General features: G+C 63.0%; 52 protein-coding genes and 1 pseudogene (1 of these 53 running past the window's edge). 30 read left to right on the top strand and 23 right to left on the bottom strand.

Annotated features, from left to right (window positions below; all coding sequences use genetic code 11):
• From WM94_RS08935 to WM94_RS08880, 12 genes are all read left to right on the top strand, one after another.
• Positions 1–880, top strand: the 3' portion of a protein-coding gene (locus tag WM94_RS08935) for a protein-glutamate O-methyltransferase CheR (RefSeq protein ID WP_061551000.1). 398 nt of this gene lie to the left of the window's left edge; only the last 880 of its 1,278 coding nucleotides appear in the window; its start codon lies beyond the left edge, outside the window; its stop codon occupies positions 878–880.
• A complete protein-coding gene (locus tag WM94_RS08930; RefSeq protein ID WP_061550999.1) occupies positions 877–1,539 on the top strand; it encodes a chemotaxis protein CheW in 663 nt (220 codons plus the stop codon). Before WM94_RS08935 ends, WM94_RS08930 begins: the two co-directional genes overlap by 4 nt.
• Positions 1,536–3,839 carry a hybrid sensor histidine kinase/response regulator gene (locus WM94_RS08925; protein WP_061550998.1) on the top strand — a complete coding sequence of 768 codons (2,304 nt, stop codon included), beginning with the start codon at positions 1,536–1,538 and terminating at the stop codon, positions 3,837–3,839. Before WM94_RS08930 ends, WM94_RS08925 begins: the two co-directional genes overlap by 4 nt.
• Positions 3,836–4,849, top strand: coding sequence for a Wsp signal transduction system protein-glutamate methylesterase WspF (wspF, locus tag WM94_RS08920; protein WP_013971215.1), 1,014 nt, complete (start codon positions 3,836–3,838; stop codon positions 4,847–4,849). The genes WM94_RS08925 and wspF overlap by 4 nt, the downstream gene beginning before the upstream one ends.
• 51 nt (positions 4,850–4,900) lie before the next feature.
• Entirely contained in the window at positions 4,901–5,905 is a 1,005-nt protein-coding gene (gene wspR / locus WM94_RS08915) for a Wsp signal transduction system regulator diguanylate cyclase WspR (RefSeq protein ID WP_003258607.1), read from the top strand.
• Positions 5,906–6,120: 215 nt separating this feature from the next.
• Positions 6,121–7,216 (top strand): peptide chain release factor 2 gene (gene prfB, locus WM94_RS30070; protein WP_108480361.1). Its coding sequence is split into 2 segments (ribosomal slippage): positions 6,121–6,192 and positions 6,194–7,216, totalling 1,095 coding nucleotides; the frame shifts between segments, so codons are not numbered across the junction.
• A 92-nt stretch (positions 7,217–7,308) separates the two neighbouring features.
• Positions 7,309–8,811, top strand: coding sequence for a lysine--tRNA ligase (gene lysS / locus WM94_RS08905; protein WP_013971217.1), 1,503 nt, complete (start codon positions 7,309–7,311; stop codon positions 8,809–8,811).
• 205 nt (positions 8,812–9,016) lie between these two features.
• Positions 9,017–9,721 carry a TetR/AcrR family transcriptional regulator gene (locus WM94_RS08900; RefSeq protein WP_061550997.1) on the top strand — a complete coding sequence of 235 codons (705 nt, stop codon included), beginning with the start codon at positions 9,017–9,019 and terminating at the stop codon, positions 9,719–9,721.
• 29 nt (positions 9,722–9,750) lie between these two features.
• Complete coding sequence (locus WM94_RS08895; RefSeq protein ID WP_003258915.1) at positions 9,751–10,299, top strand: hypothetical protein; 549 nt, start codon at positions 9,751–9,753, stop codon at positions 10,297–10,299.
• A 178-nt stretch (positions 10,300–10,477) separates the two neighbouring features.
• Positions 10,478–11,755 carry a flavohemoglobin expression-modulating QEGLA motif protein gene (locus WM94_RS08890; RefSeq protein ID WP_013971219.1) on the top strand — a complete coding sequence of 426 codons (1,278 nt, stop codon included), beginning with the start codon at positions 10,478–10,480 and terminating at the stop codon, positions 11,753–11,755.
• On the top strand, positions 11,727–12,650 hold the full coding sequence (locus WM94_RS08885) for an alpha/beta hydrolase (RefSeq protein WP_038408942.1): 924 nt from the start codon (positions 11,727–11,729) through the stop codon (positions 12,648–12,650). The genes WM94_RS08890 and WM94_RS08885 overlap by 29 nt, the downstream gene beginning before the upstream one ends.
• Complete coding sequence (locus WM94_RS08880; RefSeq protein ID WP_061550996.1) at positions 12,647–12,973, top strand: hypothetical protein; 327 nt, start codon at positions 12,647–12,649, stop codon at positions 12,971–12,973. The genes WM94_RS08885 and WM94_RS08880 overlap by 4 nt, the downstream gene beginning before the upstream one ends.
• 161 nt (positions 12,974–13,134) lie before the next feature.
• On the opposite strand, the gene WM94_RS08875 is transcribed toward WM94_RS08880, so the two are convergent.
• From WM94_RS08875 to WM94_RS08865, 3 genes are all read right to left on the bottom strand, one after another.
• Positions 13,135–13,926: an OmpA family protein gene (locus WM94_RS08875; protein WP_015269164.1), complete on the bottom strand. Its 792-nt coding sequence runs from the start codon at positions 13,924–13,926 to the stop codon at positions 13,135–13,137.
• Between the two features lie 50 nt (positions 13,927–13,976).
• The gene (locus tag WM94_RS08870) at positions 13,977–14,390 is read right to left on the bottom strand and encodes a DUF4398 domain-containing protein (protein WP_003258911.1); all 414 of its coding nucleotides are present in this window, start codon (positions 14,388–14,390) and stop codon (positions 13,977–13,979) included.
• A gap of 451 nt (positions 14,391–14,841) precedes the next feature.
• Positions 14,842–15,183, bottom strand: a complete 342-nt coding sequence (locus WM94_RS08865; protein ID WP_025337943.1) for a pilin assembly protein — start codon at positions 15,181–15,183, stop codon at positions 14,842–14,844.
• Positions 15,184–15,383: 200 nt separating this feature from the next.
• Between WM94_RS08865 and ppc the strand changes: the two genes are divergently transcribed.
• From ppc to WM94_RS08830, 7 genes are all read left to right on the top strand, one after another.
• Complete coding sequence (ppc, locus tag WM94_RS08860) at positions 15,384–18,011, top strand: phosphoenolpyruvate carboxylase (RefSeq protein ID WP_039612810.1); 2,628 nt, start codon at positions 15,384–15,386, stop codon at positions 18,009–18,011.
• A gap of 257 nt (positions 18,012–18,268) precedes the next feature.
• Positions 18,269–18,919: an adenylate kinase gene (gene adk, locus WM94_RS08855; RefSeq protein ID WP_003259830.1), complete on the top strand. Its 651-nt coding sequence runs from the start codon at positions 18,269–18,271 to the stop codon at positions 18,917–18,919.
• Positions 18,920–19,224: 305 nt separating this feature from the next.
• Complete coding sequence (gene tsaB / locus WM94_RS08850) at positions 19,225–19,899, top strand: tRNA (adenosine(37)-N6)-threonylcarbamoyltransferase complex dimerization subunit type 1 TsaB (RefSeq protein ID WP_061550995.1); 675 nt, start codon at positions 19,225–19,227, stop codon at positions 19,897–19,899.
• Positions 19,900–20,030: 131 nt separating this feature from the next.
• A complete protein-coding gene (locus WM94_RS08845; RefSeq protein ID WP_003259832.1) occupies positions 20,031–20,321 on the top strand; it encodes a hypothetical protein in 291 nt (96 codons plus the stop codon).
• 3 nt (positions 20,322–20,324) lie between these two features.
• Positions 20,325–21,194 (top strand): DUF72 domain-containing protein, encoded by an 870-nt coding sequence (locus WM94_RS08840; RefSeq protein WP_061550994.1) that lies wholly within the window; start codon positions 20,325–20,327, stop codon positions 21,192–21,194.
• A gap of 28 nt (positions 21,195–21,222) precedes the next feature.
• The gene (locus WM94_RS08835) at positions 21,223–22,053 is read left to right on the top strand and encodes an oxaloacetate decarboxylase (RefSeq protein WP_061550993.1); all 831 of its coding nucleotides are present in this window, start codon (positions 21,223–21,225) and stop codon (positions 22,051–22,053) included.
• Positions 22,053–22,742: an extensin family protein gene (locus WM94_RS08830; protein WP_061550992.1), complete on the top strand. Its 690-nt coding sequence runs from the start codon at positions 22,053–22,055 to the stop codon at positions 22,740–22,742. The genes WM94_RS08835 and WM94_RS08830 overlap by 1 nt, the downstream gene beginning before the upstream one ends.
• 12 nt (positions 22,743–22,754) lie before the next feature.
• On the opposite strand, the gene WM94_RS08825 is transcribed toward WM94_RS08830, so the two are convergent.
• Complete coding sequence (locus tag WM94_RS08825) at positions 22,755–23,375, bottom strand: hypothetical protein (RefSeq protein WP_039612814.1); 621 nt, start codon at positions 23,373–23,375, stop codon at positions 22,755–22,757.
• A 103-nt stretch (positions 23,376–23,478) separates the two neighbouring features.
• Between WM94_RS08825 and WM94_RS08820 the strand changes: the two genes are divergently transcribed.
• Positions 23,479–24,255: a class I SAM-dependent methyltransferase gene (locus WM94_RS08820; RefSeq protein WP_024086389.1), complete on the top strand. Its 777-nt coding sequence runs from the start codon at positions 23,479–23,481 to the stop codon at positions 24,253–24,255.
• On the opposite strand, the gene WM94_RS08815 is transcribed toward WM94_RS08820, so the two are convergent.
• Positions 24,252–25,172, bottom strand: coding sequence for an RHS repeat-associated core domain-containing protein (locus tag WM94_RS08815; protein WP_256207009.1), 921 nt, complete (start codon positions 25,170–25,172; stop codon positions 24,252–24,254). The genes WM94_RS08820 and WM94_RS08815 overlap by 4 nt on opposite strands.
• A gap of 287 nt (positions 25,173–25,459) precedes the next feature.
• Positions 25,460–26,101, bottom strand: coding sequence for a TetR/AcrR family transcriptional regulator (locus WM94_RS08810; RefSeq protein WP_061550991.1), 642 nt, complete (start codon positions 26,099–26,101; stop codon positions 25,460–25,462).
• 365 nt (positions 26,102–26,466) lie between these two features.
• Here WM94_RS08810 and WM94_RS08805 point away from each other — a divergent pair, with 365 nt between their 5' ends.
• Positions 26,467–27,183, top strand: a complete 717-nt coding sequence (locus tag WM94_RS08805; protein ID WP_061551033.1) for a LuxR C-terminal-related transcriptional regulator — start codon at positions 26,467–26,469, stop codon at positions 27,181–27,183.
• A gap of 335 nt (positions 27,184–27,518) precedes the next feature.
• Here WM94_RS08805 and WM94_RS08800 read toward each other — a convergent pair whose 3' ends face one another.
• A complete protein-coding gene (locus tag WM94_RS08800) occupies positions 27,519–31,913 on the bottom strand; it encodes a DUF5801 repeats-in-toxin domain-containing protein (RefSeq protein ID WP_256207008.1) in 4,395 nt (1,464 codons plus the stop codon).
• A 462-nt stretch (positions 31,914–32,375) separates the two neighbouring features.
• On the opposite strand from WM94_RS08800, the gene WM94_RS08795 reads away from it, so the two are divergent.
• Positions 32,376–33,476, top strand: a complete 1,101-nt coding sequence (locus WM94_RS08795; RefSeq protein ID WP_061550990.1) for an efflux RND transporter periplasmic adaptor subunit — start codon at positions 32,376–32,378, stop codon at positions 33,474–33,476.
• Positions 33,477–33,482: 6 nt separating this feature from the next.
• Entirely contained in the window at positions 33,483–36,548 is a 3,066-nt protein-coding gene (locus tag WM94_RS08790) for an efflux RND transporter permease subunit (RefSeq protein WP_061550989.1), read from the top strand.
• 131 nt (positions 36,549–36,679) lie between these two features.
• Here the strand turns inward: WM94_RS08790 and WM94_RS08785 are convergent, their stop codons facing one another.
• The 5 genes from WM94_RS08785 to plsB all read right to left on the bottom strand — a co-directional run bounded on the left by WM94_RS08785 (position 36,680) and on the right by plsB (position 41,616).
• Positions 36,680–37,369 carry a DUF4197 domain-containing protein gene (locus WM94_RS08785; RefSeq protein ID WP_061550988.1) on the bottom strand — a complete coding sequence of 230 codons (690 nt, stop codon included), beginning with the start codon at positions 37,367–37,369 and terminating at the stop codon, positions 36,680–36,682.
• 33 nt (positions 37,370–37,402) lie between these two features.
• Positions 37,403–37,801: a YbaY family lipoprotein gene (locus tag WM94_RS08780; RefSeq protein ID WP_015269180.1), complete on the bottom strand. Its 399-nt coding sequence runs from the start codon at positions 37,799–37,801 to the stop codon at positions 37,403–37,405.
• 121 nt (positions 37,802–37,922) lie between these two features.
• On the bottom strand, positions 37,923–38,636 hold the full coding sequence (locus tag WM94_RS08775) for a hypothetical protein (RefSeq protein WP_024086392.1): 714 nt from the start codon (positions 38,634–38,636) through the stop codon (positions 37,923–37,925).
• Positions 38,637–38,675: 39 nt separating this feature from the next.
• Positions 38,676–39,050 carry a YbaY family lipoprotein gene (locus WM94_RS08770; RefSeq protein ID WP_061550987.1) on the bottom strand — a complete coding sequence of 125 codons (375 nt, stop codon included), beginning with the start codon at positions 39,048–39,050 and terminating at the stop codon, positions 38,676–38,678.
• 79 nt (positions 39,051–39,129) lie between these two features.
• Positions 39,130–41,616: a glycerol-3-phosphate 1-O-acyltransferase PlsB gene (gene plsB / locus WM94_RS08765; RefSeq protein ID WP_061550986.1), complete on the bottom strand. Its 2,487-nt coding sequence runs from the start codon at positions 41,614–41,616 to the stop codon at positions 39,130–39,132.
• A 231-nt stretch (positions 41,617–41,847) separates the two neighbouring features.
• Here plsB and WM94_RS08760 point away from each other — a divergent pair, with 231 nt between their 5' ends.
• Positions 41,848–42,057 (top strand): cold-shock protein, encoded by a 210-nt coding sequence (locus tag WM94_RS08760; RefSeq protein ID WP_003252255.1) that lies wholly within the window; start codon positions 41,848–41,850, stop codon positions 42,055–42,057.
• Between the two features lie 153 nt (positions 42,058–42,210).
• On the opposite strand, the gene WM94_RS08755 is transcribed toward WM94_RS08760, so the two are convergent.
• The 4 genes from WM94_RS08755 to WM94_RS08740 form a co-directional block, all read right to left on the bottom strand.
• Positions 42,211–42,591 carry a hypothetical protein gene (locus tag WM94_RS08755; RefSeq protein ID WP_039614802.1) on the bottom strand — a complete coding sequence of 127 codons (381 nt, stop codon included), beginning with the start codon at positions 42,589–42,591 and terminating at the stop codon, positions 42,211–42,213.
• Between the two features lie 17 nt (positions 42,592–42,608).
• Positions 42,609–43,421: a putative RNA methyltransferase gene (locus WM94_RS08750; protein ID WP_025337963.1), complete on the bottom strand. Its 813-nt coding sequence runs from the start codon at positions 43,419–43,421 to the stop codon at positions 42,609–42,611.
• Positions 43,421–44,572, bottom strand: a complete 1,152-nt coding sequence (gene dapE, locus WM94_RS08745; protein WP_013971240.1) for a succinyl-diaminopimelate desuccinylase — start codon at positions 44,570–44,572, stop codon at positions 43,421–43,423. The genes WM94_RS08750 and dapE overlap by 1 nt, the downstream gene beginning before the upstream one ends.
• 194 nt (positions 44,573–44,766) lie before the next feature.
• Entirely contained in the window at positions 44,767–47,358 is a 2,592-nt protein-coding gene (locus WM94_RS08740; protein WP_061550985.1) for a glycosyltransferase, read from the bottom strand.
• A gap of 119 nt (positions 47,359–47,477) precedes the next feature.
• On the opposite strand from WM94_RS08740, the gene tcdA reads away from it, so the two are divergent.
• Positions 47,478–48,287 carry a tRNA cyclic N6-threonylcarbamoyladenosine(37) synthase TcdA gene (tcdA, locus tag WM94_RS08735; RefSeq protein ID WP_162276773.1) on the top strand — a complete coding sequence of 270 codons (810 nt, stop codon included), beginning with the start codon at positions 47,478–47,480 and terminating at the stop codon, positions 48,285–48,287.
• Between the two features lie 23 nt (positions 48,288–48,310).
• Here tcdA and WM94_RS08730 read toward each other — a convergent pair whose 3' ends face one another.
• The 6 genes from WM94_RS08730 to WM94_RS28880 form a co-directional block, all read right to left on the bottom strand.
• The gene (locus tag WM94_RS08730) at positions 48,311–48,721 is read right to left on the bottom strand and encodes a SufE family protein (protein WP_061550983.1); all 411 of its coding nucleotides are present in this window, start codon (positions 48,719–48,721) and stop codon (positions 48,311–48,313) included.
• Positions 48,718–49,923 carry a cysteine desulfurase gene (locus WM94_RS08725; RefSeq protein ID WP_061550982.1) on the bottom strand — a complete coding sequence of 402 codons (1,206 nt, stop codon included), beginning with the start codon at positions 49,921–49,923 and terminating at the stop codon, positions 48,718–48,720. Before WM94_RS08725 ends, WM94_RS08730 begins: the two co-directional genes overlap by 4 nt.
• Positions 49,924–50,043: 120 nt before the next feature.
• On the bottom strand, positions 50,044–51,078 hold the full coding sequence (gene dapD, locus WM94_RS08720) for a 2,3,4,5-tetrahydropyridine-2,6-dicarboxylate N-succinyltransferase (RefSeq protein WP_013971245.1): 1,035 nt from the start codon (positions 51,076–51,078) through the stop codon (positions 50,044–50,046).
• A gap of 31 nt (positions 51,079–51,109) precedes the next feature.
• Positions 51,110–51,457, bottom strand: a complete 348-nt coding sequence (locus WM94_RS08715; protein WP_025337970.1) for an ArsC family reductase — start codon at positions 51,455–51,457, stop codon at positions 51,110–51,112.
• Positions 51,458–51,583: 126 nt separating this feature from the next.
• Positions 51,584–51,883: a type II toxin-antitoxin system antitoxin GraA gene (gene graA, locus WM94_RS08710; protein WP_004375387.1), complete on the bottom strand. Its 300-nt coding sequence runs from the start codon at positions 51,881–51,883 to the stop codon at positions 51,584–51,586.
• Positions 51,884–51,891: 8 nt separating this feature from the next.
• Complete coding sequence (locus WM94_RS28880) at positions 51,892–52,170, bottom strand: type II toxin-antitoxin system RelE/ParE family toxin (protein WP_082810539.1); 279 nt, start codon at positions 52,168–52,170, stop codon at positions 51,892–51,894.
• Between the two features lie 248 nt (positions 52,171–52,418).
• Here WM94_RS28880 and WM94_RS08705 point away from each other — a divergent pair.
• Positions 52,419–52,868: pseudogene (locus tag WM94_RS08705) on the top strand (cation:proton antiporter); the annotation flags it as partial.
• A gap of 274 nt (positions 52,869–53,142) precedes the next feature.
• Here WM94_RS08705 and WM94_RS08700 read toward each other — a convergent pair.
• Positions 53,143–53,604 (bottom strand): helix-turn-helix domain-containing protein, encoded by a 462-nt coding sequence (locus WM94_RS08700; RefSeq protein WP_061551031.1) that lies wholly within the window; start codon positions 53,602–53,604, stop codon positions 53,143–53,145.
• Positions 53,605–53,733: 129 nt separating this feature from the next.
• Here WM94_RS08700 and WM94_RS08695 point away from each other — a divergent pair, with 129 nt between their 5' ends.
• The 4 genes from WM94_RS08695 to WM94_RS08680 all read left to right on the top strand — a co-directional run bounded on the left by WM94_RS08695 (position 53,734) and on the right by WM94_RS08680 (position 55,705).
• On the top strand, positions 53,734–54,129 hold the full coding sequence (locus tag WM94_RS08695; RefSeq protein WP_061551030.1) for a hypothetical protein: 396 nt from the start codon (positions 53,734–53,736) through the stop codon (positions 54,127–54,129).
• Positions 54,130–54,177: 48 nt separating this feature from the next.
• On the top strand, positions 54,178–54,648 hold the full coding sequence (locus WM94_RS08690; protein ID WP_061550980.1) for a hypothetical protein: 471 nt from the start codon (positions 54,178–54,180) through the stop codon (positions 54,646–54,648).
• Between the two features lie 2 nt (positions 54,649–54,650).
• Positions 54,651–55,025, top strand: a complete 375-nt coding sequence (locus WM94_RS08685; RefSeq protein ID WP_061550979.1) for a hypothetical protein — start codon at positions 54,651–54,653, stop codon at positions 55,023–55,025.
• Between the two features lie 98 nt (positions 55,026–55,123).
• A complete protein-coding gene (locus WM94_RS08680) occupies positions 55,124–55,705 on the top strand; it encodes a hypothetical protein (RefSeq protein WP_061550978.1) in 582 nt (193 codons plus the stop codon).
• The last annotated feature ends 568 nt before the right edge of the window (positions 55,706–56,273 follow it).

Below are 56,273 nucleotides of genomic sequence, written 5' to 3'. Positions count from 1 at the left end.
CATCAGCCCCAGTTCCGTGGCCAAGGCCGGGCAGGCCGTGTACGGGCGCAATGCCTTCCGTGGCAGTAACCTGGGCTTTCGCGAGCGTTACTTCGATGCGCTCGACGAAGGCCACCTCCTGCATGAGCGGGTGCGTGACCAAGTCAGCCTACAGGTGGGCAACGTACTCGACCCGGCCCTGGCCAGCCGCGATGGCCTGTACGACTTCGTGTTCTGCCGCAACCTGCTGATCTATTTCGACGTGCCGACCCAGCAACGGGTGTTTGAGGTGCTCAAGCGCTTGCTGCATCCACAGGGCGTGCTGTTCATCGGCCCCGCCGAAGGCAGCTTGCTGGCGCGGTTGGGCATGCGCCCGCTGGGAATTGCCCAGTCGTTCGCCTACGTGCGCCAGGAGGGCGGTAGCGCTGCGCTGGCTACGCCCCCGGTCCAGCCCTTGCGGCGCACATCGCCAGCACCGGCCAAGCCAGGCTATCTGTTACCGAGCGCAGCGTCTTCGCCGCGCCCACTGCGGGTGCTGCCCGTGCCCTCCAAGCCAGCGCCAGCGCGCGAGCACAAGCGCGAGGAGGCAAGCGAGTTGCTGGCCAGCATCGCCCGGCTTGCCGATGCCGGCGCCAGCGAGCAGGCCCGTGCCGAATGCCAGCGCTACCTGGGCCAGTTCGCGCCTTCGGCGCAGGTTTACTACTGGCTGGGGCTGCTCAGCGACACCGAAGGCGATGCGCAGCAGGCTCTGACCCATTATCGCAAAGCCCTGTACCTGGAACCGCAGCACTCCGAGGCGCTGGTACACCTGGCTGCCTTGCTGGCAGCCCAGGGTGACCTGGCCGGTGCCCGGCGCCTGCAGGAGCGCGCCGCACGGGTTGGCAGGGAGTCTGAACGATGAAGGAATCCGCGATGCAATTGCTCGCCGAGGATGACGCGCACATCGACGACTGCTGGAACCGCATTGGCGTGCACGGCGACAAGCAGTGCCCGCTGCTGGAGCGTCACGTTCACTGCCGCAACTGCGAGGTATATGCCGCAGCGGCCACACGCCTGCTCGACCGCTACGCGCTGATGCAGGACCACCAGGCTGCCGCGGCGCCACCGGTCGAGGAGAACACTGGCCGCTCCATGCTGCTGTTCCGCCTTGGCGAAGAATGGCTGGCGCTGCCCACCGCCTGCCTGGCCGAAATTGCCCCGCTGCAGGCGGTGCATTCGCTGCCGCACCAGCGCTCGCGGGTGCTGCAGAGGGTAGCCAACGTACGTGGTGCGCTGGTGCCGTGCCTGTCACTGGCTGACTTGCTGGGTGTGCAGGCCAGCGCTGCCGAGCAACGTGGCGGCCGGGCGATGCCACGCATGCTGATCCTGGCCGCGGAGGGCGGGCCGGTGGTGATGGCGGTCGAGGAAATCGACGGCATTCACCGGCTCGACCCGCTTCTGCTGAACAGCGGGCAGGACGCCTCCCACTTCACCGCAGCGGTCCTGCAATGGCGTGGCCGCAGCGTGCGGGTGCTGGACGATCAACATTTACTGTCTGCCGTGCAGCGGAGCCTGTCATGACCCCAGAGCAAATGCGCGACGCATCGTTGCTCGAACTGTTCAGCCTGGAGGCCGAGGCGCAGACCCAGGTGCTCAGTGCCGGCCTGATGGCGCTGGAGCGTAATCCCACGCAGGCTGACCAGCTTGAGGCTTGCATGCGCGCGGCCCACTCGCTGAAGGGCGCGGCGCGGATCGTCGGAGTGGACGCTGGCGTCAGCGTCGCCCATGTCATGGAGGACTGCCTGGTGGCCGCCCAGGAGGGTCGCCTGCGGCTGAGCGCCGAGCATATCGATGCCCTGTTGCAGGGCACCGACCTGTTGATGCGCATCGCCACGCCTGGCGATGCCGGGGCACAGGCGACCCTGCCGGTGTTCCTTGCGCAAATGGCCAACCTGCTCGACCCGGGGGCGGCAGCCTTGCCCCCCGCGCCGCCAGCCGTGCCAGCGCTGCCGGAAACGCCGGCGCAAACCGTGCAAGCCGAACCTTTGCCGCTGCCCGTCGAACCCTTGGAGCCTGAGCCCGAGCCCGAGCTGGCCCCGCGTCGCAAGGCCGGCAAGCGCACCGGCGAAGGTACGGAGCGGGTGCTGCGGGTCACCGCCGATCGCCTCAACAGCCTGCTCGACCTGTCCAGCAAGTCGCTGGTGGAAACCCAGCGGCTCAAGCCTTACCTGGCCACCCTGCAGCGCCTCAAGCGCATGCACGGCCAGGGCATGCAAGCGCTTGATGGCCTGCGCATGCAACTGGAGGACAGTGGCCAGAGCAGCGAGGTGCTCGAAGCCCTGGCACAGACCCAGCGCCTGCTGGCAGAAACCCAGCAGATCCTGCAGCAGCAGGCTGCCGACCTGGACGAGTTCGGCTGGCAGGCCAGCCAGCGCGCACAACTGCTCTACGACACCGCGCTGGCCTGCCGGATGCGGCCGTTTGCCGATGTGCTGACCGGCCAGAGCCGCATGGTGCGCGACCTTGGCCGTTCGCTGGGCAAACCGGTGCGGCTGCTGGTGGAAGGGGAAAAGACCCAGGTCGACCGTGATGTGCTGGAAAAGCTCGAGGCACCGTTGACCCACCTGTTGCGCAACGCGGTCGACCACGGCATCGAGCTGCCCGAGCGGCGCCTGCTGGCGGGCAAGGCGGAGGAGGGCGTGATCCGCCTGCGGGCCTCGCACCAGGCCGGTATGCTCAGCCTTGAACTGATCGACGACGGTGCCGGCATCGACCTCGAACGCCTGCGCAGCAGCATTGTCGAGCGCGCCCTGTCGCCCGCTGACACGGTGGCGCGCATGAGCGAGGAAGAGTTGCTGACATTCCTGTTCCTGCCCGGTTTCAGCCTGCGCGACAAAGTCACCGAGGTGTCCGGGCGCGGTGTCGGCCTGGATGCGGTGCAGCACATGATCCGGGAGCTGCGCGGTTCGATAGAGCTGACCCAGCTGGCCGGGCAGGGCTGCCGTTTCCATTTGCAGGTGCCACTGACCTTGTCGGTTGTGCGCAGCCTGGTGGTCGAGGTGGGTGGCGAGGCCTATGCCTTCCCGCTCGCTCATATCGAACGCACGCTCGAAGTAAGTGCCGAAGAGATCGTGCAGATCGACGGGCGCCAGCATTTCTGGCACGAAGGCCGACACATAGGCCTGGTCGCGGCCAGCCAACTGCTCAATCGCCCGGCCGGGCAAACGCAGCAGAGCAACCTGCGCGTGGTGGTGATCCGCGAGCGCGAGCAGCTGTACGGGGTGGCCGTGGAGCGACTGGTGGGCGAGCGGGTGCTGGTGGTGATGCCGCTCGACCCACGGCTGGGCAAGGTGCAGGACATCTCTTCCGGCGCCCTGCTCGACGATGGCTCGGTGGTGCTGATCGTCGATGTGGAGGACCTGCTGCGTTCGGTGGAGAAGCTGCTCAGCACCGGCAGCCTGGAACGCATCGACCGCGGCAGCAGCGGCACCCTTGGCGTGGCGCGCCAGCGCATCCTGGTGGTCGATGATTCGCTGACCGTGCGTGAACTGCAGCGCAAGCTGCTCGGCAACCGTGGCTACGACGTGGCCGTTGCGGTGGATGGCATGGACGGCTGGAACGCCTTGCGTGGCGAGGACTTCGACCTGCTGATCACCGACATCGACATGCCACGCATGGACGGCATCGAGCTGGTCACCCTGGTGCGTCGCGACCAGCGCCTGCAATCGCTGCCGGTGATGGTGGTGTCCTACAAGGACCGTGAGGAAGACCGACGGCGGGGCCTGGATGCCGGCGCCGACTACTATTTGGCAAAGGCCAGTTTCCATGACGATGCGTTGCTGGATGCTGTGGTTGAGCTGATCGGAGGTGCTCAGGGATGAAGATCGCCATCGTCAACGACATGCCCATGGCCGTCGAGGCGCTGCGCCGGGCGGTTGCCCTCGAACCGGCGCACCAGGTGGTGTGGGTGGCCAGTAATGGCGCCGAGGCGGTGCAGCGCTGCACCGAGCAGCAGCCAGACCTGATCCTAATGGACCTGATCATGCCGGTCATGGATGGCGTCGAGGCCACCAGGCGGATCATGGCCGAAACCCCTTGCGCCATCGTCATCGTCACGGTCGATCGCAAGCAGAACGTGCACCGGGTATTCGAGGCCATGGGCCACGGCGCCCTCGACGTGGTCGACACGCCGGCGCTGGGGGCGGGCGATCCCCGTGAAGCGGCAGCGCCACTGCTGCGCAAGATCCTCAACATAAGCTGGTTGATTGGTCAGCAGCGCGCACCGGCCGCACGCCCGGTCGCCGCACCCGTGCGGGCGGCGTCACAGCACCGCGGGCTGGTTGCGATCGGTTCGTCCGCTGGCGGCCCGGCGGCCCTCGAAGTACTGCTCAAGGGCCTGCCGGCGGCGTTTCCGGCGGCCATCGTGCTGGTCCAGCATGTGGACCAGGTATTTGCCGCGGGCATGGCAGAATGGCTCAGCAGCGCCGCCGGCTTGCCGGTGCGCCTGGCCCGTGAGGGCGAGCCACCACAGCCGGGGCAGGTATTGCTGGCCGGCACCAATCACCACATCCGCCTGCTACAGAACGGCCAACTGGCCTACACTGCCGAACCTGTCAATGAAATCTACCGGCCCTCGATCGATGTGTTCTTCGAGAGTGTGGCGCGCTATTGGACCGGCGATGCGGTGGGTGTGTTGCTTACCGGCATGGGCCGCGATGGTGCCCAGGGCCTGAAGCTGATGCGCCAGCAGGGTTTCCTGACCATTGCCCAGGACCAGGCCAGCAGCGCGGTATACGGGATGCCCAAGGCCGCTGCGGCCATCGATGCCGCAGTGGAGATCCGCCCGCTGGAACGCATAGCCGGGCGCTTGATGGAATTTTTCGCAAAATGACGAAGTGTATTGAATCACGCCGCCAGGCCGGCAGTGATCGGGTGAACAGGTATGAATGATTTACCGATCGAAGGTTTCACGACCCCCAACGAGAACTCGGCGATGGTGCTGCTGGTCGACGACCAGGCCATGATCGGCGAGGCGGTGCGGCGTGGCCTGGCCAACGAAGAGAACATCGACTTCCACTTCTGCGCCGATCCCCACCAGGCAGTGGCCCAGGCCGTGCGAATCAAGCCTACGGTGATCCTCCAGGACCTGATCATGCCTGGCCTGGACGGGCTGACCCTGGTGCGTGAATACCGCAACAACCCGGCTACCCAGGATATCCCGATCATCGTCCTGTCGACCAAGGAGGACCCGCTGGTCAAGAGCGCAGCCTTTGCTGCCGGGGCCAACGATTACCTGGTCAAGCTGCCGGATACCATCGAGCTGGTGGCGCGCATCCGCTATCACTCGCGTTCCTACCTTACCCTGTTGCAGCGCGACGAGGCCTACCGTGCTTTGCGCGTCAGCCAGCAGCAACTGCTCGATACCAACCTGATGCTGCAGCGGCTGATGAATTCCGATGGCCTGACCGGGTTGTCCAACCGCCGCCACTTCGACGAGTACCTGGAACTGGAATGGCGCCGGGCCATGCGTGAGCAGCAGCAGTTGTCGCTGCTGATGATCGACGTGGATTACTTCAAGGCCTACAACGACAGCTTTGGCCACCTGGCCGGTGACGAGGCCTTGCGCCAGGTGGCGGAGGCGATCCGCGGCTCGTGCTCGCGGCCGACCGACCTGCCGGCGCGCTATGGCGGCGAGGAATTCGTCCTGGTATTGCCCAACACCTCGCCGGGTGGGGCACGCCTGGTGGCCGAGAAGCTGCGTCAGACCGTGCTCGGCCTGGGCATCCCGCACACCGCGCCGGTGCCCGACTCGTATCTGACCGTGAGCATTGGCCTGGCCACCCAGACTCCGTCCATCGGCAGCCATAGCCGGCAACTGATCTCGGCTGCGGACAAAGGCCTGTACCAGGCCAAGAATGGCGGGCGCAACCAGGTTGGCATCGCCTGACAGGGCCTCATCGCCGGCAAGCCAGCTCCCTCAGGTACAGCGCATGCCTGAGCACTGCGCTGTACCTGTGGGAGCTGGCTTGCCGGCGATAGGCCGGGGCAGGCGTTCACCTCTTTCTGCCGACACCACTTCTACCGCCCGGCGGGTCTGCCGCCCTGCGGCGGACTCGGTTATACTCGCAGGCTTTTCACCGAATTCGTGCGAGTAGCCAGCCCATGGAAATCCAACCGATCCTGAACACCATCAAGGACCTCACCGAGCGCTCCCAGTCCATTCGGGGGTATCTTTGACTACGATCACAAGCATGACCGCCTGATCGAAGTCAACCGCGAGCTGGAAGACCCCAACGTCTGGAACAAGCCCGAGTACGCCCAGGCCCTGGGCCGCGAGCGTGCCATGCTGGCACAGGTTGTCGAGACCCTGGACAAGCTGTCCGGCGGCCTGGCGGACTGCCAGGACCTGCTCGACATGGCCGTCGAGGAAAATGACGAAGGCGCCGTCGGCGACGTCGTGACCGAGCTGGAAGGCCTGGAAGAAAAACTGGCCCAACTCGAGTTCCGTCGCATGTTCAGCGGCGAAATGGACATGAACAACGCCTACCTGGATATCCAGGCCGGCTCCGGTGGTACCGAGGCGCAGGACTGGGCCAACATCCTGCTGCGCATGTACCTGCGCTGGGCCGACAAGCGTGGTTTCGATGCCACCATCATCGAGCTTTCCGAAGGTGAAGTCGCCGGCATCAAGGGCGCCACCGTGCATATCAAGGGCGAGTACGCCTTCGGCTGGCTGCGCACCGAGATCGGCGTGCACCGCCTGGTGCGCAAGAGCCCGTTCGACTCCGGTGCCCGTCGCCACACCTCGTTCTCGGCGGTGTTCGTGTCGCCCGAGATCGACGACAAGGTCGAGATCGAGATCAACCCGGCCGACCTGCGTATCGACACCTATCGTTCCTCCGGTGCCGGTGGTCAGCACGTGAACACCACCGACTCGGCGGTGCGTATTACCCACGTACCGACCAACACCGTGGTGGCCTGCCAGAACGAACGCTCCCAGCACGCCAACAAGGACACCGCCATGAAAATGCTGCGGGCCAAGTTGTACGAACTGGAAATGCAGAAGCGCAACGCCGCCTCGCAGGCGCTGGAAGATAGCAAGTCGGACATCGGCTGGGGCCACCAGATCCGCTCCTACGTGCTGGATGACTCGCGTATCAAGGACCTGCGTACTGGTGTAGAGCGCAGCGACTGCCAGAAGGTATTGGACGGCGACCTCGACCAGTACCTGGAAGCGAGCCTCAAGCAAGGGCTGTAAATCGCACACAACCGCCGCGGTACCTGGCATGGGCCGGTACCGCGTGCCCTGCCCGAAAGGGGCACCGAACACCTGATGGAAAGAATGACGAAATGAGCGACCTCAAGACCGAAGCGCAAGACCTGCAACAGGAAGAAAACGCCCTGATCGCCCTGCGCAAGGAAAAGCTTGCCGCCGAGCGCGCCAAGGGCAATGCCTTCCCCAATGACTTCCGTCGCGACAGCTACTGCAACGACCTGCAGAAGCAGTATGCGGACAAGACCAAGGAAGAACTGGAAGCTGCAGCGATTCCGGTCAAGGTTGCCGGCCGCATCATGCTCAACCGCGGCTCGTTCATGGTCATTCAGGACATGACCGGCCGTATCCAGGTCTACGTCAACCGCAAGACCCTGCCGGAAGAAACCCTGGCCGCGGTCAAGACCTGGGACCTGGGCGACATCATCAGCGCCGAAGGTACCCTGGCCCGTTCCGGCAAGGGTGACCTGTACGTCGAAATGACCAACGTGCGCCTGCTGACCAAGTCGCTGCGCCCGCTGCCCGACAAGCACCACGGCCTGACCGACACCGAGCAGCGCTACCGCCAGCGTTACGTCGACCTGATGGTCAATGAAGAAACCCGCCACACCTTCCGTGTGCGTTCGCAGGTGATCTCGCACATCCGCAAGTTCCTCATCGAGCGCGACTTCCTCGAAGTCGAGACGCCGATGCTGCAAACCATCCCGGGCGGTGCCGCAGCCAAGCCGTTCGAAACCCACCACAACGCCCTGGACATGGCCATGTTCCTGCGCATCGCGCCGGAGCTGTACCTCAAGCGCCTGGTGGTTGGTGGCTTCGAGAAGGTGTTCGAGATCAACCGCAACTTCCGTAACGAAGGCGTTTCGACTCGTCACAACCCTGAATTCACCATGCTCGAGTTCTACCAGGCCTACGCCGACTACCGCGACAACATGGACCTCACCGAGGAACTGTTCCGCGAGCTGGCGCAGCTGGTACTGGGCACTACCGACGTGCCGTACGGCGACAAGGTGTTCCACTTCGGCGAGCCGTTCGCCCGCCTGTCGGTATTCGACTCGATCCTCAAGTACAACCCGGAGCTGACCGCTGCCGACCTGCAGGACGTCGACCGCGCCCGCGACATCGCCAAAAAGGCCGGTGCCAAGGTGCTGGGCCACGAGGGCCTGGGCAAGCTGCAGGTGATGATTTTCGAAGAGCTGGTCGAGCACAAACTGGAGCAGCCGCACTTCATCACCGAGTACCCGTTCGAAGTATCGCCGCTGGCCCGTCGCAACGACGACAACCCGGCTGTTACCGACCGTTTCGAACTGTTCATCGGTGGCCGCGAGATCGCCAACGCCTACTCCGAGCTCAACGATGCCGAAGACCAGGCCGAACGCTTCCTGGCCCAGGTGGCCGAGAAGGATGCCGGTGACGACGAAGCCATGCACTACGACGCCGACTTCGTTCGCGCACTGGAGTACGGCATGCCGCCGACTGCAGGTGAAGGTATCGGTATCGACCGCCTGGTGATGCTGCTGACCAACTCGCCGTCGATCCGCGACGTGATCCTGTTCCCGCACATGCGTCCGCAGGCCTGAGTGAATTGAACGAGCCGCCTTTCGAGGCGGCTTTTTCTTGCCTGAAGCTTTATGTTGTCAGTACCGGCCTCTTCGCGGCTAAAGCCGCTCCCACAGGGATCCCACTACCCTCAGGCTGGTGCGGTCCCTGTGGGAGCGGCTTTAGCCGCGAAGAGGCCGGCACTGACGAAACACTGTCCATGAGGTACCCCCTGTGACACCCGCAATGCCTCACCAGGGCGCCGCCGGCATCGCCACCGCCGTCGCCGAAAGCGTGCAATACCAAGGCCGCAAGACTGCCCGCCAGGGCAGCGAGCAGCGTCGCCAACTTATCCTCGACGCCGCCATGCGCATCGTCGTGCGCGATGGCGTACGCGGTGTGCGCCATCGCGCCGTCGCCGCCGAGGCCGGTGTGCCATTGTCGGCCACCACCTACTACTTCAAGGATATCGAGGACCTGCTCACCGATACCTTTGCCCAGTACGTCGAACGCAGCGCCGCCTACATGGCCAAGCTGTGGGCCAATACCGAGGTGGTGTTGCGCCAGTTGCTGGCCCAGGGTGACGGCAGCCCGCAGGCGCGGGCACGTCTGGCTGACGAGGTAGCACGCATGACTGCCGACTACGTGCAGCGACAGTTGCTGACCCGCCGTGATTTTCTGATGGCCGAGCAGGCCTTCCGCCAGGAGGCGCTGCTGTGCCCGCGCCTGGCTCAACTGGTGTGCGCCCATGAACAGATCCTGCTGCATGGCACCCGCCAATTGCTGCAGGTGGTGGGCTCGCAGCAACCGGAACAGGACGCCCAAATGTTGACGGCGATTATCGAGCAGATGGAATATCAGGGCCTGCTCAAGGATGCGAACGCGCAAGCCGATGGGCAGATGCTCGCTATGCTTAGCCGATACCTGCAGCTGGTGCTGGCATCGGCCTGAGCCGAGACCGACTTTTCAAGGAGAACCTGATGAAAGCCTGGCGTGTGGTGTTGTTGACTTTGTCATTCCTGCTGCTGGGCGGTTGTCTGGTGACCTTCCACGAGCCGTTGCCGAGCAACCAGGCGGCGCCCAAGGCCCTGCTCGGCAAGTGGAGCAGCAAGGACGCCTGGGGCGAGCCGCTGAAGCTGGTGATCAGCCGTAGCGGCGGCGATGCCTACAAGGCGGTGGCCACGGCCAAGGGCAAGGCCCCTGAGGAATACGTGTTCACCGTGTCGCGCCACGGTAACCGCTGGTACCTGTCGGCTGGCGTGCCGAAGCGCCTGGGTGGCAACTTCCTGATCGGCGGTTTCGATATCGTCGATGGCAAGGAACTGGTGGTCTACAACCTGGATGTCGAGCAGGTGCAGCAGGCGGTGGACAAGAAGGAGCTGACCGGGCGCAGCACCGAAGTGCCGGAAGACAACGGCGACGGCGTGCTGATCGACAGCCCGTCGGCGCGGGTGCTGGCGTACCTGGACGACCCGGCCAACTCCGACCTGTTCGTTGAAGTGGCGCGGTTCCAGCGCTCCGGCAAGTAATTACCTGTGCCGGCCCAGGTCCCCTGTAGGAGCAGCCTTGTGCTGCGAAGAGGCCAGTAGGGCAAACCATTTCAGTTGCCGCTAATGACCTCTTCGCAGCACAAGGCTGCTCCTACAGGAACCGAGGCCGGTACAGGCAAAGCAAGGCTTGGCACTTTGTTCCAATAAGGAGTCCCCGGTGGACGAATACCAGCAAACCATCCGTGCCCTGTCCGACCGCATCGTTGCGGCACAGACCCCGATCCGGGTTCTGGACGCGGTGAAGTGGGACGACAACATCCGCCAGGGTTTCCTCAAGGCCAAGGGCAAGGAGCCGCCGGCTGTCGACCGTGCCTACTACCAGTCGCGCCCGCTGGCGTTCGATTCCAGCGCGGTAAAGGCCGAGTTTCAGGGCATCGAGCGCGACATCATTCGCCAGCTCGGCCAGTTCAACCCGGTCGGGCAGATCATGAAGCGCATGTGCCGCGAATACCGCATGGTGGTGCGCATGCTCGAAGCGCGTGGCACCGAGGATTTCGGGCTGATCTCCCAGGAACTGTACGGCGCTGCCTCGGATGCCTTCCACGCTGGTGATCCGACCTTGGCCGACCTCGGCCTGATGCTGTCGGATTACCTGAACAACATCGATGGCCGTGGCGACCTCAAGGACGAACCGAAGAACCTCACCGCCAAGGAGGCCGTGGAAATCCTCCAGCACCGGTTGAACAAGGTATTCGGCGAGGCCGAGGAGACCATCCGTGTGTTCGAGTCCGACGGTATCGTCGCCGATGCCGCGGCCGGGGCCGACTACATCAAGGTGCGTGCCGACGCCATGTTCAACTCCCGTGACGTGCGCGCCCTGGAGGTGCACGAAGGGCTGGTGCATGTCGGCACCACGCTCAACGGCCTGAACCAGCCGATCTGTACCTTCCTGGCCAAGGGCCCGCCCTCGTCGACGGTCACCCAGGAAGGCCTGGCCATCCTCATGGAGGTGATTGCCTTCGCCTCCTACCCCAGCCGCCTGCGCAAGCTCACCAACCGCACCCGCGCCATCCACATGGTCGAGGAAGGTGCCGATTTCATGCAGATCTACAACTTCTTCCGCGAGCAGGGGTTCGAGATGGCGCAGAGCTACAGCAACGCCAGCCGGGTGTTCCGCGGGTCGGTGCCCAATGGCCTGCCATTTACCAAGGACTTGTCCTACCTCAAAGGCTTCATCATGGTTTACAACTACATTCAGTTGGCCGTGAAGAAGGGCAAGCTTGAACAGATCCCGTTGCTGTTCTGTGGCAAGACCACCCTGGAAGACATGCGTACCCTGCGACAGCTGGTCGAGGAAGGCCTGGTCGAGCCGCCCAAGTACCTGCCCGAGCAGTTCCGCGACCTCAATGCGCTGTCGGCCTGGATGTGCTTCTCCAACTTCCTCAACCACCTGAGCCTGGACCGTATTGAAGCCGATTACGCGAACATTCTCTGAGTGCTGCCGCCTGCTGGCCCTGGGTTTGATCCTGCTGGGCCTGGGCGGTTGCAGCAGCCTGCTGTTCTATCCCGAGCGCGGCCAGCCGTTCACGCCCGAGCGGGCCAGGCTCGAGTACCGCGATGTCACCTTGATCACTGCTGATGGCATCCGCCTGCACGGCTGGTGGTTGCCGGCCAAGGCCGGGGTCGAGGTCAAGGGCACGGTGCTGCACCTGCATGGCAATGGCGGCAACCTGCCTGGGCACCTGGGCGGCAGCTACTGGCTGCCGGAGCAGGGCTACCAGGTGTTGATGATCGATTACCGCGGCTATGGCCTGTCCCAGGGCGAGCCGAGCCTGCCCGAGGTGTACCAGGACATCGCCGCGGCCATGGCCTGGCTGGAGCAGGCGCCCGAAGTCAAGGGCAAGCCGCTGGTGCTGCTGGGGCAGAGCCTTGGCGGGGCCATGGCCATTCACTACCTGGCGGCCCACCCGGAGCAGCGCCAGCGTTTCAGTGCTTTGGTATTCGACGGTGTGCCGGCCAGTTACCGTGCGGTCGGGCGCTTTGCCCTCAGCACCTCGTGGATGACCTGGCCGCTGCAGGTGCCGCTGTCGTGGCTGGTGCCGGACGGTGACAGCGCGATCCGCTCGATCGAGCAGCTGAGCAGCCCGCCCAAGCTGTTCTTCCACAGCATCGACGATACCCTGGTGCCGATGGACAACGGCATCCGCCTGTACCAGCACGCACCAGCGCCGCGGGTGCTGCAACTGACCCGTGGTGGCCACGTGCAGACCTTCGCCGACCCGACCTGGCGCCAGGTTATGCTGCGTTTTCTTGACGACCCCAGCCATTTCAACGGCCTGCGGCGGCTGGCCGAAGTGCCCAATTACCCTGACGAGAAGAACAAGCAATGAGTGAAGAACGCAACGCCATCCCGCTGATCCTGACCGGTATCGGCAGCATCATCGTGACGGTGGGGGCCTTGTGGTACTACGGTTACCTGCATTTCGCCAAGCCCGAAGATGCCCTGTTGCTGCAGGACTTCACCATGCTCAAGACCATCCCCGGCGAGGACTACAAGGTCTCGCTGGACCCGGCACCACAAATGGCCCAGTGCGTCGACGGCGTGTTGGTGCTGTTCGATACCCAGCAGAAAGGCCTGACAGGGGTGCTGGTGGACAACCGCAAGCGCGCGGTGCGTTGCATGGGCGAGGAAACCCCGCAGCAGGTGCAGTGAGCCATCATCTCTGCTGCCTGTGCTGGCCCTTTCGCGGCTGAAGCCGCTCCTACAGGGACCGCGCCAGTCCCTGTGGGAGCGGCTTCAGCCGCGAAAGGGTCGGAACAGGCAAAAGAAAGCCCCGCTTCGATCGCGGGGCTTGTCAGTTCAGCTAGCCAGCCTTACTGCTGTACCTGGCTCACAGAGCGAGGTGCCACCGGTTGGTTGTCGTTGGAGATGGTCACCTCCACCCGGCGGTTCTGCGCACGCCCCGAATTGCTCGAGTTGTCCGCTACCGGGTACTCCTTGCCATAGCCCTGGGCGACGATGCGCGCTGGGTCGACGCCAGCACGTACCAGTGCCATGCGTACACTGTTGGCGCGGCGCTCCGACAGGCCCTGGTTGTAGTTGGCCGAGCCGACGCTGTCGGTGTAACCCTCGACGATCACCTTGCGTTCCGGGTTTTCCTGGAGGAATTGCGCCAGCTTGGTGACGTTCGGGTAGGCGTTGCTCTTGAGTTCGGCCTTGTTGAAGTCGAACAGCACGTCTCCGAAGGTGACCAGCGTGCCGCGGTCGGTCTGCTTGGCGTTGAGGCTGTCCTGCAGCTTGGCGATCTGTGCGTCGCGTGCGTCAAGCTTGGCCTGGGCGCGCTGGGCCGAAGCGTTCTTCAGTTCGCTTTCGGCAGTGCGCAGGGCGATGGTCTGCTTGGCCACTTCGACGCGCTGGTTGGTCAGGTAGGCCAATTGGTCGACCTTCTTCTCGTCTTCACGGTCCATGTAGGCCTTGTCGGCCTTGTTCAGCCAGTCCTGGGCGTCCTTGGTCTCCAGCGCCGCAACCTTGCTCGATTGCGGGTCGCTCTGCAGCGAGGAGAAGTTGGTGCGGGCCGATTCGAGGTTGGCGTTAGGGTCGTGCGAGCAGGCGGCAAGGCCGACGCTCAGGGCCAGCAGGGCGGGAATCATGACGTAGTTGCGCATAGTGTTCATCCTTTGATCGTGTGCGAAGACCGAGGTGGGCAGGGCAGGGCTCACTGAGCGCTGCGCAGGCCTTCCTCACGTACGTCCTGAACGCCCTGGCGGGCATCCTGCACGGCCTTCTGGGCCTTGGCCGCCTGGGCCTTGCGTTCGGCGAGGCGGGCGTCCCACTCGGCCTGTTCGGCCAGGCGCCTGGCGTCGTCGTACTTCTTGTCATGCATGGCGATCTCGGCCTGCTTGAACTTGTCCTGTGCCGCTTTCATTTCAACGGCGGCGAACTCGGTGCCGCCAGCGCTGACGGCCGAGTTCACGGCGGACTGGGTGACTGCATACTGCTCGGTGGGCGGGTTGCCCGCACAGCCGGCCAGGACCAGGCTGCTGCCCAAGGCCAGCGCTGCCAGCTTGAACCCGCGCACATGAGTGGATGAGGGTTTGTAGATGCGGGTGTTCTTGGTGGTCAGTTCCATTGGATCACTCCTGTTTACGACGTTGTCCGTAGCAGTCCATCGCTCGTTCCCTGACACGTGCGCGCGCTTCAGCTCAACGGTGCACAACGGCAGGTGTGCAGGGTTTTAGCGTGATGGCTATTGGCTGTGACTGACGCGTTTTTCGGATAGTTCAGAAAAATTTGATCATGTTTGGGGTTTGTGGCGCCTGGGAGATCGAGCGCCGCCCGCGCGGCGCTTCGCAGCGCAAGGCTGCTCCTACATCTATTTCGGGCCAATTATTCCTGTGAGGTTTGTGCGCGAACGCTTTGGCGCATGGCTCGATATCGCGTTGTACGAACAAGGTGGTCGCGTGCACTGGCACAGGCGTGACTGGCCCGAAACAGATGCAGGAGCAGCCTTGCGCTGCGAAGCGCCGCGCGGGCGGCGCTCGATCTCCCGGGCGCCGCAAAACTCATGACCTACACCTTAGCTATTCGCTATCGGCCCCTGGGTTGCTCAGGGCGTGCAGATGCTGTCGCGATAGTGACAGAAAGCGCGGAGTAGGGCCGATGTCCTCGTACAGCGGGTCGCCTTCCTCGTCGGTGGCAATGACCTGGCGGCCTTGCACATAGGGGAAGCTGGCTTCCAGTTCCTCGAGGGCTGCCGCGACCAGCTCACCGAGCAGTTCCTCGGCGGTGCGCTTGGGGTACATGTCGATCAGCGCGGCCAGTCGCGCTTCGGACTCAAGGTCCAGATGCAGGACATGGCCCGTGGGGCTGAGGGTGCCGGCGGCATTCTGTTCCCAGTGCTGGGCGAGTTCACGGATTTTCATGCTGACCTCTGTTGACGCCTGAAAGGGCTGCAATGCATGGGATTGTCGTGCTTTCACTTTAGTTTGCTTTGGCCGATCACGGCTTGCCATCGGCGCCTGGCTGTGGGCACTCTTGGAGCGAATACCGCGCTCCCACAGGGGATCGCGTAAAGGCTGAAAAAGGGATGCAATGCGCCAGAGCCGCGCCGGAGAGAGGGCCAATGACCGATATCGATGTGCGTTTGCGTGAAGATGTCCATGTGTTGGGTGAACTGCTTGGCGATACCATTCGCCTGCAGCATGGCGAGGCGTTCCTGCAGAAGATCGAGGACATCCGTCACAGTGCCAAGGCCGACCGCCGTAGCGCCGGCGAGCAACTGAGCTCGACCCTGGCGGACCTGGCCGATGAAGACTTGCTGCCCGTGGCCAGGGCCTTCAACCAGTTCCTCAACCTGGCCAACATGGCCGAGCAGTACCAGTTGATCCGCCGCCGCGACGCCGACCAGCCCGAGCCGTTCGAGGCCCGGGTGCTGCCCGAGCTGCTGGCGCGCCTGAAGCAGGCCGGGCACAGCAATGATGCCCTGGCCCGGCAATTGGCCAAGCTCGACATCCAACTGGTGCTCACTGCGCACCCCACCGAAGTGGCTCGCCGCACCCTGATCCAGAAGTACGACGCCATCGCCGGCCAACTGGCTGCCCAGGACCACCGCGACCTGACCCCGGGGGAACGCCAGCAGGTGCGCGAGCGCCTGCGCCGGCTGATCGCCGAGGCCTGGCACACCGAAGAAATCCGCCGCACCCGACCGACGCCGGTAGATGAAGCCAAGTGGGGCTTCGCGGTGATCGAGCATTCGCTGTGGCACGCCATCCCCAGCCACTTGCGCAAGGTCGACAAGGCCCTGCTGGAGGCTACCGGCCTGCGCCTGCCGCTGGAGGCGGCGCCGATCCGCTTCGCCTCGTGGATGGGCGGTGACCGTGATGGCAACCCCAACGTGACCGCAGCGGTCACCCGCGAAGTCCTCCTGCTGGCGCGCTGGATGGCTGCCGACCTGTTCCTGCGCGACATCGATGCGCTGGCTTCCGAGTTGTCCATGCAGCAGGCCGACGATGCGCTGCGCGAGCAGGTCGGCGACAGTGCCGAACCCTACCGCTCCCTGCTCAAGCAACTGCGCGATCGCCTGCGAGCAACGCGCGCGTGGGCGCATTCGGCATTGACCAGCAGCCAGCCGGCCAGCGCCGAGGTGCTGGTGGACAACCGCGACCTGATCGCGCCGCTGGAGCTGTGCTACCAGTCCCTGCACGCCTGCGGCATGGGTGTGATCGCCGAAGGCCCGTTGCTCGACTGCCTGCGCCGCGCCGTGACCTTTGGCCTGTTCCTGGGCCGCCTGGACGTGCGCCAGGACGCCGCTCGCCACCGTGATGCGTTGAGCGAGATTACCGACTACCTGGGCCTGGGGCGTTATGCCGACTGGGATGAAGAGCAGCGCATCGAGTTCCTCCAGGCCGAGCTGAAAAACCGCCGGCCACTGCTGCCCGCGCACTTCAAGCCGCAGGCCGATACCGCCGAGGTACTGGCCACCTGCCGGGAAATTGCCGCTGCGCCGGCCGCCTCGCTGGGCTCTTACGTCATCTCGATGGCCGGTGCTGCCTCGGATGTGCTGGCGGTGCAGTTGCTGCTCAAGGAGGCCGGCCTGACTCGGCCCATGCGCGTGGTGCCGCTGTTCGAGACCCTGGCCGACCTCGACAATGCCGGCCCGGTGATGCAGCGCCTGCTCGGCCTGCCAGGCTACCGCGCCAACCTGCGCGGCCCGCAGGAAGTGATGATCGGCTATTCCGACTCGGCCAAGGACGCTGGTACCACGGCTGCGGCCTGGGCGCAGTACCGGGCCCAGGAAAACCTGGTGCGTATCTGCGCCGAGCACCAGGTCGAGTTGCTGCTGTTCCACGGCCGTGGCGGCACGGTAGGCCGCGGCGGTGGCCCGGCCCACGCGGCGATCCTGTCGCAGCCACCCGGTTCGGTGGCGGGGCGCTTCCGCACCACCGAGCAGGGCGAGATGATTCGCTTCAAGTTCGGCTTGCCGGGCATCGCCGAGCAGAACCTGAACCTGTACCTGGCCGCCGTGCTCGAAGCCACCTTGTTGCCACCGCCACCACCACAGCCGGCCTGGCGCGAGGTGATGGACCAACTGGCCGCCGATGGCGTCAAGGCCTACCGCGGCGTGGTGCGGGAGAACCCCGATTTTGTCGAGTACTTCCGCCAGTCCACCCCGGAGCAGGAACTGGGGCGCCTGCCGCTGGGCAGCCGCCCGGCCAAGCGCCGCGCCGGTGGCATCGAAAGCCTGCGGGCCATCCCGTGGATCTTCGGCTGGACCCAGACCCGCCTGATGCTGCCAGCCTGGCTTGGTTGGGAAACGGCATTGAACAATGCACTGGCGCGTGGCCAGGGTGAACTGCTGGCACAGATGCGCGAGCAATGGCCGTTCTTCCGCACCCGCATCGACATGCTCGAGATGGTGTTGGCCAAGGCCGATGCGCAGATCGCCGAGGCCTACGACGAACGTCTAGTGCAACCGCACCTGCTGCCTTTGGGTGCGCACCTGCGCGACCTATTGTCGCAGTCCTGCCAGGTGGTACTGGGCCTTACCGGGCAGCCGGTGCTACTGGCGCACAGCCCCGAGACGCTGGAATTCATCAGCCTGCGCAATACCTACCTGGACCCGTTGCACCGCCTGCAGGCCGAGTTGCTGGCCCGCTCGCGCAGCCGCGAAGCCGCTCTGGACAGCCCGTTGGAGCAGGCCTTGCTGGTCACTGTGGCGGGTATTGCGGCCGGCCTGCGCAACACCGGCTGAGGGCAGGCCCGGGGAGCACCGGGCAGGTGCAGTGCGGGGGATGCAAGTGGGCGAAGAGGGTGGTTGCGCCGGGCGCAACCGCCTGCCAGGCCAGCCGTAGGTGGCGCAATCCTGCAACTTTGGGACGCTTGTCTGGCTGCCGGGCGCTGTGTATCTTGAGCAGCCTTCTGACCGATTTATGGTCATACCCGATTTTCCGGACTTGGCCCTGGTCGCCGAATCCATTGAATTTCATAACAAAATTTGAGGAGCACGAGATGCGCGTAATTCTGCTGGGAGCTCCCGGGGCCGGTAAAGGTACTCAGGCAAAGTTCATCACCGAAAAGTTCGGTATCCCCCAGATTTCCACCGGTGACATGCTGCGTGCCGCCGTCAAGGCTGGTACCCCGCTGGGCCTGGAACTGAAGAAAGTCATGGATGCCGGCCAGCTGGTCTCCGACGAGTTGATCATCAGCCTGGTCAAGGAGCGCATCGCCCAGCCTGATTGCGCCAAGGGCTGCCTGTTCGACGGCTTCCCACGCACCATCCCGCAAGCCGAAGCCATGGTCGCTGCCGGTGTCGACATCGACGCCGTGGTCGAAATCGCCGTGGACGACGAGGAAATCGTCGGCCGCATGGCTGGCCGCCGCGTGCACCTGGCTTCGGGCCGCACCTACCACATTCAGTACAACCCGCCGAAAGTGGAAGGCAAGGACGACGAGACTGGTGAAGACCTGATCCAGCGTGATGACGACAAGGAAGAGACCGTTCGCCATCGCCTGTCGGTTTACCACAGCCAGACCAAGCCGCTGGTGGACTTCTACCAGAAGCTGTCGGCCGCCAATGCCGGCAAGCCGAAGTACAGCCACATCGAAGGCGTCGGCTCGGTCGAAGCCATCACCGCCAAGGTCCTGGCAGCCCTGAGCTGATCCAGCACCCGACGCACCTCGACAACGGCCCGCTTGCGGGCCGTTGTCGTTTGTGGCCCTGTTGCCAAATGCGATCCCTGTAGGAGCGGCCTTGTGTCGCGATGGGGCGCGCAGCGGCCCCAAAAACTCAGCTTCGCCGCGAAAATTGCAGGGGCCGCTTTGCGGCCCATCGCGACACAAGGCCGCTCCTACAGGGACCGCGCCAGCCGAGCGGGCAATGGCCGTACAGCTGCCCCTTCGGGACACAACGCCGCCGCTGCTCTATACTGCCGCTCTTTTCCCCCTAGTACCTGGATACCCGTTCGATGACCACCCTCCTGGCCCTGGATACCGCCACCGAAGCCTGTTCCGTCGCACTTTTGCATGACGGCAAGGTAACCAGCCATTACGAGGTGATCCCGCGCATGCATGCCCAGAAGCTGCTGCCGATGATCAAGCAGCTGCTGGCCGAGTCCGGCGTGGCGCTGAATGCGCTGGATGCCATCGCCTTTGGCCGTGGGCCGGGCGCTTTCACCGGCGTGCGCATTGCCATCGGGGTGGTCCAGGGCCTGGCCTTCGCACTGGAACGCCCGGTTTTGCCGGTGTCCAACCTGGCCGCGCTGGCCCAGGGCGCGTTGCGTGAACACGGTGTACAGCAAGTGGCGGCCGCCATTGATGCGCGCATGGATGAAGTGTATTGGGGCTGCTATCAGGCCACCGAAGGTGAAATGCGCCTGGTCGGCCAGGAGGCAGTGCTGCCGCCCGAGCAGGTGGCGCTGCCGGTGGGCAGCGCTGGCGAGTGGTTCGGCGCCGGTACCGGTTGGGGTTATGCCGAGCGCCTGGCGGTGCAGGTGGCCGCCAGCAATGCCAGTGCCTTGCCCAACGCCCTGGACATCCTCAGCCTGGCCAGCTTTGCCTGGGCGCGTGGCGAGGCGATCGTTGCCGAACAGGCGCAACCGGTCTACCTGCGCGATAATGTAGCGACACCCAAGAAGCGCTGAGTGTTGTTCGTCGGTTATCGCCGATGACACTAAAACCTTTTGCGCGATCTGTGGTCCAGTTATCACTCGAGCATTAGCGATGGAACCCTGATGCTGCTAAATTGCCATCATTGGTTCTGAGTGCTCATGCCATGCGTATCGACGGTTTCTCATCGCAGTCCTATCCGATCAAGCGCACGCCGCGCAAGGCAGCTGTGCGTGACGAGGCTATCGATGATGCCGAGGTGATCGAGGAGGTCGAGACCGCCCCTCAGGAAACCACCGCTCGCCGTCGCAGCGGTGGCCTGCCAGCCCGCCAGCAGGACATGATTTTCCCCCGCGCCCGTGACCGCCGCACCGCTACCGCATTGGCCAGCTACCTGAGCACTGCCGGTTTTACCGACTGGGACATGGAAGTACTGGGGCTCGACCTGTACATTTAGTGGATGAGTCCATCACCACTGCCTTATTTTCTCGGTTGCCCGTCATGGAGCGAAAACGCCTGGCGCGACTACCTGTATCCCGCCGACGCCAACAGCGGTGAAATGCTCGGCTACTACAGCCAGGTGTTCAACGCCGTCGAGGGCAATACCACTTTCTACGCACGTCCCGCACCCGGCACCATTGCGCGCTGGGCGCAGATCATGCCCGAACACTTTCGCTTCACTGCCAAGTTCCCCCGGGACATCAGCCATGAAGGCGACCTGCGCGATCAGCTGGAACCGGCCCTTGACTTCACCCGCCTGATGGCCCCGCTGGGACAGCGCGTAGCGCCGTACTGGCTGCAGTTGCCGGCCCAGTTCAGCCCAGCACGGCTGGGCGAGCTTTGCCACTTCCTTGACGAAGTCGGAGTGCCGGTGGCCGTGGAGGTGCGTAACCAGGCTTTCTTCGCCAAGGGTGAAGAAGAGCGGTTGCTCAACCGCCTGCTGCATGAGCGCGGTGTGGAGCGTATCTGCCTGGACCCGCGCGCCTTGTTCAGTTGCACCTCTCGTGACCCTGCCGTGCTGCATGCGCAGGCTAAGAAGCCCAAGGTACCGCCTCGCCCGGCAGCCTTCAGCCAGCACCCGCAGGTGCGCTTCATCGGCCACCCGCAGCTGGAGGCCAACGAGGCCTTCCTTACCCCCTGGGTGGACAAGGTCGCCGCCTGGATCGAGGAAGGCCGCAACCCATACATCTTCCTGCACACCTCGGACAACCGCCTGGCCGCGGCGCTGGCCCAGCGCTTTCATCAACGCCTGATGCAGCGCCTGCCGGGCCTTGCCGCGTTGCCGGAATTGTCGCGCACCCCCGAGGTCGAACAACTGGGGCTACTCTGACCTTTCCCTGACTGCCGGAGGTTGAACCATGGATGTGCAAACCCTGCGAGCCGAAGCCTTCAAGGCCCTGCACGAGCGCGACAGCGCCTTCGTCATCCCCAACCCGTGGGATGCCGGCTCGGCCAAGTTGCTGGCCAGCCTGGGCTTCGAGGCGCTGGCCACCACCAGTGCAGGCTTGGCTTTCAGCCTGGGCCGTCCGGACGCCGAAGGCGCCTTGAGCCTGGACGATACCCTTGATAATGCCGGGGAGATCGTCGATGCCACCCCGCTGCCGGTGGCCGCTGACCTGGAGAACGGCTTTGGTGACCTGCCCGAAGATTGTGCCCAGACCATCCTGCGCGCTGCCGAGGCTGGCCTGGTAGGCGGTTCCATCGAAGATGCCAGTGGCCGCAGTGAAGCGCCCATCTACGACTTCGGGCTGGCCGTGGAGCGCATTCGTGCAGCTGTGCAGGCAGCGCGTAGCCTGTCGTTCCCGTTCACCCTGTGCGCCCGGGCAGAGAACCTGCTGCACGGGCGCATGGACCTGGACGACACCATCCTGCGCCTGCAGGCCTATGCCGAGGCCGGTGCTGATGTGCTGTACGCGCCAGGGCTGCGCACTGTCGAGGAAATCCGCGCGGTGGTGCAGGCCCTCGCGCCGCGGCCGTTGAATGTGCTGATGGGCATGGCGGGCGTGCCGCTGAGCGTCAACCAGTTGCAGGACCTGGGTGTACGCCGCATCAGCGTCGGCTCGTCGCTTGCCCGTGCCGCGTTGGGGGCCTTCCACCGGGCCGCGCTGGAGATTCGCGATGAGGGCACCTTCGGCTACGGTGAGCAGGCGCTGCCATTCGCCCAACTCAACGACCTGTTCCGCCGTTGATGAGGGCCGTGCTGGCGTTGCTGGCCGGCCTGTCGTTGCTTGCGGGGCTGGCTTGGCACCTGGGTTGGCGGCTGCCCGCCGCGTGGAACCCGTGGGCGCCGCTGGACGTACGTCAGCCCCCCAACCTGCTGACCCCCTACAAGCTGTCCCGCTTTCGTGATGACCCGACGCTGTGTCGCTTGGCACTTCAAACCAGCCAGCTGCGCTACCGGGCACAGGCCGACAGTTCGGCTACTGCCAACTGCCCATTGCGGAATGTATGGCGTATCGACGGTGGTCAGGCGCGGCTCGGCGGCAGCTTCCTGGCCAGTTGTCCGTTGGCAGTGGCATATGCACTGTTCGAAAACCATGGGCTGCAGCCTGTGGCGCAACGGGTGTTGGGGCAGCCGGTGGCTCAGGTCGACCACCTGGGCAGTTTTGCCTGCCGCAATGTCTACCACCGCAAGCAGGGCCGGCTGAGCCAGCACGCCACGGCCGATGCCCTGGACATCAGTGGCTTTCGCCTGCGGGACGGCCAGCGCATCGTCCTTGCGCGGGACTGGCAGGCGGGCGGGCAGAAAGCGGAATTCCTTCGTCAGGTGCAGCGGGCGGCCTGTGACAGCTTCAGCACGGTACTTGGGCCGGACTACAACGCTGCACACTACAACCACTTTCATGTGGACATGGGCCGCTGGCAGATCTGTCGCTGAGCGTGGGCGCGTTCAGGCGTGGGCGCGCACGTTGTTAAGCACCACCGGGCGTGCCCAGTGGATGTCGAACTCCAGGTCGTTCTGTTGCTTGGCCAGGGTGGCGTCATCGAACGGTTCGGGCGCCGGGTCCAGCAGGTTGGTCTCGAACTCGGCGATCGGCAGGAACAGCGAGCGCGGAGCAGGGCCGGGGCCGGGCTCGGCAATCGGGTGACCTTGGCTCATCACCACCGGGCGTAGCCAGCTGTTGCTGATATCGAGCTGGCGCTGCTGCTCGATCAGCTCGACTGCGCTGAACGGCTCGGGGGCGGGCGGCAGCAGGTTGGCTTCGAGTTCTGCCTTGGGCAGGAACAGTGGCTCGGGCGGTGCCACGATGGTGTCATGCACCGGGCAGGCACGCTGGGCGTCGATCAGGGCTAGCGCCCGGGCGCCGCCGATCGGCTCGCCACTGCTCTGGTCGTATTGCACGAACGACTGGCTGACGCTGTCTACGGGCTCTTCCTGCTGCTCGGCCATGGCCCGGGCAAAGAAATCCTGCCACAGGTGGCTGACGCCCCCGAGTGCCTGAGTGTTGTGCTGACTGTAGTTGCCGACAGGCGACAGGTAGGTCAAGCCGATGGGAAGAGTATCTGACATGGCAGTCGCGCGCGTTGTGCTCTGGCAGAATAGCGGGATATTGCCTGTATCGGCCGAAGTAGCCGATACATTAAGGGCTGGGTTTAATTTCTAGGTGTGAATGATGGAAGAGCAGGGCACAGGTATCCGGGTCGAGGCGCTGTCGGCTGAATTCGAGGCGCAAGCCGCTGCGTGGGCACAGCGCCTGGAGTTGCCGCTGCAGGACGATGCTGCCGGGTTTGCCGTACAGGTGGGCGTCGATGGCTTGCAGATCCAGCAATTGGGCCCGCAGGCACCGGGGCCGGTGCGGGTGGACTTTGTCGAAGGCCAGGCCGCGCACCGGCGCCTGTTCGGTGGTGGCAACGGGCAGATGATCGCCAAGGCGGTGGGCATTGCCCAGGGCGTGCGTCCGCAGGTGCTGGATGCCACTGCCGGGCTGGGCAAGGACGCGTTCGTGCTGGCCAGCCTGGGCTGCCAGATGACCCTGATCGAACGCCAGCCGCTGATTGCCGCGCTGCTGGAGGACGGCCTGGCGCGGGCCCGTGCGGATGAAGAGGTGGGGCCGATCGTGGGGCGCATGCGCCTGCTGACCGGCAACGCCATCGAGCGCATGCGCGCCTGGGAAGGCGAGGCGCCCCAAGTGATCTACCTCGACCCGATGTTCCCGCACCGGGACAAGAGTGCGCTGGTGAAGAAGGAAATGCGTGTGTTCCGCCCGTTGGTCGGTGATGACCTGGATGCCCCGGCCCTGCTCGAAGCCGCCTTGGCGCTGGCCAGCCACCGGGTGGTGGTGAAGCGGCCGCGCAAGGCGCCGATCATCGACGGGCCGAAGCCGAGCCATAGCCTGGAGGGCAAGTCGAGCCGGTATGATATTTATCCGAAGAAAGCGTTAAAGGCTTAGCCATTACGCAGGCGGCGCAAGCGTACCTGCATATCCTCCATTAGCAGACCCTCCGGTATCATATTGATAAGCGATTGTGGTGTCGGAGGGGCTAGTAGCTCTTCAGCAAGTTTGCCGGTTGTATTTTTCGGGGCGTTGTCAATAAGTTCTTTGATAATGTCTGGATTATATCGGTTGTGCTCGTCGAGCACTAGATTGTCCAGTTTTCTGCGTTGTCCTTGGAGAATATCATTTTTGGCGATGGTATTGTTTACTGTGCTCTGCTCGCCGTTTGAAATAGCCCAGTTCAGCTCATCTATCACTTGCTTTTCGCGTTTTGCGATTGATTTTTTTAAAGCCTTGTATTCGTTTTTAGAAAGTGTAGGGTTTCTTTCCTCCAATCGTGGCGCAAGCTTTTCGTATGAATATCCACCACGTTTCCATTTGAAAATGGATCTGAAAGATTTACCACTAGGGTCTACTCTGTTTATGGGGTCGTTGGCGCAGTAGGCATAGGCATTGATACCACCTCTATCAAACGGCGACAAACTGTCCGGGCTGTGGAAACGCATTATTCCAGGGTTGAAAAGGCGGTGGCCATTACCTAGTAAGTAACCTATTCCAGAAGCCAACAAACTCTGGCCCGTGAAGCGGGATAACAATGAGCTGCCAAGTGAGTAACTGTCTTTGCCAAAGGGGCTGTAGGCAATGGTGGTCTGGCCTTGCGAATTGATTGCGACTGTTGAATCTTGTGCATCGGTGGCCAGTAGTCGTTTTTGCGCAGTTTTACTATTCGTTTCGCACAGGTTCTGGTGGTTGGCGCTGACCACTGTGTGGTGAGCACCGCTCGTATGCAATACCGAGAGTTTGCTGCCCTTGTAAAAGAGCTTGAGTGCTTGCAATCGCATGGTGGTGACGCTCATGTGCAGGGTGTGCATGCGAGCCTGTCACGAAGATGCCTGATTGGATACTGGCAAAACTGTCAGGTAAGTGTGCTGGTTTCCAGCACGGTGATTGACGGACGCGTTCCTGCAGGCACTATGCCGCCTTTGAAGGCCGCGCTGGGCCTGTGGGAGCGTTTTACCCGCGAAGAAGCTGACGTGGTGGATGGCACCGGCTTTGCCGGTGTTCGCGGCTAAAGCCGCTCCCACAGGGACCGCGACAGCTTTCGAGGGTGTGCAAGAAAGTTACGCCTGCAAAAAGACCGCGTTTGCCAGCAGATGCCTCAGGCCTGGTAAGCTCGCAAGAATACCCCCACCACCTCGCGCACATGCGCTTCCGCCTCGTCACCTTCCAGCGGCCCGGCACACCCCAGCAGCAACCGATAATCCGGCGCGCCCTTGACCAGGCAGAAGAAGTGTTCGGCAGCTCGCAGCGGGTTGTCGATGCGCAGCAGCCCGCGCTCGTGCGCCCCGCGCAGCAAAGCTTCCATCCCCGCCAGCACGCGCTTGGGCCCGGCTTCGTAGAAGTATTCGCCAAAGCTCGGGTCGAGGCTGCCCTGGGCCATGATCAGGCGGCTCAGTTTGACCGCTTCATCGCTGCTGATCAGCGCCTGGAAGCCACGGGCAATGGTAAGCAGCACCTCTTCCACCGGCACCCCCTCGGGATACTCGAACAGCAGGTCGGGCAACTGGATCTGGCAGGTTGCCATTACCGCCGAGCCGAAAAGCGTCTGCTTGTCGGTGAAGTGGCTGTATACGGTGAGCTTTGAAACACCTGCCGCCGCAGCGACCGCATCCATGCTGGTGTTGGCGTAGCCGAGGCTGAGGAAAAGGGCTTTGGCTGCTTCGAGAATTGCCTCGCGTTTGGCCAGGTCCTTGGGCCGGCCCGGGCCGATGGGTGCGTCGTTGGACATTGTGGTCTGCATCTGGTTGAAGAAACACCATCTTAACGGTTCAGGCGCCATCCGGCTAAAGCCTGCCGGGAAAACCTGTGTGGCGGTAAATTGACGAGATAATTTTAACGTGTGTAACTTCGCGCCACTCGTCGATTAGTTGACTTTTCGTCGAATGCAGAAGTGCCCTCATGGGGGCGCCCGATGAGCCCAAGCCATTGATTTTCAGCGGCGGGACGGGGTGAACATGGCTCCCATCCACATGGGTCTTGAGGTGCTGCCTGCCGGCGCGAGGGACTGGCAGCAGGCAAGGTTCGCCTAGACTCCACCGAAGGGTCTGTAGGAAAAGGCTTACAAGGGGAGGGCATGGAACGTTTTTCATGGGAGGCAAGCAGATGATGCCGGACCATATAAAGATGATACGTGTGATGCTGATCGATTGTCGGCCTCTGGTGCTCCTGGGGCTTCACGATCTGATAAATGCCAGAAAGCCCCGTATGGAAGTGAGTGGTCAGGCCACCACCTATACCCATGCGCTGGAACTTGCCGACCAGTTGCGGCCCGATGTCATTTTCTTCAGCTTTTTTCCAGATGCGCTGGACCCGCTCGAGGTAGTTACCGAACTCGCGCGCTCTGGCGACATGAAAGTGCTGGTACTCAAAGGGGTGTATGAGGCCGCCCCCGTTGCACAGACCATTGAGGCGGGCGCGCTTGGCATCGTGCTGGCCGAGGATTCAACGGAGTCGATTATCCAGGCCATCATCAAAGTCCACCACTGCGACATCGGGCTGGACAGGGCCTGGGTCAGTGGGCTTTCCGGTTATGCCTCGGCCAGGCATATACCGTTCAGGTGTAATCCGGCGCAGGCGAAACATGCACGGCTGACGTTGCGCGAGCGGGAGCTCGTTCGCGCCATCGTTGGCGATCCGTCTGCCAAGTACCTGTGCATCGCCGGGCGCTTGGGCATCAGCGAACACACCGTGCACAATCACCTCAGCAGCATCTATCAGAAGCTCAACCTCACCAACCGCATCGACTTGCTGATGTATGCGGTGCGGCACGGACTCACCGGTGGCGAAGAGCCGCCTGCGTCCAAATCGGGAGAGATGGACTGAATGCCCATTGGCCAGGGCCTTTGGGGGCGAAGGTCCTTTTGGGCTGCGCTGTCGCGCAGATAGCAACTATCGCTCGTTTGAAGCGTCCTTTGTAGGAGCAGCCTTGTGCTGCGAAGAGGCCGGTACAAGCAATAGACAGGCTTTGTCAGTACCGGCCTCTTCGCAGCACAAGGCTGCTCCTACAGAACCTCGCCGAACCAATGAGTCATGTTTTGTTAAATGAGCCGGCCTGCCGGCGATGGGCCGCAAAGCGGCTCCACTTCGCTTGACTGACTGGCATTGCGCTGCGAGGGTGGTTTCCAGGCCACCCTCGCAGGTTTCACGTACGCAGTGTTTCAGGCGCTGCCGTTGAAGATGTCGCTGTTGAAGATATCGACCCCGACCAGGGTGATGGTCGTCGTCTGCCCGCCGGATTCGGCAATGGTCACGATGCTGTCTGCGCCATTGTTGTCGATCGACTGGACGACGGCATTTGGATCGCCATTGAGCACCAGTGTGTCTCGTTGCCCCGCGCCAGCATCGAACCCGCTGACCTGGTAGAGGAGCTGATCGGTCGACAGGTCGACGTTGAAGGCATCGCGCTGGCCAGTCGTGCCAACCAGGGTGAAGTCGAACGGTGCGTTTTCGGGTTCGTTGGCGAAGAGATTGGCGTCGAACGTGCTACTCGCGGAGTCGCCATCTTTGTCCGTCAGCGTCGCACTGAACTGCAATTTGACGTCGCTGGCCAGGTTCTCGGTTTCCTTGATGAACTCGATCACCGGGATCTTGATGTCGCCTCGCGCCATCGTCAGTTGCACTGCGTCAATCAGTGACGAACCTTCCTTCTGGATCAGGAACGACACCTGACCGCCAGCCTCTGGTGTCAGGGTATTCACCTCGGTCAGGTTCGATGTCGTCCCATCCGCGTAGTAGATCCGGTAGTACAGGTCCTCGGTCGCGGTGTTGTAGCCCCCTACGGAGTTGTCGATGAAGACCTTCATGCCCGTCAGCAGCGTCTCCGGGTTGATCACGAAGCTCTCATCGGCGGCGCTGATCGCTGCCAGGTTGTCGCCCTGGAACAGGTTGTTGGCGACGCCGATACCGGACGTGCTGACGTTCATGGCCGCAGGGTCGATGTACGACGGCAGGGGATTGGTCTGCAGCGAGGCTTCGGTCGGGTCGGGGGCCCCGAGGCCTATGCCGGTGAAGATGTCTGCCGTCGAGGCGAGTGCTTTGGCGGAGAAGAACACGATCTCCTCGGATGCCGATGGAATGGTCGGGTCATTCGTTTTAGGGATCAGCAAGGTGCGCACAGGGTCCGGGCCGCCGGCATCGAGCGAGCCGTCGGCACTGCTGAGCGTGGTGACCGAACTGAAGCCTTGCACCAGATCCAGTGTATAGCTGCCATTGGCAAAGGCCGTCAGCGTGTAGTCGATCGTGGTGTTGGCCGTTGTGGCGTTATTGTCGAAGTCCCCGGTCAAGGTGCCAGTGAAGTGGAACGCACCATTGGCGTCGGGTGAAGGCGACGTCTCGGTGAGTGTGCCGGTGCCGGTCGTGGTGGTGTTGTCTGGCCTGACCAACGTGAATTGGCCGCCCACCAGCGAAATGTCCAGACCGGTAGCCCCCAGGCCGTCGGCGCCGATCGTACTGTCCCAGAACCCATATTGCGGCAGGATACTTCCGGTTCCGATCAGGTTGCCGAAGGCAAGTGTTGGTCCATCATCGTGGAACACCAGATTCTGGCCGATGTTGAGTGTGGCCTGGGCGCTGTCGCCGTCCTTGTCGGTCTTGGTCGCGGTCAAGGTCACCAGGTTGTCGGAGGTCAGGGTTTTCGAGTCATCGGGGTTGCTAGTGTCGGGATGGACGATGGCGCGGAGCTGGTCGAGGGTGACGGAACCGTTGCTGGCGACGCTGACGGTGAACACCAGTAGGTTGCCGGTGGCCGTGCGGCCTTCCACCACGGTGCCGTTGAGCGACAGGTTGACTGCCTCGCCGGTGGCCGTGTCGATCAGGCCGGAGGCGCCGGCCACCACGCCGAGTGCGTAGGTGAGCGTACCGGCACCGTCGGCACCGAAGGCCGAGGTGAAGTTGGCGGCGAAGCTTTGCGTGGCGTTGGTCGTCAGGTCCGTTTCATCGACGGTCAGGACCGGTTCCGTGCCGGTGGTGCTGATGCTTGGGCCGTCATCCTTGAACACCAGGTTCTGCCCGATGTTGAGGGTAGCCTGGGCGCTGTCGCCGTCCTTGTCGGTCTTGGTCGCGGTCAATGTCACCAGGTTGTCGGAGGTCAGGGTCTTCGAGTCATCGGGGTCGCTGGTATTGGGGTGCACGATGGCACGGAGCTGGTCGAGGGTGACGGAACCGTTGCTGGCGACGCTGACGGTGAACACCAGTAGGTTGCCGGTGGCCGTGCGGCCCTCCACCACGGTGCCGTTGAGTGACAGGTTGACGGCCTCGCCGGTGGCCGTGTCGATCAGGCCGGAGGCGCCTGCCACCACACCAAGGGCGTAGGTGAGCGTACCGGCGCCGTCGGCGCCGAAGGCCGAGGTGAAGTTGGCGGCGAAGCTTTGCGTGGCGTTGGTCGTCAGGTCCGTTTCATCGACGGTCAGGACCGGTTCCGTGCCGGTGGTGCTGATGCTCGGGCCGTCATCCTTGAACACCAGGTTCTGGCCGATGTTGAGTGTGGCCTGGGCGCTGTCGCCGTCCTTGTCGGTCTTGGTCGCGGTCAATTTCACCAGGTTGTCGGAGGTCAGGGTCTTCGAGTCATCGGGGTTGCTAGTGTCGGGATGGACGATGGCGCGGAGCTGGTCGAGGGTGACGGAACCGTTGCTGGCGACGCTGACGGTGAACACCAGTAGGTTGCCGGTGGCCGTGCGGCCTTCCACCACGGTGCCGTTGAGCGACAGGTTGACGGCCTCGCCGGTGGCCGTGTCGATCAAGCCGGAGGCGCCGGCCACCACGCCGAGGGCGTAGGTGAGCGTACCGGCACCATCGGCGCCGAAGGCCGAGGTGAAGTTGGCGGCGAAGCTTTGCGTGGCATTGGTCGTCAGGTCCGTTTCATCGACGGTCAGGACCGGTTCCGTGCCCGTGGCGCTGATACTGGGCCCATCGTCTTCGAAGCTCATTTTGGAGCCGATTTCGGCGGTTGCGGTAGAGACCTGGCGTAGCATGAAACCGCCGATATCGAAGTCGGCATGTTCATTGCCTTTGGCGTCGACGGCGGCCCCGTTCTCGACGAGTACGCGGTTGTGATCCTGTGTGGTGGTGTACTCGATCTTTTGGCCGGCTTTGATGCCGGTGAGGGTGGCGACGCCGGAAGCAAAGCTGATGACGATGCTCGGGTCATTCACCGATCCATCCGAGTTCTCGACCACTTGCCCGGTGGCGATATTGATGACGCGAACGTTGGTGATTTCCACCGACGCATCGTTGGCGTAGCCATTGACGAAATTCACGCCAGGTTCAGCGGCGGTGCTGAAGGCGCTGATCCTGACCACGGCGCTCTTGCCGCTTTGCAACTGCACCACATCGAACGTGGCCGACTTCGCATTGAAGACGACGGTGAAGTCGACGTTAGCTTCGAGATCCGCTTCGTTCTGGTCAAGGTTGGGAATGGTCACATTCTGCCGGGCGCCGGTGACGAAGGTAAAACGGATACCTTCCTGTTCCACGATCATCTGGTTGTTGGTGCCGAAGGTGGTCGGGCCGCCCGCCTGGCTGGTATTGATCGTATCGCCCGTGGTGATGTTGGCACCGCTCGACTGGTCGGCCGGGTCCTTCCCGGTGGCGATGATCGTCGGGTCGGTGATGCGCAGGATGCCACCGTCATTGACGACGGTCGGGTTCGCGGTGGTGAACATCAGGAACAGGTTCTGGCCGGAGGGGGCGTTGGCCAGGCTGAATACCAGGTCCTGACTGGTGCCGATGAACACCTTGTTCAGCAGATTGAGCGCGTCGTCGGGGTTGCTTGTGTCCGGATGCTTCAGCGGTTGGTATTCCACCGTCCAGATCTTGCCGCCGCTGACGGGCGATCCGGTTTCTTCGATATAGCCCGCGAAGATGATCGCGCCTGTTGGCCCGCCAGCCCGGCCCAGCACGATGTTGTTGTTGGTATCGGTGTAGAGCAGGATGTCGACGCCATCAAGGGTATCCAGCCCGCTGTCCAAGCCATTGAGGGGCGCGCCAAGGCTGTCGGTGAAGCTGATGTCGGTGATGCTGCCTCCCGGTACCGGGGTGATGCTGAACGCATTGCTCCCGGTATTGCCGACGGCGCCGGTATAGCCGCTCAAGGCGGCACCAGCAGGGGTACCGGCCCCCAGTGTGGTCAAGCGGGTCGAGAATGCGGAGGGCAGGGACGCCACCAGGATGTCGTTGTCGTCGGCATCCGAAGTCGGGGTTGGTGTAGCTGTGCCGTTCTGCAATGAGGCCGTTTCGTCCAGCGTCACGCTCACACCGGTCGCGGTGATGATCGGCGCGCTGTCTGTGAACGAGGCCGTGGCCCTCACATCATCGGCGCTGCCGAAGACCTGGTCGGCGCCCGCAGCTGTCGCGCTGAGCAGGAAGGTGGCGCCGGCCGAGTCGTCGGGGTTGACGTACCACGAGGTGGTGATGCTGCCGTTGACTTCGCCGTCGAGATCGCCAGCGCCGCCGTCGGTCACGTACCAAGGGGTGTGACCCTCACCGGAGCTGGTAGCGAGGACATCGTCGGGGGTGCCCCACAGCTTGTCCGCACCGGCGTCAGTGACATGGTCCACCTCGAATGCGACCGTGCTGCCAGCCGCGAAGCCGCTGGCCGTGACGATGGCGGTGCTGCCAGGGCTGTAGTCGCTCTGGTCGGTGGTAACGGTTGGTGAGGAGATCGGGGGTAGGTCATCTCCGGTGGAGCTGCCGTGTTTGTCTGTTGGCGAGGCATTCTTCTTGCGGATAGTCATGGCTCTCTCCCAAGCACTGCCGGTTGTCGAGGCCTGACCACAGGCCTCTGTAATAGACCTCCACTATGGCGAAGCGCCATGAGCTGCGCATCGGCTGATACTCCTAGGCGGACTGGGAGTATCGGACTATATGGCCCTGGCGCCGGGAGCCCGAAGGCGCACGGTCACATGCCGTTCAACGCACGCCTGCCGTATTCGGCTGCAACCTCTTCCCGGCATCCGTTGCCTGACTTAATATACTCTCCAGTACAAATATTGAATGTGCCCTCCGCGAAAGGATTCATCATGTTGCGCCATGCCTTGTTCATTGCTCTGTCTGCCGCTGCCGCGCTGTTGCTGGCGGCGTGCGGCCAGGAAGCCGCCCCACCGGCTGCGCCGCGCCCGGCGCTGGTGGTGCAGCCGCAGCCGGCCGAAGCCGCTGCCGACAGTTACCCCGGTGAAGTGCGTGCACGCTTCGAGCCGGAACTGGCTTTCCGCATAGGCGGCAAGGTCAGCAAGCGCCTGGTCGAGGAGGGGCAGCGGGTAAAGGCCGACCAGCCGCTGGCCGAACTGGACCCGCAGGATGTGCGCCTGCAACTGGAGGCCAACCGTGCCCAGCTGGCAGCCGCCGAGGCCAACCTGTCGCTGGTGCGCGCCGAGCGCGATCGCTACCAGAAGCTGCTGGACCGGCAAATGGTCAGCCATTCCCAGTTCGATAACGCCGAAAATCTCTACCGTGCCGGCCTGGCCCGGCTGAAACAGGCCAAGGCCGAGTTCGACGTGGCTGGCAACCAGGCTGAATATGCTGTGCTGCGCGCCCCGCAGGCCGGGGTGATCGCCAAGCGCCAGGTGGAAGTGGGCCAGGTGGTCGGCGCAGGGCAGACCGTGTTCACCCTGGCCGCAGATGGCGAGCGGGAAGTCGCCATCGGCCTGCCGGAGCAGCAGTTCGCCCGCTTTGCCGTGGGCCAGCCGGTGAGCGTGGAGCTATGGTCGCACCCGCAGGAGCGCTTCCAGGGGCGTATCCGCGAGCTGTCACCGGCTGCCGACCCACGTTCGCGCACTTTCGCTGCCCGCATCGCCTTTACCTCGGCCGACACCCCGGCGGAGCTGGGCCAGAGCGCCCGGGTGTTCATCGCCCACGAAGGGCTGATCCCGTTGGCGGTGCCCCTGTCGGCAGTCACAGCGGAAAACGGCCAGGCCTACGTCTGGCGGGTCAACAAGGACAGCCGCTTGGAGCGGGCAGTGGTGCGCCTGGGGCCCTACGGCGCCGACAGCGTACCCGTGCTCGAAGGCCTCGCCCCCGGCGACTGGGTTGTCGCCGCGGGTGGCCATGTATTGCGCGAGGGCCAGGAGATACGCCCCGTGGACCGTACCAACCGCGTAGTGAACCTGACGGCCAAGGAGTAAGTCCCGATGGGTTTCAACCTTTCTGCCTGGGCGCTGCGCAACCGCCAGATCGTCCTGTTCCTGATGATCCTGCTGGCGGCCATTGGCGCCATGTCCTACACCAAGCTCGGCCAGAGTGAGGACCCGCCGTTCACCTTCAAGGCCATGGTCATTCGTACCCTGTGGCCCGGTGCCACCGCTGAGGAAGTGTCGCGTCAGGTCACCGAGCGCATCGAAAAAAAGCTGATGGAAACCGGCGAGTACGAGCGGATCGTCTCGTTCTCCCGCCCGGGCGAATCGCAGGTCACCTTCATGGCCCGCGACTCGCTGCATTCCAAGGACATCCCCGAGCTGTGGTACCAGATCCGCAAGAAGGTCGCGGACATCCGCCACACCTTGCCGCCGGAGATCCAGGGCCCGTTCTTCAATGACGAGTTCGGCACCACCTTCGGCAATATCTATGCACTGACCGGTGAGGGCTTCGACTACGCGGTGCTCAAGGACTATGCCGACCGTATCCAGATCCAGTTGCAGCGGGTCAAGGACGTGGGCAAGGTCGAGCTGATCGGGCTGCAGGACGAGAAAATCTGGATCGAGCTATCCAACGTCAAGCTGGCCACCCTTGGCGTGCCGCTGGAGGCCGTGCAGCAGGCCCTGCAGGAGCAGAATGCGGTCAGCACCGCCGGTTTCTTCGAAACGCCCAGCGAGCGCCTGCAACTGCGGGTGAGCGGGCGCTTCGACAGCGTCGAGCAGATCCGCCAGTTCCCCATCCGCATAGCTGAACGCACCTTCCGTATCGGCGATGTGGCCGAGGTGCACCGCGGCTTCAACGACCCGCCCGCACCGCGCATGCGCTTCATGGGCGAGGATGCCATTGGCCTGGCGGTTTCGATGAAGGACGGCGGCGACATCCTGGTGCTGGGCAAGGCATTGGAAAGCGAGTTCGAGCGCCTGGCACGCAGCCTGCCGGCCGGCATGGAACTGCGCAAGGTCTCGGACCAGCCGGCGGCGGTCAAGGCCGGCGTGGGCGAGTTTGTCCAGGTGCTGGTCGAGGCGCTGGTCATCGTGCTGCTGGTGAGTTTCTTCTCGTTGGGCCTGCGCACGGGGCTGGTGGTGGCGCTGGCCATCCCGTTGGTGCTGGCCATGACCTTCGCCGCCATGCACTACTTCGGTATCGGCCTGCACAAGATCTCCCTCGGCGCGCTGGTGCTGGCCCTGGGCTTGTTGGTCGATGATGCGATCATTGCCGTGGAGATGATGGCGATCAAGATGGAGCAGGGCTACGACCGCCTCAAGGCGGCCAGCTACGCCTGGAGCAGCACCGCGTTCCCGATGCTTACCGGCACCCTGATCACGGCGGCGGGCTTCCTGCCCATTGCCACGGCGGCCTCCAGTACGGGCGAGTACACCCGTTCGATTTTCCAGGTGGTGACCATTGCCTTGCTGACCTCCTGGGTGGCCGCCGTGGTATTCGTGCCTTACCTGGGCGAGCGCCTGCTGCCGGACCTGGCCAAGCTGCATGCCTCCCGTCATGGCAAGGACGGCCACGCGCCAGACCCTTACGCCACACCGTTCTACCAGCGTGTACGGCGTGTGGTGGAGTGGTGTGTGCGGCGGCGCAAGACGGTGATCCTGCTGACCATTGCCGCCTTTGTCGGCAGTATCCTGCTGTTCCGTTTCGTGCCCCAGCAGTTCTTCCCGGCCTCAGGGCGCCCGGAGTTGATGGTCGACCTGAAACTGGCCGAGGGTGCCTCGCTGGCCAACACCGCCGAGCGGGTCAAGCAACTGGAGGCGTTGCTCAAGCAGCAGGAAGGTATCGACAATTATGTGGCCTACGTGGGCACCGGTTCGCCGCGTTTCTACCTGCCACTGGACCAGCAGCTGCCGGCGGCCAGCTTCGCCCAGTTCGTGGTACTGGCCAAGTCGATGGAAGACCGCGAGCGCCTGCGCAGCTGGCTGATCAGCACCATGGACCAGCAGTTCCCCGACCTGCGTGCCCGGGTCACCCGCCTGGAAAACGGCCCGCCCGTGGGGTACCCGGTGCAGTTCCGGGTGACTGGCGAGCACATCGAGAAGGCCCGTGAGCTGGCCCGTGAAGTGGCCGACAAGGTGCGCCAGAACCCGCATGTGGTGAACGTGCACCTGGACTGGGAAGAGCCGAGCAAGGCGGTTTTCCTCGAAATCGACCAGGACCGCGCCCGCGCCTTGGGCGTGAGTACCGCTCACCTGTCGAGCTTCCTGCAAAGCTCGCTGACCGGCACCACGGTCAGCCAGTATCGCGAGGACAATGAGTTGATCGAGATCCTGCTGCGCGGCACCCGGCAGGAACGCAGCGAGCTGGGCAACCTCGGCAGCTTGGCACTGCCGACCGACAATGGCCAGAGCGTGGCGTTGTCGCAGGTCGCGACCCTGGAGTACGGCTTCGAGGAGGGCATCATCTGGCACCGTAACCGCTTGCCGACGGTGACCGTGCGCGCCGATATCTACGACAAGGAGCAGCCGGCGACGCTGGTGAAACAGATAGAACCGACCCTGCGTGACATTCGTGCCAAGCTGCCGGATGGTTATTTGCTGGAAGTGGGCGGCACGGTCGAGGACTCCGAGCGCGGGCAGAAGTCGGTGAATGCCGGCATGCCGCTGTTCGTGGTGGTGGTGCTGAGCTTGCTGATGATCCAGCTGCGCAGCTTCTCGCGCACGGTGATGGTGTTCCTCACGGCGCCGCTGGGGTTGATTGGCGTGACCTTGTTCTTGCTGGTATTCCGCCAGCCGTTCGGCTTTGTCGCCATGCTTGGCACCATTGCCCTGGCGGGGATGATCATGCGCAACTCGGTGATCCTGGTGGACCAGATCGAGCAGGACATCGCGGCGGGGCTGGATCGCTGGCAAGCGATCATCGAAGCCACGGTGAGGCGCTTCCGCCCGATCGTGCTGACTGCTCTGGCGGCGGTGCTGGCGATGATCCCGTTGTCGCGCAGTGTGTTCTACGGGCCGATGGCGGTGGCGATCATGGGCGGGTTGATCGTGGCCACCGTGCTTACCCTGCTGTTCTTGCCGGCGTTGTATGCGGCTTGGTTCAGGGTGAAGAAAGCCTAGCGGCTGTCATCGCACTGTAGGAGCAGCCTTGTGCTGCGAAGAGGCCGGGGCAGCACATGAAAATTCATGTTGCTGTGCCGGCCTCTTCGCAGCACAAGGCTGCTCCTACAAGGATTTGCGACAACCGGGATTCAGAGGGCGCCGAAGACCTTCTTGGCCAGGCTGGTAGCCGCTTCAGCCGGGTTCTGGCGAATGCTCTGCTCCTGCTTGGCAATCATCTCGAACAGGCCATCCAGTGCCTTTTCAGTAACGTAGTTCTCGATGCTGGCGCTCTTGGCATCGACCACATCCAACGCCACTGCCTGCCCGGCAAAGTTGTTGTACTGCTGAGCCAGGCCAACCTTGTCGGTAGCCTGCTTGACGATCGGCAGGAACTTGGCGCGGATCTGCTCGCGGCTGCTCTTGTTCAGGTACTGGGTGGCCGAGTCGTCACCGCCGGCGAGGATGCCCTTGGCATCGGTCACGCTCATGTTCTTCACGGCATCTACCAGAATCGCCTGGGCCTGCGGCACGGCAGCCTCGGCGGCCTTGTTCATGCTGGTTTCCAAGGCCTCGACCTGTTCACCCTTGCCGAACATCTTCATCGCTTTGGCGGCCTTGCCCAGGTTGCCAGGCAGTTCGATGCGCACGTCGGGGTTGTCGCTGAAGCCGCCCGGGGTGCTCAGCTGCTTGACGGCCAATTGTGCGCCTTGGGTCAAGGCATCCTTCAGGCCGCCAGTGGCGTCTTTCTGGGTCAGATCGCCCAGCGACAGGGCCAGGGCACTGGCCGACAGCAGCAGGCCGGCACACAGGGTGGTGAAGCGCAGGGAAGTGCGGATCATGAAGCTTTCCTTGTAAACAGATGAATACGGGTGTCAGCGGACCGGATCGACCTTGATCCGCACGGGCTGAGGGTCACTGCCGTCGAGCATGACACCGTGGTGCTCGGTGTTTATGAACAGCAGCTTGCCGTCCAGCTCGATGCGCGCGCTTACCGCATAGCGGTGGCCTGGCTTGACCTGGGCCGGGTCGTAGATGAGGTGGAATGGCAGCGGTACGTTGCCTTTGACCGGGCCAGCCTGGCGGGCCAGGGTAACCGCCGGGGCGTCCATCAGCGAGACGTCCTGCAGCTCCACGCTGAGGGTGGCGGCCGGTGGCAGGGCACTGCGTTGCAGGTAGAAGACTTCGCCATCCAGGCTGGCCTGGTTGGACGGGGTATGGCTGGAACAGGCTGCTAGCAAGGATGCGCAACACAGCATAAAGAGCTTTTTCATGGTATCTCCGAAGTCCTTGGCGTTGGCTTGTGGCCAACCCCAGGGACTTTAGCGGATTTCTTCTGGTGGGTCCTTGATGAAGATGCGACAAAGAGGGGGAGAGCAAGGCGAAGCGCAATATTCAGCTACGGCGCGGCGGTCGCAGGCTGATTGCCTCCAGTTCGGTAACGCTTTGAAGGGTCAGGCCGCGCAGCGTTCTCCCGGCGTACGGGGTCATGGTATGTGGGTCGTAGTAGGCCACGCGCAGATGCAAGGGTTCGTCGTCATTGACTGTGTTGCCATCCAGGTACGTGGTAAGCGTCACAGGTCCCTGTGTCGGCCACAGGGCGGCACCGGCAATGTAGCTGGAGCTTCTGTTGCTGTAACCGTCTTCCTGGGTCCGATACAGGCCGAACGTCATCAGCGCCTGTGGCCTTAGCAACTCTTCGGGAATCTCGATGATGTTCTTCATTTCGATGATCGCGGGCGACAGGGGCTGCTGACTTTGCTCGCCAGGCTGGGCGGGTATCCTCAGTACCATGGGAGGGTTTGGCTCAGGCTGGTCGATTGCAAGTGGCATCGACAGGCTCAAGCCGTTTGGCTCTTCATTGACGCCAACACCATAACTGGCCACTAGCGTTGGTTCGGCACCTTCCGGCAGGCTATTGCGGTCCAGCAGCAAGTTGAAGGGCATTGCGACGCCAAGCGTCTGGCACCCCCAGGCGGCCAGGATGATCTTGTTCTCATCCGTGCCCAACTGTACGCGTACGCCAAGGTGCGGTGCGCCTTCAGCTGTATGGATGCACGACGGGACAAGCACGGTCCCGCGGATCTCGATGAAGTTGGCGGGTAGCATGTTGGTTTTCCTCGGTTCGGTCATGGGGACAGGCGCCAGTCAGTCAGCGAGGTTGTCGTTGAACTGGCGACCGTTTTCGGTGGCAATCTGGTCGACAGTCACCCGTTGTGTACCCGATACCGTGGCTGGTTCTATCGAGTGACGGCTGGTGGTGATGTAGCGCAGTTGGCCGTCTATCTCGATGCGCGCGGCGAGGGCATAGCTGCGGCGTGGCTCGATAAGGCTGGTATCAAACGTCAGCGGCAGTTTGATCGGCATCAGGCCGCCACAGCGCAGACGCAACTCGGCAAGGCTGATGGAGCGCGCATCTGCCTTCGAAATATCGATCAGCTTCAATTCAACCAGGCCGGACGGTGCGAGCGTGTTATCGCCAGAGGAAACGATTTCAACGTCCAGCCTTTTCATTTGAGTCATGTTGGTGCTCCTTGAGAGGGATGTGCTGAAGAACACCGTGATCCTGATCCCTCCCAAGGGCTGAGAGCAGCCTGAAAAGCTACCGCTGTATAACCTCCGCAGGCTCATCGCGGTGCAATGCCACCTGGCGGATCGACAGGCGCAGTTCCGCAGAAAGCACGCGCTTGGCCACGCCTTCGGCCAGCTCACCGAGCTTGTTGCGATAACCGAGCTTGCCCTGGGCGTCAGCATGCAGCACGCCTTGCTCGACCAAGGTCTGGATGAAGTGGCGGAACAGGGTCTTGTCGAAGAATTCCGGGGCGTTCAGGCCGTGCAGGATCGACAGGCGCTGGGCCATCATCACGCACAGGTCTTCCAGTTCTTCGGCGCTGAGGCTGTTCTGCCCGCTGTTGAGCAACAGCGAGGTGGCCATGTAGAAACGCTGCAGGGTCTGGGTGATAGTGCGGGCGAGCAGGGTCAGCAACACGAACTGCCGCGAGCTGGGCGCCGGGCGAATGTAGATGGCGTTGTCCTGGCGCAGCAGCCCTTGCTCGACCAGTGCGGCCAGCCACTGGTCGATCACCGCATCCAGTTGTTCCGGCGTCCAGCGCAGGAACAGTTCGGCCTGCAGGTAGGGATACAGCGCGTGTACATACTGGCCCAGCAGTTCGCGGCTCATGCGCGAGCTGCTGAGGAAGAAGCTGGCCAGCAGCGCCGGCAGGGCGAAGATGTGCAGCACGTTGTTGCGGTAATAGGTCATCAGTACCGCGTTGCCTTCATCCAGGTACAGGATGCGGCCCAGGGCGTCCTTCTGCTCGGCAACCAGGTTCATCCCGCGCACGTGCTCGATCAGCGCCTGGCCGTCGCCGTCGGGCAGGGTGGTGTGCGGCGAGTAGGGTACCTGGCGCAGCAAGGCCAGGTACAGGTCGAGCACGCGGGTCAGGGCGCGCTCGTCCAGGGCCAGGCGGGTGGTGGACAGCAGCGCCAGCGCCACCAGGTTGACCGGGTTGATAGCGGCCGCCTCGTTGAGGTGGCGGGCAACGGTTTCGCCCAGGCGGGTGGTGGTGGCGTTGAGCCAGGCCGGGCGGTACTGCGGGCCGTGGTCCTGTTCACGCCAGCCGGGTTGTTGCTGGTCGAGGAAACCGGCCAGGCGGATCGGCTCGCCAAAGTTCACGTACACCTGGCCAAATCGCTGCCTGAGCGCGCCGAACACCTTGAAGATATCGAAGATCGACTCTTTCTTCTTGCTGGCACCGCGCAGCTCGCCCAGGTAGGTGCGGCCTTCGAGCACGCGCTCGTAGCCGATGTAAACCGGCACGAAAACGATCGGCGTACGCGACGAACGCAGGAAGCTGCGCAGGGTAATGGCCAGCATCCCGGTGCGCGGCTGCAGCATGCGCCCGGTGCGCGAGCGCCCGCCTTCGACGAAGTACTCGACCGGAAAGCCCTTGGTGTACAGGGTGTGCAGGTACTCGTTGAACACCGCGGTGTACAGCGGGTTGCCCTTGAACGTGCGGCGCATGAAGAAGGCGCCGCCACGGCGTAGCAGGTTACCCACCAGCGGCATGTTGAGGTTGATGCCCGCGGCCACGTGCGGCGGCGTCAGGCCGTTGCGGAACAGCAGGTACGACAGCAGCAGGTAGTCGATGTGGCTGCGGTGGCACGGCACATAGATCACTTCGTGGCCGGGTGCTATGCCTTGCACTTGCTCGATGTGGTTGACCTTGATGCCGTCGTAGATCTTGTTCCAGAACCAGCTCAGCACTACTTCGAGGAAGCGGATCGCGGTGTAGGTGTAGTCCGAGGCAATCTCGTTGCCATAGCGCAGGGCCTGGGCTTCGGCCTTGGCCAGCGGCAGGTTTTCCCGCTGCGCCTCATCGACGATGGCCTGGCGCACCTGGGGCGCGTGGATCAGGCCTTTGACCAGGTTGCGCCGGTGCGAGATGTCCGGCCCGATGACTGCGGTCTTCAGGTTGCGAAAGTGTACGCGCATCAGGCGCTGGGCCATGCGTACGGTGCGCTCGTGGCCTTTGTTGTGCTGTACCAGTTCGCGCAGGTGGATGGGTGCGGAGAACTGCACCCGGGTCTTGCGCCCGAGGATCAGCACGGTCAGCAGCCGGCGCAGGCGCCCGGTAACCGCCCAGCTGTCGGCGAACAGCAACTTCCACGGGCTGGATTCACTCGCCGGGGTCTGGCCCCAGAACACACTGACCGGAATGATCTGCGCATCCTCTTCGGCATGCTGGCTCACGGCGGCGACCAGGCGCTCCAGGGTAGGCGGGGCGCCGCGCTTGTCATGGCGGCCGAGCCAGTCCGGGTCCGGGGTCAGGTAGAAGAATGCCGCCGGTTCCTGCAGTGGGCCAACCGCCACCGGCAGCACCGGGCGCGGCAGGCCTGCCTTGGTGCATTCATGGTCGAGCACGGCCAGGTCGGTGAGCGCGGGCGAGGGCAGGGCATAGAAAACCGGGCGGCTGCGGTCGAGCTTGAGGGTGAGGGAGGACTGGTTGATGGTCTCGGAGCGCACCCACAGGTACAACAGGCGACGCAGGGCGCCGAAGATCAGGCGGCGCAGGGGGGAACGGGTCATGGGGTGTGTGCCCTGGGGGTGGTTTTCAGGTGGGTATCCAGCCAATTAGTCTGCCGTATCCGCGCAAGTTCAGCAAAAATCGCCGAACGGCGCGACGGTCATCAAATTTTTTTGTTCTGTGTCATATACTCGGCCTGCCACTTGCAAGATATTTGCGCAAGCGGCGTCGACACAGGGAGGGACTCTGTGTCTGCAAGGCGATCTTCACAATAAAAATCCGGAGTAGTTCAGATGTCGTCTCGTGAGACTGGGAATGTAAAGTGGTTCAACGATGCCAAGGGTTATGGCTTCATTCAGCGCGAAGGTGGTGCGGATGTATTCGTCCACTATCGGGCGATCCGCGGTGAGGGGCATCGTACCCTGGTCGAAGGTCAGCGGGTGGAATACGCCTGCGTGCAGGGCCAGAAAGGCCTGCAAGCCGAGGACGTGGTAGGCCTCTGAGCCTCTGCTGTAATGGCCGGCTGACGCGGCTTGTGTAGGAGCGGCCTTGTGTCGCGAAAGGGCTGCGTAGCGGCCCCGGCAACAGGTGCCGTGCCGCCATTGTCAGGGGGCCGCTTTGCGGCCCTTCGCGACACAAGGCCGCTCCTACAGGAATCAACCTCCGGTGCGCCAGGTGATTTCCTCTTCACCGTCGGCGCTGATGCGGACCCAGCGGTCGGCATCTTCTTCCCCATCTTCCTCCACCCAGCCACCTGGCGCGCAGCGCACTTCCACGCCCAGTGCGGCAAATGCGGCGCGGGCGCAGGCAACGTCATCGGCCCACGGCGTCTGGTCGCTTTCCAGGTACAGGCTGTTCCATTTCCCTACAGCCTTGGGTAGCCAGGTGACCGGAATGTTACCGGCCTGGCATTTGAAGGTATGGCCTTTCTGCTTCCATTCGCTGCAGGGGCCGATTGCCTGGGCGAGCCACTCGGCAATCTGCTTGTGGTCGACGTCGGCGTCCTTCAGGTAGATCTCGATATCAGGTTGGCGCATAAGGGCTCCGGGTGTGCTCAGTCTTGGCGCACGAAATAGTCATAACGCATTGAAACCGTGACTTCGAACGGCTCGGGCTGGTCAATCACCCGGGCACGCTTTTCGGCACTGGCGCGCCAGCCGTGCGGGGTCATGGCCAGCAGGTCGGCGCGGGCCTTGGGCGCGGCCAGGCTCAGGCGGAACTCCAGGGTTTCGCTGTGGGCATGGGCCATGCCTTCGGGGACCAGGGCCAAGTGTTTGTCGTCGGCGTAAGGGCGTACTTCATCGTAGAGCACTTCGCGCAGTTCCATCAGGTGGCCGCTGGTGGGGCCGACCCGCATCAGGCCGCCGCCCGGGCTGAGCAGGCGCTTGGCCTCGGCCCAGTCCAGCGGGCTGAATACGCTGGCGATGAACTGGCAGCTGGCGTCGGCCAGCGGCACGCGGGCCATGCTGGCGACCATCCAGGTAACCTCGGGCGCGCGACGGCAGGCACGCTTGACTGCCTCGCGGGAAATATCCAGGGCATAGCCGTCGGCGGCCGGCAGTGCCTGGGCGATTTGCGCAGTGTAGTAACCCTCGCCACAGCCGATGTCCAGCCAGGCCCCGGGCTGGCGTTCGGCGGCCAGCTCGGCCAGGCGGCGCGCCACCGGCGCGTAGTGGCCGGCGTCGAGGAAATCGCGGCGGGCTTCGACCATGGCCTGGTTGTCACCCGGGTCGCGGCTGTTCTTGTGCTGCACCGGCAGCAGGTTCAGGTAACCCTGGCGGGCCCGGTCGAAGCGGTGGCCGGCCGGGCACACCACACCGTTGTCGAGCCGGCTCAGTGGCGCCTGGCAAAGAGGGCAGGCGAGCATCAGGCGAGCAACCGGACCAGGGTCTGGTAATAGATTTCGGTCAGCAGGTCGAGATCGCTGGCCAGGATCCGCTCATCCACCTGGTGGATGGTGGCGTTGACCGGGCCGAGCTCGACCACCTGGGTGCCCATGGTGGCGATGAAGCGCCCATCGGAGGTACCGCCGCTGGTCGACGGCTGGGTGTCGCGGCCGGTGACGCCCTTGATGCTGGCCGAGACGGCGTCCAGCAATTCGCCCGGTTCGGTAAGGAACGGCAGGCCCGACAGCGCCCAGTCGATCGACCAGTCCAGCTCATGCTTGTCGAGGATCGCCGACACCCGCGCCTGCAGGCCTTCGACGGTGGACTCGGTAGAGAAACGGAAGTTGAATAGGGCGGTCAGCTCGCCGGGGACCACGTTGGTGGCGCCGGTGCCGGAATTGAGGTTGGAGATCTGGAAACTGGTCGGCGGGAAGAACGCGTTGCCTTCGTCCCAGTGCTCGGCCGCCAGTTCCGCCAGGGCCGGAGCGGCCAGGTGGATCGGGTTGCGCGCCAGGTGCGGGTAGGCCACATGGCCCTGCTTGCCGCGCACGGTCAGCTTGGCGCCCAGCGAGCCACGGCGGCCATTCTTGACCACGTCACCCAGCAGGGTGGTGCTGGAGGGTTCGCCGACGATGCACCAGTCCAGGCGCTCGTTGCGTGCTTTCAGGCGCTCGACCACGGCCTTGGTGCCATGGTGGGCCGGGCCTTCCTCGTCGCTGGTGATCAGGAACGCGACCTTGCCGCGGTGGTCCGGGTAGTCCTGCACGAAGCGCTCGCTGGCAATCACCATGGAGGCCAGGCTGCCTTTCATGTCGGCGGCGCCACGACCGCAGAGCATGCCGTCGGCGTCGATCAGCGCTTCGAACGGCTCATGCTGCCATTGCTGCACCGGGCCGGTGGGTACCACGTCGGTGTGGCCGGCGAAGCACAGCACTGGGCCATCCTGGCTGCCGTGGGTGGCCCAGAAATTGTCGACGTCCTCGATGCGCATCGGCTCGAGCTGGAAGCCTACGGCGCCCAAGCGGTTCATCATCTGCGCCTGGCAGTCGGCGTCGACGGGGGTGACCGAGGGGCGACGGATCAGGTCGCAGGCCAGTTGAAGGGTAGGCGAGAGCTCGGCAGGGGCCGTCATGGGGAACTCCGGGGCAAGGCGGGGAAATCTGAGGGCGTTATCTTATATCAAACCGTCAGGCCAATGGGGCCGCTTTGCGGCCCATCGCGACACAAGGCCGCTCCTACAGGCGATCTCGCCATATCTGACGGGATGCGATCCCCTGTAGGAGCGGCCTTGTGTCGCGATAGGGGCGCAAAGCGCCCCCGGCAATCTCAGGCCTGCTGCGGCTCGGCGGCCTTTTCCCCAGGCTTGGGCAGCGAAGACAGGAACGCCATCACCAGCGCCGCCACATAAGGCAACGATTGCACCAGCAACATCGCCACCCAGAAGCGCATGTCCGAACTCGGCAGCCCCTGTACCAGGTAGATGCCCAGCGCTGCGCCCCACAGCAGCAACATGATGAACAGCTCTTCCCGCGCCTCGGAAATCGCCACCAGCAGCCCGTGGCTGTCGGCGTTCTTCGGTGTGCGGAAGAACGGCATGCTGCTGGTGAAGAACCCGTACAGCACCGCCTTGGCGATGGTATGCGACAGTGCCAGCCCGGCCAGCGCCGCAGCAAAGGCATCTTTCAGGTTCACCCCTACCGCGCGGCGGTAGAGGAAGATGATCTTGCCGACCTTGAAGAAGAACAGTGCCAGCGGCGGAATGGCAAAGATCATCAGCGGTGGGTCGACCCGGTGCGGCACGATGATCATCGCCGCCGACCACAGCAGCGCGCCGATGGTGAAGAAGATGTTCATGCCATCGGCGATCCACGGCAGCCAGCCGGCCAGGAAGTGGTAGCGCTGGCCGCGGGTCAGCTCGCTGCCCTTGCCGCGCAGCAGGGCGCTGGCGTGGTGCTTGATGATCTGGATGGCGCCGTAGGCCCAGCGGAAGCGTTGCTTCTTGAAGTCGATGAAGGTGTCGGGCATCAGGCCCTTGCCGTAGCTGTTGTGGGCATAGGCGGCCGACAGGCCCTTCTCGAATACCCGCAAGCCCAGTTCGGCGTCCTCGCAGATGCACCACTCGGCCCAGCCCAGCTCTTCCAGCACGCTGCGGCGGGTCATGGTCATGGTACCGTGCTGGATGATCGCGTCACGGTCGTTGCGGGTGACCATGCCGATGTGGAAGAAGCCCTTGTACTCGCTGTAACACAGCTTCTTGAAGGCGCTTTCGTGCTGGTCGCGGTAGTCCTGCGGCGACTGCACCACGGCAATCTTCGGGTCGGCGAAGTGCGGCACCATGTGCTTGAGCCAGTTGCGGTCGACGCAGTAGTCCGAGTCGATCACCGCGATCACTTCGGCGTCCTTGGCGGTGTGCGGGATCAGGTAGTTCAGTGCGCCGCCCTTGAAACCGGCCAGGGGCGCGACGTGGAAGAACCTGAAGCGCTCGCCGAGCTTCTCGCAATGGGCCTTGAGCGGCTCCCACACGGCCGGGTCCTTGGTGTTGTTGTCGATCACCAGCACTTCGTAGTCTGGGTAATCCAGCGCGGCCAGGGCATCGAGGGTCTGTTTGACCATCTCCGGCGGCTCGTTGTAGCACGGCACATGTACCGATACCTTGGGCCGGTAGGCGCTATCGGCCTGCACCGGCAGGAATTCGCGCCGGCGCTTGTGTATCCATACTGCCTCGGCCAGTTCGTGGGCCTCGGTCAGCAGCACGATGAACACGCCCAGCGCGCCGAGGGCAAGCAGCACGCCTACGGTCAGGCTGAACCAGGTGCTGTATTGCTGGCTGTAGTCGTAGGCGATCCATACCAGCACCGACCCGCACAGGAAGGTGATGAAGGTCAGGAAGGTGCGGCCGCGCTGGCGCAGGGCCGAACCGTCGATGAACAGTACCATCAGGGCGATCATCGCCAGCACTACCGAGGCCACCGCCAGGGCGCGCCATTGCGGGATCGCCACCACCGGGCCGTCAAAGTTGAATTTTTGCTGGCGTTCGGCGTTGTACACGCCCCAGTAGGCGCCTACCGAGCCTTCGTCGCTGGCCTTCCACGGCTGGTCGTAGGCTTCGATGACGAAGTAATTGTAACCACGGCGGTTGAGGGTGTTGACCAGGGTACGCAGGTAGATGGCCTGGTCAGCCTGGGTGGCATCGGCGCCGCCGCGCATGCGGCCGTTGCTCGGCCAGCCGACTTCCGACAGCAGCAGGGGTTTGCGCGGGAACTGGTGCTTCAGTTCGCGGGCGCGGTCGAGCACGAACTCGACCGAATCCTTCATCGGCACGAACTCCCAGTACGGCAGGATGTGCGCGGCAATCAGGTCGACGTGCTTGGCCAGCTGCGGGTTTTCCTTCCAGATGTGCCACTGCTCACTGGTGGTCACCGGCACCTTGACCGCTGCGCGTACCCGGTCCAGGTACTTGATCAGGTTTTCCGGGGTGACTTCTTCGCGGAACAGTGCCTCGTTGCCGACCACAACCCGTACCACGCTGCGCGAGGTGTTGGCCAGCTGAATGGCCGTGGCGATTTCGCGTTCGTTGCGCTCCAGGTCCGGGCTGATCCAGATGCCCAGCGTCACCCGCAGGCCGAATTCCTCGGCCAGGCGCGGGATATCCGCCTGGGTGCCCTCCACGGTGTAGATCCGGATGCTGTCGGTCAGTTTGCTCAACTGCTCCAAGTCCTGGCGCATCTCGTCGTCACTGGGGTACTGGCCCTTCTGCGGGCTTTCGCCCAGACGGAACGGTGAATACGAGAATCCAGAGATCTGTTCTGGCCAGGCGGGGGCGGAGACCGGGCGGTTGATCAGCGCCCAGAACCCGGTGAACAACGCGGCGATGGCCAGGACCACGACCAGGTTCAGGCCGAATTTACGTGAAGACATTGTCGTCCATATGTGTCGAAGTGATAGGACATTAAAGCAGGGTTGATAGTCTCTTTCCTAACGATGCAGGCCATGGGCCCGCTGGCATATAATGCGCGCCGGTTTTTTGGGGTATGAACATGAGCACAGAAGATCCACGCTTCGCCGGCGTTGCCCGGCTGTATGGCGACCAGGGGTTGCACCGTCTGGGCCAGGCCCACGTGGCCGTGGTCGGTATTGGCGGGGTAGGCTCGTGGGCGGCGGAAGCGCTGGCCCGCAGTGGCGTGGGCGAGATCACCCTGTTCGACCTCGACGACGTGTGCGTCAGCAACACCAACCGCCAGGCCCATGCGCTGGATGGGCAGGTGGGGCGGCCCAAGGTCGAGGTCATGGCCGAGCGCCTGCGGGCGATCAACCCGGCGTGCACGGTGCATGCAGTGGCCGACTTCGTCACCCGCGACACCATGGTCGAGTACATTACCGAGAACCTCGACTGTGTGATCGACTGCATCGACAGCGTCATGGCCAAGGCGGCGCTGATTGCCTGGTGCCGGCGGCGCAAGATCGCCATCGTCACCACGGGTGGTGCCGGTGGGCAGATCGACCCGACACAGATCCAGATCGCCGACCTGAACAAGACCTTCAACGACCCGCTGGCCTCGCGGGTGCGTTCCACCCTGCGTCGCGACTACAACTTCTCGCGCAATGTCAGCCGCAACTATGGCGTGCCATGCGTGTTCTCCAGCGAACAGCTGCGCTACCCCAAGGGCGATGGCAGCGTTTGCCTGCAGAAAAGCTTCGTGGGTGAGGGCGTGCGGCTGGACTGCTCGGGTGGCTTTGGCGCGGTGATGATGGTGACCGCGACCTTTGGCATGGTGGCGGCGAGCAAGGCGGTGGAAAAACTGGTAGCGGGGGCGCGGCGGCCTTCGGAGCGGGTCAAGCCTGAATAGACCGCGAAGAGGCCAGCACCGATTCAACGGTTGGACGCCAGCTCCGCCATCCGCTGCAACACCGCATGCAGCCCATTGCTGCGCGATGGCGAAAGCTGGCGCTCCAGGCCCAGCTGAGTGAACCACTCACGCAGATCGAGCCCGGCGAGTTCTTCACTGGCCAATCCCTGCACCCGCACCAGCAACAACGCCAGCAGCCCACGCAACAGGCGTGCATCGCTGCTGGCCTTGAACCGCCACAGGCCCTCGACCTGCTCGGCCACCAGCCATACCAGGCTTTCGCAGCCATGTACCCGGTTGGCCTCGGTCTTTTCAGTGTCAGCCAGCGGTTCCATCCGGTCGCCCCACTGCATCAGCAGCCGCGCACGCTGTTCCCAGCCCTTGCCCTGCTCGAAAGCTTCCAGCGCCTGGCGCGCCTGATCCGGCAGGGTCATCGCAACAGCTCCAGGCCTTGATCCAGCGCCGCGAAGAAGCGCTGCAAGTCATCGCTGTCGTTATACAGCCCCAATGACACGCGGATCGCACCCTCCAGGCCCAGGCCCTGCAGCAGCGGCATGGCACAGTGGTGCCCGGCACGCACGGCAATGCCTTGCTCGGTCAGCAGGTGGGCGATGTCGGCGTTATGCACGCCGTCGATGACGAAACTGGCAAGGGCCGCCTGTGGCGTGCCCAGGATGCGCACGCCATCGCGGTCCGCCAGGCCACGCAGCAGGTACTGGTGCAGGCTGGTTTCATGGGATTCGAGCGCCTGGGCATCGAGGCTGGCCAGGTAGTCCAGGGCTGCACCCAGGCCGATCACCCCGGCGATCGGCGGCGTGCCTGCCTCGAACCCCAGCGGCGCCGGGCGGAAGCTGGCGCTGTGGTATTCGGCCAGTTGCACCATCTCGCCACCGAACTGCCAGTGGTGCAGCAGTTCCAGCGCCTGGCTGCGGCCGTACAGCACACCGACGCCTTCCGGGCCGTACAGCTTGTGGCTGGAGAACACATAGAAGTCGCAGCCAAGCTGCTGCACATCATGGCGGCCATGCACCACGCCCTGGGCACCGTCGACCACGGTCAGTGCGCCTTGGGCGCGGGCATGGGCCAGCAGCGCCGGCAGCGGCTGCCAGGTACCCAGTACGTTGGACAGCTGGCTCACCGCCAGCACCCGGGTGCGCGGGCCGATCAGTTGCAGCGCCTGGTCCAGGTCGATGCGGCCATGGGCGTCCAGCGGCAGCACCACCAGGCGCAGGTTGCGCCGGCGCGCCAGCTGTTGCCAGGGCAGCAGGTTGGCATGGTGCTCCAGGGCACTGACGGCAATTTCGTCACCGGCCTCGAAGCGGTGTTCCAGGCCATAGGCCAGCAGGTTCAGCGCCGAAGTGGCACCGTGGGTGAAGATGATCTGCCGCGAGTCTGCCGCATTGAGCCAGGCGGCAACCTTGTCGCGGCTGGTTTCGAAGGCCTGGGTCGCCAGTGCGCCGGGCAAGTGCTGGGCACGGTGCACGTTGGCTGCGCCATGGCCGTAGTAATGGCTAAGGGCATCGAGCAGGGCTTGCGGCTTCTGGGTGGTGGCGGCGCTGTCCAGGTAGGTCTGGTGCTGCCGTTGCAGGGCGGCGATGGCGGGAAAATCGGCACGCCAGGGGGAGGGCTGAAACATGGTCGCGGGGCCTGGAATGAAAATCGGGTCTGGCGTGGTGCCAGACCCGATCTTAACATTTCAAACGCTGAGAATCCGCTGTTCGCGAGCAAGCTCGCTCCGGCAGCGGTTGAAGGGTTCTCAGTTGTGCGCGTGCAGCGCCTCGTTCAGCTCGATGGCCGACTTGTGGGTCTTGCACTCCACCGCGCCGTTCAGCGAGTTGCGGCGGAACAGCAGGTCGGTCTGGCCGGCCAGGTCGCGGGCCTTGACCACTTTGACCAGCTGGTTGTTCTCGTCCAGCAGGTTCACCTTGGTACCGGCGGTGATGTACAGGCCGGCTTCGACGGTGTTGCGGTCGCCCAGCGGAATGCCGATACCGGCGTTGGCGCCGATCAGGCAGCCTTCGCCAACCTTGATGACGATGTTGCCGCCACCGGACAAGGTGCCCATGGTCGAGCAGCCGCCGCCCAGGTCCGAGCCCTTGCCGACGAATACGCCAGCGGAAACGCGGCCTTCGATCATGCCCGGGCCTTCGGTGCCGGCGTTAAAGTTGACGAAGCCTTCGTGCATGATGGTGGTGCCTTCGCCGATGTAGGCGCCCAGGCGCACGCGGGCAGTGTCGGCGATACGCACGCCGGCCGGGACCACGTAGTCGGTCATTTTCGGGAACTTGTCCACCGAGAACACTTCCAGCAGCTCGCCCTTCAGGCGCGCTTCCAGTTGCAGTTCGGCGAGTTCGGCCAGATCGACCGCGCCCTGGTTGGTCCAGGCCACGTTCGGCAGCAGCGGGAAGATGCCAGCGAGGCTCACGCCGTGCGGCTTGACCAGGCGGTGCGACAGCAGGTGCAGCTTGAGGTAGGCCTCTGGCGTCGAGGTCAGCGCGGCGTCTTCGGCCAGCAGGGTGGCGACCAGCGGCTTGTGGCTTTCGGCCAGGCGGGTCAGCAGGGCGGCTTGGGTGGCATCCACACCTTTCACGGCTTCGGCCAGTTGCGCGGCCTGGGCGTTGCTGAAGGCGATGGCCTGGTTGCCACCTTGGTAACCGAGAACAGGGGCTACTGCAGCGACCAGTTCGGCGCTCGGGTTGAGCAGCGGTTGTGCGTAGAACACTTCCAGCCAGGCGCCCTGGCGGTTCTGGGAGCCGACACCGAAGGCCAGGCTGAACAGGGTATTGGACATGTGATTACCTCGTGCGAAATAGGGTAGGGGCTCAGGCCAGGGCAGCGGCGTACAGGTCGGGCTTGAAGCCGACCAGGGTACGCGCGCCAAGGTCGAGCACCGGGCGCTTGATCATCGACGGCTGGGCCAGCATCAGCTCGACGGCCTTGGCCTGGTCGAGGTCGGCCTTGCTGGCGTCGTCCAGCTTGCGGAAGGTGGTGCCGGCACGGTTGAGGATGACTTCCCAGCCGTGTTCGTCGCACCAGCGGTTCAGGCTGTCACGGTCGATGCCTTGGGCCTTGTAGTCGTGAAATTCGTAGGCGATGGCCTGGTCTTCGAGCCAGGTACGTGCCTTTTTCATGGTGTCACAGGCTTTGATGCCGTAGAGCGTGTAGGTCATTGTGTGCATTGGGGATCACAGACTGCCCCAATTTCTCCATTTTCCGATTTCAGTCGCGGGATTATGCGGGAACGATCCTCGCGGCGCCACGCCCGTGGTGCCCATGTTTACTGATCAAGGTATGTCTCAAGCGACCAGGCGCTGTACCGAACCGATGATCTCATCACCGTGTTGCTGTTCGGCGGTGCGCAGATCGAAGGCGGTCTGCAGGTTGAGCCAGAACTCGGGGGTGGTGTCCAGGCAGATGGACAGGCGCAGCGCCATGTCGGCGGAAACACCGCCCCGTTCACGCAGGATGTTGTTGACGGTTGGCGTGGCAACGCCTAGCGCCCGGGCCAGTGCCGCGGCGCTGAAACCCATTTCTTTCTGGAAGTCCTCACGCAGGACTTCTCCGGGATGAATCGGACGCATACCGTTCTTGAGCATGATGCACCTCAGTGGTAATCGACAATTTCAACGTTAATCGGCCCGTTGTCGGTCCAGATAAAGCACAGGCGCCATTGGTCATTGACACGGATACTGTGCTGGCCTGCACGGTTGCCGCTCAATGCCTCGAGACGGTTGCCAGGTGGCGACCGAAGGTCTCGCAGCTCTGTTGCGGCATCGAGCATGGCCAGTTTGCGTTCCGCAACTGACTTGATATCTGACCAACGCCGTGTCTTTCCATGAGTAAAAAGTGCTTCCGTGTCGGCACAGCTAAAGCTTCGAATCATGAGGCTGAATGCTTAACGTTATTCGTTAAGGTTGATTATACGACGGGATTCCAGCAATTCAAGCCTGATTAGCGCACGATGCTCGCCAACGTCAGTCACGATTGCTGGGTATCATCATGTTACATATTCAACCGCCACCTGCGACTATCGTGCAGCGGCCCCGAATCCCCCATCGCCGCTAACATATTGTTTCAATGGCGATGTTTCGCCCTGTTGTCGTTTCTGGTTCACAAAGGAAGCTTTCCCGGATGCAGTCCGCCTACACCGTCCTCATCCTGCTGACGCTGGTCAGCGTGTCGAAGCTGGTCGGCCGCATGATTCCGCTGCCCTTGCCGCTGGTACAGATCGCCGCCGGTGCCTTGCTCGCTTGGCCGACACTGGGCCTGCATGTGGCACTGGACCCCGAGCTGTTCCTGTTCCTGTTCCTGCCGCCGTTGCTGTTCGCCGACGGCTGGCGCATTCCCAAGCGCGAGTTGTGGCGCATTCGTGGGCCGGTGGTGGCGCTGGCCGTGGGCCTGGTGCTGTTTACCGTGGTCGGTGCCGGTTACTTCATTCACTGGCTGCTGCCGAGCATCCCGCTGCCAGTGGCCTTCGCCCTGGCAGCAGTGTTGTCGCCAACCGACGCCGTGGCGGTTTCGGCCATTACCCAGGACCGCCTGCCCACCCCGCTGATGCACATGCTCCAGGGCGAGAGTTTATACCCCCTATATGCGCTACAGACAGACACCGCCAACCCCCCGGTTTACCTAGGTTTGTCCAAACGAGAGACTGTCCATCTCTCCGCAGCCTGAAATGGACACCTTCAATATTAGGTAAATAGAACGATCAGTTCAGCGATGTCCCGCCGCGACCAGATGGATGCCTGGTTGGTATGAGCACTGCCTCCGGATTCGCTGACTCGTCGCCTGTATAACTCGGGCAGTACCGTGGTCGATTTCGTTAGTGTCATCTAGATGAACAGCCCCTTAACCGTCAGTCTTCGGACACCTGATTCCACAATCGACGCAACGTCGACTCGGGAATCCCAAGCTGTTTTGCAGCCTGACCTCGAGTAAGCCCTTTTCCCTTCAGCTCCTGTACGGCCTGCCATTTCTTCCGCGCAGCTGAAACGTTGAGCGGAACCTTTCTTTCAGGCTCCGAGGTTTGGTTGGTGTCAGCCAGTCCGAGGGCTTCAATCTCGGCCAGCGAGGCGAGGAGGACTTCCCTAGGCGTGCGATTGCTGTCCCGAGAAACGCTCAATGCAATCAAGGCGGTCAGCTCAAGATCAAGCGCAGCAGCCAATTTTTGGCTCACATCCAACGTCACCGAATGCTTACCGCTCTCCACCTTGCTGATGGTCGTTTGATCCAGGCTGGATGCCATGGAGCGCTGCGTGTTGCCTTTGCTTTGGCGCAGCATTTGGAGCACTGCCGCAAAGGATTGGCGGAGCGACATTACAAATCCCCAAAAACCAAGATGTATGCCGCGTTTGCCTATCGCCAAACAAACGAATATATTCCTCATCATGGCGGTCTGGCCTCTGGGCCTGTACTTTATGAAAAATGAAATGCGGGGATGTGCTTGATGGATAGCCCACTCAGCGACGGGCTACTGGGGGAGGGAGGGGTTGATCTGGTCGGCTCTGAACTATCCCTCGATGATGTGCTCCTCGCTGCTCGAGAACATTACAAGCGGATGCCTCTTTGCGTTGTCGAGGATTGGGTGATCCTAGATGCCATCCTCACGGAAGATGAGCAGGCCAAAGTAGCTGCGGCTGGATGTCAGCCCATGTTCTTGTTTGCCCACAAGGTCGTACATGACGAGCAGCGGCGCTTCGAGCCTGGCGATTGGGTGCGGTCGACCATCGCTCGAACCTTCAATGATGGGTACATCTTCGAGACCAGGAACACCGTCTACCTGCTCAAGGGGCCAGGCCAACGGAAGTCGTCTTCGCTGCAAGGCATCTTCTCAATCTTCTAGATGTCACGGCCTCGCTCGTGACGACTCGACTGTTTCAGAGATCAAGATATGTTCCGTTCTCACCAAGCTGACATGGCCGGCATCCCCGGTATGTTCGGCGACGGGTTGATGCATTGGCATGGCGTTTCCAGAGCTCTCGCTACCCACTGGTACCACGTGAGCGTTCAGCGCCTTCATGAAGGCCAATTCAGGAATTATGAGGAGATGCTCAACGATGAGGCCCGGCTCGTTGAGCTGTTGTTGGCTCAAGATGAGAGCCTGGTTGTTCGGGAAGTCCAAGCCGTCACACCCGCATGGATGAACAAAGGTGATGGCTGGAAGATGCAAAAGGTGACGTCTCTCACCATGGGCTTCAGCATGGATGAAGTACCGGTCTCGATCCTGGAGGTTGAAGGCGGTGAGGTTTACATCGACACCCATGAACCAGGCATCAAAGTTGACTCCCTGACTGGGCTAAAGGAGCTGTATCGCAGTCGTGCCTCTACTTCCAGTTCAGTTGCAGGGCTTGGGGGGCATTAACCATGACAGAGAACAGCGAAGTGGAAGTCGACTTTTACGTCAAACGCTACTCCGATTTCGACCTGCTTCGGATTGCTCGAGCAGTCGGGCAGGGCTTCGAAGAAGAGGTCACGGCGGTTCTTGTAAATGTCCACATCAGTAGGCACAGCGCGGTTGGCGTCGTGTTCGGGCATACCAGGAAGGGCCCGCACGGGCGATACGCGGATGGCCACCTCATCCAAACTTCCGACATCCTCGCTACGGCCAAGGAAGGGCGGTTTTGGGTGATCACCACGATCCATTCTCGTTACGCTATCGCCACATTCCAACGCGATGGAGGGCGGCGTGGTTTCAACGAATTCCGGCGCATAGTGGGTAATCGCTACCCCAACACCTAATCGCGGAAGTCAATTTTAGAAATGAGCCAGGGGTGTGAATTTGTCATGCCCTGGGTATCCCTGTGCCTGCAATATAGACAGTAAGCAAGGAGCTGTAAGTGATCAAGTTTGAGTATCTTAAATTCTCGGGTCGCCTTGACGACATCAGAGTGTTCGAGAGTTTTTCTGACAACGTCCAAGTCATTATCAAGCTGGATGATGTGCTGATCCCGAACTTTCGCATGCCTACAAAAATATTTGAGGAGCTGGAGAAGGGCGAGCAGTACGAATTCTATGGCATGGTACAGAATTCCAAAACTAAAACGAAAAATAAGGGCTTCGTATATGCAGTAAAGACTGCTGGTGGTGACGTCATAGAGGTGCCGAGCCTGCGGTATACCGCACAAATTGGCATATGGGCGAACGCGGCGGTAATTTCTGCAGTGGCTTTTGTTGTGGCTTGGATCGCGTTCTTCTTTGGCTTGGGCTCGATTGTTGATGGTTATCACTACAGCTCTGTGAATGGGTTCGCAGAGTATGCTGGGGATGTAACGCGTTGTGCACTCACTCTTGCCTGCTTAGTTGCGGCATTTTTTGTAGGGATGGGAATTAATCTGTTCTATAAAACCACCGTGCTTGAAACGTGGCAGTCGATTGCTCCTTCAAGGCTCGTAGAGCGTTTCAGTAAGCTGCACCGCTGATTTGGGTGACCCTTTGGGTACGGCTGTCGTAAACCAAGCCCAGTTTAACTGGGCTTGGCCCTTCGGGCTTCCATCCTCACCTCTACGGCCATCGTGGCCTGCGCGCTCCGCTTGCCTGCGTAAGCCGTGCAGGACGTACCGAGTCGCTCTCCTCGAAAGAGGCCTTGGCGCGTTCTCTGGAGGCTATTGGAGCGATTAGTCATCCAAGCCCAAAGCTATGTGCCGCATCAAGTCTCGGGGACTCTTGCTCTCCGCGATGTCATACATGATGCCGCGCTTGCTGCGAGGTAGCTTCTTGGACATGTTCTTCGCCGATCTGCGAATGGCCTCTTCGGTGCCATGAATTTTCTCGGCGAGAAGCAGGACAATGATTGCATCTGTAAGCGTCATGATCAGGTCACGATGAAAGTACAAGGTTAAGATTATGGCATATTCACCCTTTGTTAGCAGCAGTGTAAAACTGACCCACCCCAGCGAAGTAAAACTGATCCACTTGGGCTAGTTTGGCGGCCTTTTCGAGGCCGTCGATGTTGACCCAGGAGCAAACCGTGGAAATCAGAGTTCTTGC

This window comes from Pseudomonas sp. ABFPK, from assembly GCF_001586765.1.
Classification (GTDB): domain Bacteria; phylum Pseudomonadota; class Gammaproteobacteria; order Pseudomonadales; family Pseudomonadaceae; genus Aquipseudomonas; species Aquipseudomonas asiatica.
This window is presented reverse-complemented; position numbering and strand designations above follow the sequence as displayed.

Bases quoted from the DNA above. Each gene is read 5' to 3' on its own strand.
- WM94_RS08815 (WP_256207009.1), bottom strand. From the start codon at position 25,172: ATGCACACCCTGCACATGAGCGTCACCACCATGCGATTGCAAGCACTC.
- tcdA (WP_162276773.1), top strand. From the start codon at position 47,478: ATGAGCACAGAAGATCCACGCTTCGCCGGCGTTGCCCGGCTGTATGGC.
- WM94_RS08740 (WP_061550985.1), bottom strand. From the start codon at position 47,358: ATGTCTTCACGTAAATTCGGCCTGAACCTGGTCGTGGTCCTGGCCATC.
- WM94_RS08785 (WP_061550988.1), bottom strand. From the start codon at position 37,369: ATGATCCGCACTTCCCTGCGCTTCACCACCCTGTGTGCCGGCCTGCTG.
- WM94_RS08750 (WP_025337963.1), bottom strand. From the start codon at position 43,421: ATGCTCGCCTGCCCTCTTTGCCAGGCGCCACTGAGCCGGCTCGACAAC.
- lysS (WP_013971217.1), top strand. From the start codon at position 7,309: ATGAGCGACCTCAAGACCGAAGCGCAAGACCTGCAACAGGAAGAAAAC.
- WM94_RS08830 (WP_061550992.1), top strand. From the start codon at position 22,053: ATGAGGGCCGTGCTGGCGTTGCTGGCCGGCCTGTCGTTGCTTGCGGGG.
- WM94_RS08805 (WP_061551033.1), top strand. From the start codon at position 26,467: ATGCCGGACCATATAAAGATGATACGTGTGATGCTGATCGATTGTCGG.
- dapD (WP_013971245.1), bottom strand. From the start codon at position 51,078: ATGTCCAATACCCTGTTCAGCCTGGCCTTCGGTGTCGGCTCCCAGAAC.
- WM94_RS08925 (WP_061550998.1), top strand. From the start codon at position 1,536: ATGACCCCAGAGCAAATGCGCGACGCATCGTTGCTCGAACTGTTCAGC.
- WM94_RS08690 (WP_061550980.1), top strand. From the start codon at position 54,178: ATGTTCCGTTCTCACCAAGCTGACATGGCCGGCATCCCCGGTATGTTC.
- plsB (WP_061550986.1), bottom strand. From the start codon at position 41,616: ATGACCCGTTCCCCCCTGCGCCGCCTGATCTTCGGCGCCCTGCGTCGC.
- WM94_RS08895 (WP_003258915.1), top strand. From the start codon at position 9,751: ATGAAAGCCTGGCGTGTGGTGTTGTTGACTTTGTCATTCCTGCTGCTG.
- WM94_RS08755 (WP_039614802.1), bottom strand. From the start codon at position 42,591: ATGCGCCAACCTGATATCGAGATCTACCTGAAGGACGCCGACGTCGAC.
- tsaB (WP_061550995.1), top strand. From the start codon at position 19,225: ATGACCACCCTCCTGGCCCTGGATACCGCCACCGAAGCCTGTTCCGTC.
- WM94_RS08760 (WP_003252255.1), top strand. From the start codon at position 41,848: ATGTCGTCTCGTGAGACTGGGAATGTAAAGTGGTTCAACGATGCCAAG.
- WM94_RS08725 (WP_061550982.1), bottom strand. From the start codon at position 49,923: ATGTTTCAGCCCTCCCCCTGGCGTGCCGATTTTCCCGCCATCGCCGCC.
- WM94_RS08845 (WP_003259832.1), top strand. From the start codon at position 20,031: ATGCGTATCGACGGTTTCTCATCGCAGTCCTATCCGATCAAGCGCACG.
- WM94_RS08820 (WP_024086389.1), top strand. From the start codon at position 23,479: ATGGAAGAGCAGGGCACAGGTATCCGGGTCGAGGCGCTGTCGGCTGAA.
- wspR (WP_003258607.1), top strand. From the start codon at position 4,901: ATGAATGATTTACCGATCGAAGGTTTCACGACCCCCAACGAGAACTCG.
- WM94_RS08700 (WP_061551031.1), bottom strand. From the start codon at position 53,604: ATGTCGCTCCGCCAATCCTTTGCGGCAGTGCTCCAAATGCTGCGCCAA.
- WM94_RS08825 (WP_039612814.1), bottom strand. From the start codon at position 23,375: ATGTCAGATACTCTTCCCATCGGCTTGACCTACCTGTCGCCTGTCGGC.
- WM94_RS28880 (WP_082810539.1), bottom strand. From the start codon at position 52,170: ATGATTCGAAGCTTTAGCTGTGCCGACACGGAAGCACTTTTTACTCAT.
- WM94_RS08810 (WP_061550991.1), bottom strand. From the start codon at position 26,101: ATGCAGACCACAATGTCCAACGACGCACCCATCGGCCCGGGCCGGCCC.
- WM94_RS08880 (WP_061550996.1), top strand. From the start codon at position 12,647: ATGAGTGAAGAACGCAACGCCATCCCGCTGATCCTGACCGGTATCGGC.
- adk (WP_003259830.1), top strand. From the start codon at position 18,269: ATGCGCGTAATTCTGCTGGGAGCTCCCGGGGCCGGTAAAGGTACTCAG.
- WM94_RS08870 (WP_003258911.1), bottom strand. From the start codon at position 14,390: ATGGAACTGACCACCAAGAACACCCGCATCTACAAACCCTCATCCACT.
- WM94_RS08875 (WP_015269164.1), bottom strand. From the start codon at position 13,926: ATGCGCAACTACGTCATGATTCCCGCCCTGCTGGCCCTGAGCGTCGGC.
- WM94_RS08780 (WP_015269180.1), bottom strand. From the start codon at position 37,801: ATGAAAAAGCTCTTTATGCTGTGTTGCGCATCCTTGCTAGCAGCCTGT.
- dapE (WP_013971240.1), bottom strand. From the start codon at position 44,572: ATGACGGCCCCTGCCGAGCTCTCGCCTACCCTTCAACTGGCCTGCGAC.
- WM94_RS08775 (WP_024086392.1), bottom strand. From the start codon at position 38,636: ATGCTACCCGCCAACTTCATCGAGATCCGCGGGACCGTGCTTGTCCCG.
- WM94_RS08900 (WP_061550997.1), top strand. From the start codon at position 9,017: ATGCCTCACCAGGGCGCCGCCGGCATCGCCACCGCCGTCGCCGAAAGC.
- WM94_RS08865 (WP_025337943.1), bottom strand. From the start codon at position 15,183: ATGAAAATCCGTGAACTCGCCCAGCACTGGGAACAGAATGCCGCCGGC.
- WM94_RS08730 (WP_061550983.1), bottom strand. From the start codon at position 48,721: ATGACCCTGCCGGATCAGGCGCGCCAGGCGCTGGAAGCTTTCGAGCAG.
- WM94_RS08695 (WP_061551030.1), top strand. From the start codon at position 53,734: ATGGATAGCCCACTCAGCGACGGGCTACTGGGGGAGGGAGGGGTTGAT.
- WM94_RS08795 (WP_061550990.1), top strand. From the start codon at position 32,376: ATGTTGCGCCATGCCTTGTTCATTGCTCTGTCTGCCGCTGCCGCGCTG.
- WM94_RS08840 (WP_061550994.1), top strand. From the start codon at position 20,325: ATGAGTCCATCACCACTGCCTTATTTTCTCGGTTGCCCGTCATGGAGC.
- wspF (WP_013971215.1), top strand. From the start codon at position 3,836: ATGAAGATCGCCATCGTCAACGACATGCCCATGGCCGTCGAGGCGCTG.
- ppc (WP_039612810.1), top strand. From the start codon at position 15,384: ATGACCGATATCGATGTGCGTTTGCGTGAAGATGTCCATGTGTTGGGT.
- graA (WP_004375387.1), bottom strand. From the start codon at position 51,883: ATGCTCAAGAACGGTATGCGTCCGATTCATCCCGGAGAAGTCCTGCGT.
- WM94_RS08835 (WP_061550993.1), top strand. From the start codon at position 21,223: ATGGATGTGCAAACCCTGCGAGCCGAAGCCTTCAAGGCCCTGCACGAG.
- WM94_RS08685 (WP_061550979.1), top strand. From the start codon at position 54,651: ATGACAGAGAACAGCGAAGTGGAAGTCGACTTTTACGTCAAACGCTAC.
- WM94_RS08715 (WP_025337970.1), bottom strand. From the start codon at position 51,457: ATGACCTACACGCTCTACGGCATCAAAGCCTGTGACACCATGAAAAAG.
- WM94_RS08790 (WP_061550989.1), top strand. From the start codon at position 33,483: ATGGGTTTCAACCTTTCTGCCTGGGCGCTGCGCAACCGCCAGATCGTC.
- WM94_RS08770 (WP_061550987.1), bottom strand. From the start codon at position 39,050: ATGACTCAAATGAAAAGGCTGGACGTTGAAATCGTTTCCTCTGGCGAT.
- WM94_RS08930 (WP_061550999.1), top strand. From the start codon at position 877: ATGAAGGAATCCGCGATGCAATTGCTCGCCGAGGATGACGCGCACATC.